The sequence below is a fragment of the Paraburkholderia sp. J8-2 genome (assembly GCF_905220195.1).
GTDB lineage: Bacteria > Pseudomonadota > Gammaproteobacteria > Burkholderiales > Burkholderiaceae > Paraburkholderia.
Window position 1 is genome coordinate 230,113 of sequence record NZ_CAJMZA010000002.1, and the last position, 55,501, is coordinate 285,613.

55 protein-coding genes and 1 other RNA gene (2 of these 56 running past the window's edge) are annotated in these 55,501 nt (G+C 64.3%); 15 read left to right on the plus strand and 41 right to left on the minus strand.

The window, feature by feature from the left end:
* The 5 genes from U5A52_RS06275 to U5A52_RS06295 all read right to left on the minus strand — a co-directional run.
* Nucleotides 1-39: the start of a histidine phosphatase family protein gene (locus tag U5A52_RS06275; RefSeq protein WP_321913175.1), read on the minus strand. Its footprint begins 645 nt before the window's first position; only the first 39 of its 684 coding nucleotides appear in the window; it begins with the start codon at nt 37-39; its stop codon lies beyond the left edge, outside the window.
* Nucleotides 40-42: 3 nt separating this feature from the next.
* Nucleotides 43-513, minus strand: a complete 471-nt coding sequence (gene dtd / locus U5A52_RS06280; protein ID WP_321913176.1) for a D-aminoacyl-tRNA deacylase — start codon at nt 511-513, stop codon at nt 43-45.
* Nucleotides 510-1,775 carry a tyrosine--tRNA ligase gene (gene tyrS / locus U5A52_RS06285; RefSeq protein ID WP_321913177.1) on the minus strand — a complete coding sequence of 422 codons (1,266 nt, stop codon included), beginning with the start codon at nt 1,773-1,775 and terminating at the stop codon, nt 510-512. Before tyrS ends, dtd begins: the two co-directional genes overlap by 4 nt.
* Nucleotides 1,776-1,929: 154 nt before the next feature.
* Nucleotides 1,930-2,247, minus strand: a complete 318-nt coding sequence (locus U5A52_RS06290; protein ID WP_321934279.1) for a HigA family addiction module antitoxin — start codon at nt 2,245-2,247, stop codon at nt 1,930-1,932.
* A 3-nt stretch (nt 2,248-2,250) separates the two neighbouring features.
* Nucleotides 2,251-2,529 carry a type II toxin-antitoxin system RelE/ParE family toxin gene (locus U5A52_RS06295; protein ID WP_321934280.1) on the minus strand — a complete coding sequence of 93 codons (279 nt, stop codon included), beginning with the start codon at nt 2,527-2,529 and terminating at the stop codon, nt 2,251-2,253.
* 309 nt (nt 2,530-2,838) lie between these two features.
* Here U5A52_RS06295 and U5A52_RS06300 point away from each other — a divergent pair, with 309 nt between their 5' ends.
* On the plus strand, nt 2,839-3,993 hold the full coding sequence (locus tag U5A52_RS06300; protein ID WP_321934281.1) for an anhydro-N-acetylmuramic acid kinase: 1,155 nt from the start codon (nt 2,839-2,841) through the stop codon (nt 3,991-3,993).
* Between the two features lie 87 nt (nt 3,994-4,080).
* Here the strand turns inward: U5A52_RS06300 and erpA are convergent, their stop codons facing one another.
* The 3 genes from erpA to rplM form a co-directional block, all read right to left on the minus strand.
* Nucleotides 4,081-4,446, minus strand: coding sequence for an iron-sulfur cluster insertion protein ErpA (gene erpA / locus U5A52_RS06305; protein ID WP_042262553.1), 366 nt, complete (start codon nt 4,444-4,446; stop codon nt 4,081-4,083).
* A gap of 222 nt (nt 4,447-4,668) precedes the next feature.
* Nucleotides 4,669-5,061 (minus strand): 30S ribosomal protein S9, encoded by a 393-nt coding sequence (gene rpsI, locus U5A52_RS06310; RefSeq protein ID WP_133196235.1) that lies wholly within the window; start codon nt 5,059-5,061, stop codon nt 4,669-4,671.
* A gap of 11 nt (nt 5,062-5,072) precedes the next feature.
* Nucleotides 5,073-5,501: a 50S ribosomal protein L13 gene (rplM, locus tag U5A52_RS06315; RefSeq protein ID WP_027795838.1), complete on the minus strand. Its 429-nt coding sequence runs from the start codon at nt 5,499-5,501 to the stop codon at nt 5,073-5,075.
* 635 nt (nt 5,502-6,136) lie between these two features.
* Here rplM and U5A52_RS06320 point away from each other — a divergent pair.
* Nucleotides 6,137-6,559 (plus strand): OsmC family protein, encoded by a 423-nt coding sequence (locus U5A52_RS06320; protein ID WP_321913181.1) that lies wholly within the window; start codon nt 6,137-6,139, stop codon nt 6,557-6,559.
* Between the two features lie 94 nt (nt 6,560-6,653).
* On the opposite strand, the gene rnpB is transcribed toward U5A52_RS06320, so the two are convergent.
* The 3 genes from rnpB to pyrC form a co-directional block, all read right to left on the minus strand.
* Nucleotides 6,654-7,064: RNase P RNA component class A (rnpB, locus tag U5A52_RS06325), an RNA gene on the minus strand.
* Between the two features lie 62 nt (nt 7,065-7,126).
* Complete coding sequence (locus U5A52_RS06330) at nt 7,127-8,068, minus strand: DUF3025 domain-containing protein (RefSeq protein ID WP_415773582.1); 942 nt, start codon at nt 8,066-8,068, stop codon at nt 7,127-7,129.
* Nucleotides 8,065-9,120 (minus strand): dihydroorotase, encoded by a 1,056-nt coding sequence (pyrC, locus tag U5A52_RS06335; protein WP_321934282.1) that lies wholly within the window; start codon nt 9,118-9,120, stop codon nt 8,065-8,067. Before pyrC ends, U5A52_RS06330 begins: the two co-directional genes overlap by 4 nt.
* 363 nt (nt 9,121-9,483) lie before the next feature.
* On the opposite strand from pyrC, the gene U5A52_RS06340 reads away from it, so the two are divergent.
* Nucleotides 9,484-10,392, plus strand: coding sequence for a class II glutamine amidotransferase (locus U5A52_RS06340; protein ID WP_321913183.1), 909 nt, complete (start codon nt 9,484-9,486; stop codon nt 10,390-10,392).
* Nucleotides 10,393-10,483: 91 nt separating this feature from the next.
* Here U5A52_RS06340 and U5A52_RS06345 read toward each other — a convergent pair whose 3' ends face one another.
* The 7 genes from U5A52_RS06345 to U5A52_RS06375 all read right to left on the minus strand — a co-directional run bounded on the left by U5A52_RS06345 (nt 10,484) and on the right by U5A52_RS06375 (nt 18,165).
* A complete protein-coding gene (locus U5A52_RS06345; RefSeq protein ID WP_254314498.1) occupies nt 10,484-11,209 on the minus strand; it encodes an amino acid ABC transporter ATP-binding protein in 726 nt (241 codons plus the stop codon).
* Nucleotides 11,206-11,883, minus strand: coding sequence for a glutamate/aspartate ABC transporter permease GltK (gene gltK, locus U5A52_RS06350; protein WP_201694307.1), 678 nt, complete (start codon nt 11,881-11,883; stop codon nt 11,206-11,208). The genes U5A52_RS06345 and gltK overlap by 4 nt, the downstream gene beginning before the upstream one ends.
* A complete protein-coding gene (locus U5A52_RS06355; RefSeq protein ID WP_321913184.1) occupies nt 11,883-12,623 on the minus strand; it encodes an amino acid ABC transporter permease in 741 nt (246 codons plus the stop codon). Before U5A52_RS06355 ends, gltK begins: the two co-directional genes overlap by 1 nt.
* An 89-nt stretch (nt 12,624-12,712) precedes the next feature.
* Entirely contained in the window at nt 12,713-13,606 is an 894-nt protein-coding gene (locus U5A52_RS06360) for a glutamate/aspartate ABC transporter substrate-binding protein (protein WP_158756957.1), read from the minus strand.
* Nucleotides 13,607-13,830: 224 nt separating this feature from the next.
* Complete coding sequence (locus U5A52_RS06365; protein WP_321913185.1) at nt 13,831-15,117, minus strand: Glu/Leu/Phe/Val dehydrogenase; 1,287 nt, start codon at nt 15,115-15,117, stop codon at nt 13,831-13,833.
* A 189-nt stretch (nt 15,118-15,306) separates the two neighbouring features.
* Nucleotides 15,307-16,263 carry a LysR family transcriptional regulator gene (locus U5A52_RS06370; RefSeq protein WP_321913186.1) on the minus strand — a complete coding sequence of 319 codons (957 nt, stop codon included), beginning with the start codon at nt 16,261-16,263 and terminating at the stop codon, nt 15,307-15,309.
* A 99-nt stretch (nt 16,264-16,362) separates the two neighbouring features.
* Nucleotides 16,363-18,165: a tetratricopeptide repeat protein gene (locus U5A52_RS06375; RefSeq protein ID WP_321934283.1), complete on the minus strand. Its 1,803-nt coding sequence runs from the start codon at nt 18,163-18,165 to the stop codon at nt 16,363-16,365.
* 255 nt (nt 18,166-18,420) lie between these two features.
* Here U5A52_RS06375 and purB point away from each other — a divergent pair, with 255 nt between their 5' ends.
* Nucleotides 18,421-19,809 carry an adenylosuccinate lyase gene (gene purB / locus U5A52_RS06380; protein ID WP_321913188.1) on the plus strand — a complete coding sequence of 463 codons (1,389 nt, stop codon included), beginning with the start codon at nt 18,421-18,423 and terminating at the stop codon, nt 19,807-19,809.
* Between the two features lie 70 nt (nt 19,810-19,879).
* On the opposite strand, the gene U5A52_RS06385 is transcribed toward purB, so the two are convergent.
* From U5A52_RS06385 to edd, 4 genes are all read right to left on the minus strand, one after another.
* Entirely contained in the window at nt 19,880-20,389 is a 510-nt protein-coding gene (locus U5A52_RS06385; protein ID WP_321934284.1) for a gluconokinase, read from the minus strand.
* 14 nt (nt 20,390-20,403) lie between these two features.
* Complete coding sequence (locus U5A52_RS06390) at nt 20,404-21,765, minus strand: GntP family permease (RefSeq protein ID WP_321913190.1); 1,362 nt, start codon at nt 21,763-21,765, stop codon at nt 20,404-20,406.
* A gap of 314 nt (nt 21,766-22,079) precedes the next feature.
* On the minus strand, nt 22,080-22,721 hold the full coding sequence (gene eda / locus U5A52_RS06395; protein ID WP_321934285.1) for a bifunctional 4-hydroxy-2-oxoglutarate aldolase/2-dehydro-3-deoxy-phosphogluconate aldolase: 642 nt from the start codon (nt 22,719-22,721) through the stop codon (nt 22,080-22,082).
* 23 nt (nt 22,722-22,744) lie between these two features.
* Entirely contained in the window at nt 22,745-24,637 is a 1,893-nt protein-coding gene (edd, locus tag U5A52_RS06400; protein WP_321934286.1) for a phosphogluconate dehydratase, read from the minus strand.
* A gap of 290 nt (nt 24,638-24,927) precedes the next feature.
* On the opposite strand from edd, the gene U5A52_RS06405 reads away from it, so the two are divergent.
* The gene (locus tag U5A52_RS06405) at nt 24,928-25,785 is read left to right on the plus strand and encodes a MurR/RpiR family transcriptional regulator (RefSeq protein WP_321913193.1); all 858 of its coding nucleotides are present in this window, start codon (nt 24,928-24,930) and stop codon (nt 25,783-25,785) included.
* 92 nt (nt 25,786-25,877) lie between these two features.
* Here the strand turns inward: U5A52_RS06405 and U5A52_RS06410 are convergent, their stop codons facing one another.
* Complete coding sequence (locus U5A52_RS06410) at nt 25,878-26,975, minus strand: ESPR domain-containing protein (protein WP_321934287.1); 1,098 nt, start codon at nt 26,973-26,975, stop codon at nt 25,878-25,880.
* A gap of 1,210 nt (nt 26,976-28,185) precedes the next feature.
* Between U5A52_RS06410 and U5A52_RS06415 the strand changes: the two genes are divergently transcribed.
* On the plus strand, nt 28,186-28,623 hold the full coding sequence (locus tag U5A52_RS06415; protein ID WP_321934288.1) for a nuclear transport factor 2 family protein: 438 nt from the start codon (nt 28,186-28,188) through the stop codon (nt 28,621-28,623).
* A 46-nt stretch (nt 28,624-28,669) separates the two neighbouring features.
* Here the strand turns inward: U5A52_RS06415 and U5A52_RS06420 are convergent, their stop codons facing one another.
* The 9 genes from U5A52_RS06420 to U5A52_RS06460 form a co-directional block, all read right to left on the minus strand.
* Nucleotides 28,670-29,092 (minus strand): CopD family protein, encoded by a 423-nt coding sequence (locus tag U5A52_RS06420; RefSeq protein WP_321917791.1) that lies wholly within the window; start codon nt 29,090-29,092, stop codon nt 28,670-28,672.
* Between the two features lie 63 nt (nt 29,093-29,155).
* On the minus strand, nt 29,156-30,427 hold the full coding sequence (locus U5A52_RS06425; RefSeq protein ID WP_321934510.1) for a glutamate-5-semialdehyde dehydrogenase: 1,272 nt from the start codon (nt 30,425-30,427) through the stop codon (nt 29,156-29,158).
* 197 nt (nt 30,428-30,624) lie between these two features.
* Nucleotides 30,625-31,821 (minus strand): DNA polymerase III subunit delta, encoded by a 1,197-nt coding sequence (gene holA / locus U5A52_RS06430; protein ID WP_321934289.1) that lies wholly within the window; start codon nt 31,819-31,821, stop codon nt 30,625-30,627.
* 43 nt (nt 31,822-31,864) lie between these two features.
* A complete protein-coding gene (gene lptE / locus U5A52_RS06435; RefSeq protein WP_321917787.1) occupies nt 31,865-32,428 on the minus strand; it encodes an LPS assembly lipoprotein LptE in 564 nt (187 codons plus the stop codon).
* A gap of 75 nt (nt 32,429-32,503) precedes the next feature.
* Entirely contained in the window at nt 32,504-35,098 is a 2,595-nt protein-coding gene (leuS, locus tag U5A52_RS06440) for a leucine--tRNA ligase (protein ID WP_321934290.1), read from the minus strand.
* A gap of 153 nt (nt 35,099-35,251) precedes the next feature.
* Nucleotides 35,252-35,683 carry a biopolymer transporter ExbD gene (locus U5A52_RS06445; RefSeq protein WP_321917784.1) on the minus strand — a complete coding sequence of 144 codons (432 nt, stop codon included), beginning with the start codon at nt 35,681-35,683 and terminating at the stop codon, nt 35,252-35,254.
* A 12-nt stretch (nt 35,684-35,695) separates the two neighbouring features.
* On the minus strand, nt 35,696-36,424 hold the full coding sequence (locus tag U5A52_RS06450) for a MotA/TolQ/ExbB proton channel family protein (protein WP_321917782.1): 729 nt from the start codon (nt 36,422-36,424) through the stop codon (nt 35,696-35,698).
* Between the two features lie 53 nt (nt 36,425-36,477).
* Nucleotides 36,478-37,275, minus strand: a complete 798-nt coding sequence (dapB, locus tag U5A52_RS06455; RefSeq protein WP_321917780.1) for a 4-hydroxy-tetrahydrodipicolinate reductase — start codon at nt 37,273-37,275, stop codon at nt 36,478-36,480.
* Nucleotides 37,276-37,454: 179 nt separating this feature from the next.
* On the minus strand, nt 37,455-38,390 hold the full coding sequence (locus U5A52_RS06460; RefSeq protein WP_321917779.1) for an outer membrane protein assembly factor BamE: 936 nt from the start codon (nt 38,388-38,390) through the stop codon (nt 37,455-37,457).
* A 136-nt stretch (nt 38,391-38,526) separates the two neighbouring features.
* On the opposite strand from U5A52_RS06460, the gene fur reads away from it, so the two are divergent.
* Nucleotides 38,527-38,955, plus strand: coding sequence for a ferric iron uptake transcriptional regulator (fur, locus tag U5A52_RS06465; protein WP_065065157.1), 429 nt, complete (start codon nt 38,527-38,529; stop codon nt 38,953-38,955).
* 99 nt (nt 38,956-39,054) lie between these two features.
* Here fur and U5A52_RS06470 read toward each other — a convergent pair whose 3' ends face one another.
* From U5A52_RS06470 to U5A52_RS06480, 3 genes are all read right to left on the minus strand, one after another.
* Complete coding sequence (locus U5A52_RS06470) at nt 39,055-39,567, minus strand: ureidoglycolate lyase (RefSeq protein WP_321934291.1); 513 nt, start codon at nt 39,565-39,567, stop codon at nt 39,055-39,057.
* Between the two features lie 13 nt (nt 39,568-39,580).
* Nucleotides 39,581-40,600, minus strand: a complete 1,020-nt coding sequence (gene alc / locus U5A52_RS06475; protein ID WP_321934292.1) for an allantoicase — start codon at nt 40,598-40,600, stop codon at nt 39,581-39,583.
* Between the two features lie 67 nt (nt 40,601-40,667).
* The gene (locus U5A52_RS06480; RefSeq protein ID WP_321934293.1) at nt 40,668-42,011 is read right to left on the minus strand and encodes a C4-dicarboxylate transporter DctA; all 1,344 of its coding nucleotides are present in this window, start codon (nt 42,009-42,011) and stop codon (nt 40,668-40,670) included.
* Between the two features lie 312 nt (nt 42,012-42,323).
* On the opposite strand from U5A52_RS06480, the gene U5A52_RS06485 reads away from it, so the two are divergent.
* Nucleotides 42,324-43,049, plus strand: a complete 726-nt coding sequence (locus tag U5A52_RS06485) for a FadR/GntR family transcriptional regulator (protein ID WP_321917773.1) — start codon at nt 42,324-42,326, stop codon at nt 43,047-43,049.
* Nucleotides 43,050-43,110: 61 nt separating this feature from the next.
* Here the strand turns inward: U5A52_RS06485 and gap are convergent, their stop codons facing one another.
* A complete protein-coding gene (gene gap / locus U5A52_RS06490) occupies nt 43,111-44,121 on the minus strand; it encodes a type I glyceraldehyde-3-phosphate dehydrogenase (RefSeq protein ID WP_027820982.1) in 1,011 nt (336 codons plus the stop codon).
* A gap of 137 nt (nt 44,122-44,258) precedes the next feature.
* Entirely contained in the window at nt 44,259-46,301 is a 2,043-nt protein-coding gene (tkt, locus tag U5A52_RS06495; RefSeq protein WP_321917771.1) for a transketolase, read from the minus strand.
* 285 nt (nt 46,302-46,586) lie between these two features.
* Between tkt and speE the strand changes: the two genes are divergently transcribed.
* The 3 genes from speE (at nt 46,587) to U5A52_RS06510 (ending at nt 48,786) form a co-directional block, all read left to right on the plus strand.
* A complete protein-coding gene (gene speE, locus U5A52_RS06500; RefSeq protein ID WP_321934294.1) occupies nt 46,587-47,507 on the plus strand; it encodes a polyamine aminopropyltransferase in 921 nt (306 codons plus the stop codon).
* Between the two features lie 105 nt (nt 47,508-47,612).
* Nucleotides 47,613-48,026 carry a VOC family protein gene (locus U5A52_RS06505; RefSeq protein ID WP_321917767.1) on the plus strand — a complete coding sequence of 138 codons (414 nt, stop codon included), beginning with the start codon at nt 47,613-47,615 and terminating at the stop codon, nt 48,024-48,026.
* Nucleotides 48,027-48,045: 19 nt separating this feature from the next.
* On the plus strand, nt 48,046-48,786 hold the full coding sequence (locus tag U5A52_RS06510; protein ID WP_321917765.1) for a 16S rRNA (uracil(1498)-N(3))-methyltransferase: 741 nt from the start codon (nt 48,046-48,048) through the stop codon (nt 48,784-48,786).
* A gap of 102 nt (nt 48,787-48,888) precedes the next feature.
* On the opposite strand, the gene U5A52_RS06515 is transcribed toward U5A52_RS06510, so the two are convergent.
* From U5A52_RS06515 to U5A52_RS06525, 3 genes are all read right to left on the minus strand, one after another.
* Entirely contained in the window at nt 48,889-49,446 is a 558-nt protein-coding gene (locus U5A52_RS06515) for a barstar family protein (protein ID WP_158759016.1), read from the minus strand.
* Between the two features lie 7 nt (nt 49,447-49,453).
* Nucleotides 49,454-49,849 carry a ribonuclease gene (locus U5A52_RS06520; protein ID WP_415773589.1) on the minus strand — a complete coding sequence of 132 codons (396 nt, stop codon included), beginning with the start codon at nt 49,847-49,849 and terminating at the stop codon, nt 49,454-49,456.
* A 308-nt stretch (nt 49,850-50,157) separates the two neighbouring features.
* Nucleotides 50,158-52,452 (minus strand): NADP-dependent malic enzyme, encoded by a 2,295-nt coding sequence (locus U5A52_RS06525; RefSeq protein WP_321917762.1) that lies wholly within the window; start codon nt 52,450-52,452, stop codon nt 50,158-50,160.
* A gap of 185 nt (nt 52,453-52,637) precedes the next feature.
* Between U5A52_RS06525 and thiL the strand changes: the two genes are divergently transcribed.
* The 4 genes from thiL to U5A52_RS06545 are packed head-to-tail and all read left to right on the plus strand — an operon-like array spanning nt 52,638 to nt 55,301.
* Nucleotides 52,638-53,627 (plus strand): thiamine-phosphate kinase, encoded by a 990-nt coding sequence (gene thiL / locus U5A52_RS06530; RefSeq protein WP_321934295.1) that lies wholly within the window; start codon nt 52,638-52,640, stop codon nt 53,625-53,627.
* Entirely contained in the window at nt 53,617-54,174 is a 558-nt protein-coding gene (locus U5A52_RS06535) for a phosphatidylglycerophosphatase A (protein ID WP_321917759.1), read from the plus strand. Before thiL ends, U5A52_RS06535 begins: the two co-directional genes overlap by 11 nt.
* Nucleotides 54,175-54,208: 34 nt before the next feature.
* Nucleotides 54,209-54,709: a CinA family protein gene (locus U5A52_RS06540; protein ID WP_321917757.1), complete on the plus strand. Its 501-nt coding sequence runs from the start codon at nt 54,209-54,211 to the stop codon at nt 54,707-54,709.
* Nucleotides 54,710-54,764: 55 nt separating this feature from the next.
* A complete protein-coding gene (locus U5A52_RS06545; protein ID WP_321917756.1) occupies nt 54,765-55,301 on the plus strand; it encodes a cupin domain-containing protein in 537 nt (178 codons plus the stop codon).
* Nucleotides 55,302-55,441: 140 nt separating this feature from the next.
* Here the strand turns inward: U5A52_RS06545 and U5A52_RS06550 are convergent, their stop codons facing one another.
* On the minus strand, nt 55,442-55,501 hold the end of the coding sequence (locus U5A52_RS06550) for an OmpA family protein (RefSeq protein ID WP_321934296.1). Its footprint extends 870 nt past the window's final position; the window shows 60 of its 930 coding nt (coding positions 871-930); its start codon lies beyond the right edge, outside the window — the gene reads right to left on this strand; its stop codon occupies nt 55,442-55,444.

Genomic DNA, 55,501 nt, shown 5'->3' on the forward strand with positions numbered 1-55,501 from the left:
CGTTTCGCCGTGGCGGATAAAGAGGATCTGCGTGTTCATGGTTCAGTTGCGCACTTGCAGCCAGAACGTGACGGGGCCGTCGTTGACGAGCGACACCTGCATGTCGGCGCCGAACTCGCCGGTCTCGACGGTCGGATGCTTCTCGCGCGCGGCGGCAACGAAATAATCGAACAGACGCCGCCCCTCTTCGGGCGGTGCGGCCGGCGTGAAGCTCGGGCGCAGGCCACTGTTCGTATCGGCGGCAAGCGTGAACTGCGAGACGAGCAGCAAGCCGCCGGGAGCGCCATTGCCGTCGATGTTCTGCACGCTCAGGTTCATCTTGCCCGCCGCGTCGCTGAACACGCGATAGCCGAGCAGCTTCGCGAGCAGCTTGTCGGCGTTGGCTTCGGTGTCGCCACGCTCGGCACACACCAGCGCGAGCAGCCCCTGGCCGATCGCACCGGTCACGCGTTCGCTGCCACCTTGCGCCACGCGTACTTCCGCTCGGCGCACGCGCTGGATCAGGGCAATCATGCGGTGAGCGTCACGCGCGCAAAGCGCCGCTTGCCCACTTGCACGACGAACTCGCCCGCCTCGACCTTGAGGCCCTTGTCGGACACAGTCGCGCCGTCGATCTTCACGCCGCCCTGCTCGATGTTGCGCAGTGCTTCGCTCGTGGAGGGCACGAGCCCCGCCTGCTTGAGCAACTGGCCGATGGCAAGCGGCGCGCCTGCGAGCGTGATCGACGGAATGTCGTCGGGCACGCCGCCCTTGGCGCGGTGGTTGAAGTCTTCGAGCGCGCGCTCGGCGTCGGCCTGCGAATGAAAGCGTGCGACGATTTCCTGCGCGAGCAGCACCTTGAAGTCGCGCGGGTTGCGGCCCGCTTCGATCTCGCGCTTGAAGCCCTCGATTTCGTCCATGGGACGGAACGAGAGCAGCGTGAAGTAACGCCACATCATCGTGTCCGAAATGGACATGAGCTTGCCGAACATGTCGTTGGGCTTTTCGCTGATGCCAACGTAGTTGTTCTTCGACTTCGACATCTTCTCGACGCCGTCGAGGCCTTCGAGCAGCGGCATCGTGAGAATGCACTGCTGTTCCTGGCCGTACTGCTTTTGCAGTTCACGGCCAACGAGCAGGTTGAACTTCTGGTCCGTGCCGCCGAGCTCGAGGTCCGCATTGAGCGCGACCGAGTCGTAGCCCTGCATGAGTGGATACAGGAACTCGTGGATCGAGATGGGCACGCCGCCCTGGAAGCGCTTGGTGAAGTCCTCGCGCTCGAGAATGCGCGCGACCGTGTAGCGCGACGCGAGCTTGATCATGCCGTCGGCGCCGAGCGGCATCGACCATTCGCTGTTGTAGCGAATTTCGGTCTTTTCGCGGTTGAGAACGAGCGCGGCCTGCTCGAAGTACGTTTTCGCGTTCGATTCGATCTGCTCGCGCGTAAGCGGCGGGCGCGTGGCATTGCGGCCCGACGGGTCGCCGATCAGCGAAGTGAAGTCGCCGATCAGGAAGATCACGGTGTGGCCGAGATCCTGAAGCTGGCGCATCTTGTTGAGCACGACCGTGTGGCCGATGTGGATGTCGGGCGCGGTCGGGTCGAGGCCGAGCTTGATGCGCAGCGGCTTGCCCGTGGCCGCGCTGCGGGCGAGCTTCTGCTCGAACTCTTCTTCGATCAGCAGTTCGTCGACGCCGCGCTTCGTGACGGCAAGCGCGTGACGGACTTCGTCGGTGACCGGAAAGGCGTCTTTTGCGGCGGCGCTGGCGCCGTTGCTGGAGTTGGACTCGTTGCTCATGCTTCGATCGGTTCTGTCGTTAAGTCTGGGTCTAGACCGCAATTTTACGTGATTCGACTGGCCAGGCTGAGGTTTGCGGCGCTTTGCAGGTCTTTGCGGCTCTTTGCGGGTCGCGCACGCTGCGGCGACTCGCATCGCGCCCCGAGCCTCATGCTCAGGAACGGGCAGCGCGCTCCACACGCAGGATGCCCTTCGCGCGCGCCTGCCAAAGGTCGTAGGCGGCCTGCATGGCGAGCCACAGGTCGGCGCGGCCCCCGTTTTCCTCGCCAAGCCACGCCTCGAGGCGCAGTGCCATTTCCGGCGAAATACCGGCGCGGCCGTTCAGCACGCGCGAGAGCGCGGCGCGCGTGACGCCGAGTTGCGCAGCCGCTTCGGTCACGGTGAGCCCCAGTTCGGGAAGAATGTCCTCGCGCAGCGTTTCGCCGGGGTGCGGCGGGTTATGCATGCGTATCGTGTCGTTCATCTTGCTCATGCCTCAGTGGTAGTCGTGATAGTCGACAAGGACCGCGTGGCGGCCTTCGAACGCGAAGGTCAGGCGCCAGTTGCCATTGACGAGAATCGCATGGTGCCCGTCGAGACGGCCTTCCAGCGCATGGCAGCGCCAGCCTGGCACGTTCATGTCCCGCGGCGACTCGGCCTCGTCCAGCCGCGCCAGCTGACGCCGCAGGCGCGGGATGTGATCGGGCCGGATGCCCGCTTTGCTGCCAGTGAAGAAGAACGCCTTCAGCCCTTTGTGATTCCACGACTTGAGCATGATTCTCCAGACTAAGCAGAACGAACATGGATAGGTCTGGAGCCAGGATCGGGTCAGTACGCGCCTTCCCGTATAGCGTATAGTTTCACTATACGGATCACACATTGCGCAGTCAACCCTCAGACTTCTGGAAGTTGATTTCGCGCAGGGCTCCAGTGCCGCCCGGGTTCGAGCGGCGAAGATGAGCGTCGCATGTCGCGAAGGCAGCCAACAGTCAGCCAACAGTCAGCCGTTCGGCTTACGCTCGAACGGCATTGCGCCGATAATTCCTTCGCAGGACACTGAATTGTCTTAATCAAGGAGCACAACGTGGCGCCACGCGACGCACGAAACGAGAGCGCACACGCCGCCGACGGCGTGTATTTCGGCCTGATGTCGGGCACGAGCATGGATGGCGTGGACGGCATTGCCGTGCGCTTCGAGGCTGGCCAGCGGCCAGTGGTGCTGGCCGAGGCCTTCGTCGGTTTCGCACAGGGGCTGCGCGAAGCGCTCTTTTCGTTGCAGCAGCCAGGCGAGAACGAGATCGAGCGCGAGGCGCTCGCCGGCAACGCACTTGCGGCCCGCTATGCGGTGTGCTGCCACGAGTTGCTGCGCGCGGGCAATGTTTCCGCCGGCGATGTGCGCGCAATCGGCGCTCACGGGCAGACCGTGCGGCATCGTCCGGAGAAGGGCTACACGGTGCAGATACAGAACCCGGCGCTGCTTGCGGAACTCACCCACATCGACGTGATCGCCGACTTCCGCAGCCGCGACGTCGCCTCGGGCGGCCAGGGCGCGCCGCTCGTGCCCGCGTTCCACGCGACGCTGTTCGGCTCGCAGGAAGAAACGCGCGTGGTCTGCAACCTGGGCGGCATCAGCAACATCACCGTGCTTTCGTCGACGGGTGCCGTGCGTGGGTTCGATTGTGGCCCGGCCAACGCCCTGCTCGACCTCTGGGCCGAACGCCATCTGGGCAAGCCCTACGACGAGAACGGCAAGTTCGCCGCGAGCGGCAATCTGCATCAGCCGCTTTTGAACGCCCTGCTGGACGAACCGTTCTTCGAGCAGCAGCCGCCCAAGAGCACAGGCCGCGATCTCTTCAACGCCCAGTGGCTCGACGACAAACTCAAGGACTTCGAGTCGCTCACGCCGGCCGACGTGCAAGCCACGCTAGTCGCGCTGACCGCCGTGAGCGTGGCGCGCGAGATCGAGCGTCACGCGAGCGACTGCCGCGCCGTGTACGTCTGCGGCGGCGGCGCGCGCAACGCGGCGTTGATGGCGGCGCTGCAGAAGGCGCTCGAAACGGGCGGTGTGGCTGGTGTGCCGGTCATGACCACCGAGGCGCTAGGCGTGCCGCCGCACCAGGTGGAGCCGCTTGCCTTCGCGTGGCTCGCCATGCGCTGCGTAGCGCGCGAGCCCGGCAATCTTGCCGCCGTCACCGGCGCGGCCGGCGAGCGCGTGCTCGGCGCGATTTATCCGCGCTGACCAGGCCCGCTGACTGAGCGCGCTGAATGAGCACGCACCAATAAAAAACGGGGCCGAAGCCCCGTTTCTTTTACTGCAGTCGATCGATCAAACCGAGAACGACGAGCCGCAACCGCACGTGGTGGTCGCGTTCGGGTTCTTGATGACGAACTGCGCGCCATTGAGATCGTCCTTGTAGTCGATCTCGGCGCCGACGAGGTACTGATAGCTCATCGAGTCGATCAGAAGCTGGACGCCGTTGCGGTTCATCACGGTGTCGTCTTCGTTGACCGTCTCGTCGAACGTGAATCCGTACTGGAAGCCCGAGCAGCCGCCGCCTTGCACGAATACGCGCAGCTTCAGCTCCGGGTTGCCTTCCTCGTCGATCAGTTGCTTGACCTTGTCAGCCGCTGCTTCGGTGAAAACGAAGGGACCGGGCATTTCGGTCGCGGTAGTTTCGGTGACAGCGCTCATTCGAACTCTCCAAAAAAGCTTCTAGCCGCTATTGTAGGGCTCTTCCCGAGATCGTGCTTAAGCCCACAAAATCAAGGGTTTCTCCAAACTTTCGCAGCCTGCGCGCCAAGCGTGCGACGCGCCGACAAAAAACGAAAAAGCCGCCCGGCGCAGTGAGCGCGGACGGCTTTTGCAGCAGCGCTGTGCTCCGCAAGGAGCACAGGCCAAAGCGCCAATGCGAAATTAACGCTTCGAGAACTGCTTGCGGCGACGTGCCTTGTGGAAACCGACCTTCTTACGTTCCACTTCACGTGCGTCACGGGTGACGAAGCCAGCTTGCGACAGTGCCGGCTTGAGCGTTGCGTCGTAGTCCATCAGCGCGCGCGTGATGCCGTGGCGAACTGCGCCGGCCTGGCCGGTTTCGCCGCCGCCCGTCACGTTCACCTTGATGTCGAACGTCGTGCCGTGGTTCGTGAGTTCCAGCGGTTGACGCACGATCATCAGCGACGTTTCGCGCGAGAAGTAGTCAGCGATGGGCTTACCGTTGACGATGATGTCGCCCTTGCCCGACTTGATGAAGACACGAGCGACTGCGCTCTTGCGGCGGCCCGTACCGTAATTCCAGTTACCGATCATGTGGGCTCCCCTTAGATCTCGAGCGCCTTCGGCTGTTGTGCCGAGTGCGGGTGCGTTGCGTCAGCGTAGACCTTCAGCTTCTTGATCATCGCGTAGCCGAGCGGGCCCTTCGGCAGCATGCCCTTCACGGCCTTCTCGAGCGCGCGGCCCGGGAAGCGTTCTTGCATCTTGCCGAACGTCGTTTCGTAGATACCGCCCGGGTAACCCGAGTGACGGTAGTACTTCTTGTCGGTGGTCTTGTTGCCCGTGACCTTCAGCTTGCCGGCGTTGATGATGATGATGAAATCACCAGTGTCGACGTGCGGGGTGAACTCAGGCTTGTGTTTGCCGCGAAGACGGCGTGCCACTTCGCTGGCGACACGGCCGAGAACCTTATCCGTCGCGTCAATCACGTACCATTCGCGCTGCACTTCATGTGCCTTGGCGGAAAAAGTCTTCATGATCGATCCAAAAAATAACTTGTGCCCTGTTTTGGTCCTGCTTGTATGGTGACGCTCGTTGGCGCCGGCGCAGGCTCTCCCTGTCTGGGTTTCCCCATTTTCCCCGCGGGCATGGATGCGGGAAACCCACGATTATAAAAGGAAATTTGGCTGCAAGTCAAAAAATTGCTTGCACTGAGGCAGAGACGGGGCGAAACGAGGGCGACGGACGAAAAAAAGCCCGAACGCGTTGTTCGGGCTTAATCCACTCTTTGGAGGAGGGTGGAGGAGACATGCTGAGGTGTCGTGAAGCACGACAACCAATGAGACGAATTATACGGATGGGCCTTGTGCGACGCAAGAGGATTTGCATTGCGAAATACGACACCACAATATGAAATATCGTGGCACTAGCGCACCGAGAGAAAAATCCTTAAAAATCAGTCCATTGAGAATTAGTCACGCGAAAAGCATGGGGGATCACTAGAGCGAAACCCCTAATTGCTTAGTGGAAATCCGCCTTGTTGCCAGGATATCGCGCCGCAACATTCAAGCACAAGGCATAAGGCGCGCGCGGCCGTGTCCCCCCGGACATACCAGTAAGGCGCGGGCTACAATGCCGTCTGAATCAAGAAACCGCGCAGAGGCATACGCACATGGAATGCAAAGTTAGCTGGATGGGACAAGACGGCATGGCGTTCGCAGCCGAAACGGGCAGCGGCCATCTCGTCAACATGGACGGCGCGCCGGAAGGCGGCGGCCACAACCTCGCGCCGCGGCCGATGGAAATGGTGCTGCTCGGCACGGGCGGCTGCACGGCCTACGACGTGGTGCTGATCCTCAAGAAGAGCCGCCAGGAAGTGAGCGGCTGCAGCGTGACGCTCAAGGCCGAGCGTGCGAGCGAGGACCCGAAGGTCTTCACGAAGATCCACTTCCACTTCACCGTGACCGGCAAGAGTCTGAACCCGGCCACCGTCGAGCGCGCAATCAACCTCTCGCACGACAAGTACTGCTCGGCGTCGATCATGATCGGCAAGACCGCCGAGATCACGCATTCGTTCGAGATCGTCGCGGCTTAAGATCTGCGGCAGAAGATTGGCGGCAAAAGAAAAAGCCGGCGCGGTTCATCGAAGAACCGCGCCGGCTTTTTGCATGCGCATTGGCAAATTTGGGCTGCAAAGCAGGCCGATAAGCCGGATTCTGTGCACGCGCCGCGTCCGAAGACGCGCCGCGCGTGGCAGCCATTCCTCTAGGCGCGCCATTGCTGACGCGCTCAAGCTTCCTACCCGCAGACGGAATGGGGGCCCCATCCTGCATCCCGAAGATGCGCGCCTGCCTACTTGGAATTGCTCCGGGTGGAGGTTACCGTGCCGTCTACGTCACCGCAGACGCGGTGCGCTCTTACCGCACCGTTTCACCCTTACCTGATCCCGACCGAAATCGGGCCATCGGCGGTCTGTTCTCTGTTGCCCTGTTCCGCGTGTCGCCACGGATGGCCGTTAGCCATCACCCTGCCCTGTGGAGTCCGGACTTTCCTCGCCCCCTCGACCGAAATCTCGGGGCCGCGACTGCCTGGCCTGCTTTGCGAGGCGCGATATTAGCACGGCCAGAGGCGCCGCGCCGGGGGCCGGATCGATTGCTGCCCTTTAGCGAGCGCGGCGGCCGCCGCGAAAGACGGTGGCGTCGTCGTAGAACGACGGGCTTTCGTTATGCGCCCACCAGCCCGGGATGCCGAGTACAGGCAGCGGTGCGAAGCTGCGCCCGTTGAGTGCGGCGTCGGAGGCGAGCGTGACGCTCACTGTCTCGTCCAGATACGCGTCGCGTTGCGCGCGCGGCCACGCGAAATAGGCTTGCGGCACCTCGACCACCCATGCGTGCGCCGTGCACGCCGCATAGGGCGAAATCAGCTTTTCGAGCAGCGCATGGCCGAAGACGCGCACTTCGCAGCGCGCCTGGCCAATCGTCTCTTCGAACGCGGCTTCCCAGCTCGAGCGCTGCGCCACGAACAGCGTGCGCCAGTCGAAGCCGCGCAGCGCCGCGATGAGCGCCGCGTCCGATGAGGCATAGAGCACCGCGTTCTCGTCGAAGAGCGTGAGCGCGTCACGCACGCCGCCGCGCGTGGGGCCCACGCCCAGTAAGTCGATCGCCGCGGCCTGGCGTGCGTTGAGCGTCGCCTTGATGCGCGGGAACGCGAACCAGGCCAGCGCGTTGAAGAAGTCGTGGAGATTGTGCCGCGTCGGCACGCAGCCCGTCGCCGCGATATGCGCCTCGTAGGCCGAGCCATCGGGCAGGTCGTCCTGGGCAATGAAGCGCAGCGGCTTGCCGCGGCCCGTGCTTTGGGCGGCGGCGAGCGCGTCGGCGTTCAGTTCATCGAGGTACGCTGCGTATCCCGCCAGCGCGGCCTGCTGCCAGCGCCGTCCCCGCGCTTCGTGCTGCGCAAACCAGGGGCGGGACCAGTCGATGTCGGTGAAACTGCCCAACGGCATGGTCCGGCGCGGTTCGCGCGCGGGCATCGGTGCGTGCGCATCGGCTGCCCCACTCAGCCCAATCGTTGCGCCCGCAGCCACACCGTGCCCCGCCTCGCTCAAGCGAGCTTCCAGCCGATTGTCTCGCCGCCGCGCAGCGGCACGACGGGCGTGTCGCCGGCCTCGACTTCAGCGGGCAGCGTCCAGGTCTCGCGGCGCAGCGTGACCGTTTCGGTCGCGCGCGGCAGGCCGTAGAAGTCCGCGCCGTAAAAGCTCGCGAAGCCCTCGAGCTTGTCGAGCGCGCCTGCGTTGTCGAACGCTTCGGCGTAGAGCTCGAGTGCGTGCAGCGCCGTGTAGCAGCCCGCGCAGCCGCACGCGTGCTCCTTCAGACCCTTCGGGTGCGGCGCGCTGTCGGTGCCGAGGAAGAAGCGATGGTCGCCCGAGGTCGCCGCCTCCACGAGCGCCACGCGATGCGTCTCGCGCTTGAGCACCGGCAGGCAGTAGTAATGCGGACGGATGCCGCCCTGGAAGATCGCGTTGCGGTTGTACAGCAGGTGATGCGCGGTGATCGTCGCGCCGAGGAGACCCGGCGCGGCATGATCGGCGCGGATGTAGTCGACGGCATCCTTCGTCGTGATGTGCTCGAACACCACCTTGAGCGCCGGGAAATCGCGGCGCAGCGGCGTCATCACGCGGTCGATGAAGACCTTCTCGCGGTCGAACAGATCGATGTCGGCGCTCGTCACTTCACCGTGCACGAGCAGCGGCATGCCCACTTCCTGCATGGCTTCGAGCGTCTTCGCGCATTTGAGGATATCCGTCACGCCGGCGTCCGAGTTCGTCGTCGCGCCCGCCGGATACAGCTTCACGCCGTGCACGAAGCCGCTCGCCTTCGCGCGGCGGATTTCCTCGGGCGGCGTGTTGTCGGTGAGATAGAGCGTCATCAGCGGCTCGAAGGTCGAGCCCGCCGGCAGCGCCGCAAGAATGCGCTCGCGGTAGGCGGCGGCCTGCTCCGTCGTCGTGACCGGCGGCTTGAGGTTCGGCATGATGATCGCGCGGCCGAATTGGCGCGCCGTGTGCGGCAGCACGGCCGCGAGCATCGCGCCATCGCGCACGTGCAGGTGCCAGTCGTCGGGGCGGGCGAGCGTGAGAGTCGTGAGGGAAGAGGCGTTCATGGCTAGAGTCAGGCGCAGTAATAGGTCAAGCGGAATCGCCGGCGCGTTCACTCGAACGCGCTCAGGCCGCCGGAAATTCCGGGCATATCAGGGGAAAAAGCGAGGCGTCGACCGATGCGAGTCCAACACACGCATGGCCCGCACCGTCGCGTACACACGACAAATTGCGCTGCATCGACGCCGGCACGCGCCCTTCTACGCAAGCCTGCAATGCATCCGACAAAATTCGTATTGGCGACTCGCAGGCCGGTGATATGCTTGGAAAATCATATTGTAACGGGTCGACGGCGGGTCCCGCCTGGCACTGCAGCCACCGCCTCAGTCGTCTCGGCCGTCTCAGCCGCATTACGCACCATCAGCACCATGTGCCAACTTCTCGGAATGAATTGCGCCGCGCCGACGGACGTCACGTTCTCCTTCACAGGATTCGCGGCGCGCGGCGGCGCCACCGATCACCACGCCGACGGCTGGGGTATCGCGTTCTTCGAGGACAAGGCCTGCCGCCTCTTCATCGACAACGAGGCTTCGGCGCGTTCGCCGATCGCCGAGATGGTCAAGCACTACCCCATCAAGTCGCGCAACACCATCGCCCATATCCGCAAGGCCACACAAGGCAGCTGCGCGCTCGAGAACAGTCATCCGTTCCAGCGCGAGCTGTGGGGCCGGCACTGGATCTTCGCGCACAACGGCGACCTGCAGGACTTCAATCCGGTGATGTCGGGCGTGTACCAGCCGGTGGGCACGACCGATAGCGAGCGCGCGTTCTGCGTGCTGCTACAAGGCCTGCGCAAGGCGTTCCCGGGCGCGCAGCCGCCGCTCGACGAACTGTTCGCCGCGCTGGAGTCGCTCACGCGCGAGGTTACGCAGTTCGGCGTCTTCAACTTTCTGATGTCGAACGGCCAGGCGCTGTTCGCGCATTGCTCGACGCATCTCTACTATCTCGTGCGGCGCTGGCCGTTTTCGACCGCGCATCTCGTCGATGCCGATGTCTCCATCGACTTCGCCAAGTACACGACGCCAGAAGACCGCGTGGCCGTGATCGCCACCGCGCCGCTCACCGACAACGAGGTCTGGACGCGCTTCGCCCCCGGCGACTTGCTGATGTTCCAGCACGGCGACGTAATCGCCCAAACGAGCGTGCCGGTGCCGCAGAGGGTGCTCGACAAGCTCGCCAACCCTTCGCTCGACGCCTCGGCCAGTTCGCCGTGCGTCGCGCAGCCGGGCGAGATCGACGCGGAAGCCGTGGCCGCACTGCAAACCTGGGGCGAGTAAGCCGGGCGACGCCCGAAACGAAAAAAGCCGCGCATCGAGCGCGGCTTTTTGCTTTCTGCAAAGCGGGAGCAGAGCGGGCGAACCCGCAGCCTCAGTGCAGGATCTTGGCCAGAAAATCCTTCGCGCGGTCCGACTTCGGGCTCGCGAAGAAGGCTTCCTTCTGATCGTCCTCGACGATGGCGCCCTGGTCCATGAAGATCACGCGGTGCGCGACCTTCTTGGCGAAGCCCATTTCGTGCGTCACGCACATCATTGTCATGCCTTCCTGGGCAAGCTCCACCATCACGTCGAGCACTTCGTTGATCATCTCGGGGTCGAGCGCCGAGGTCGGCTCGTCGAACAGCATGGCGATGGGGTCCATCGACAACGCACGCGCAATCGCCACACGCTGCTGCTGACCGCCCGAGAGCTGGCCCGGGAATTTGTCGGCATGCGCGCGCAGGCCCACACGGTCGAGCAGTTTGAGGCCCTTTTGCGTGGCCTCGTCCTTGCCGCGGCCGAGCACCTTGATCTGCGCGAGCGTGAGATTCTCGGTAATCGACAGATGCGGGAACAGCTCGAAGTGCTGAAACACCATGCCCACCTTCGAGCGCAGCTTCGAGAGATTGGTGCGCTTGTCGCCAACCGACTCGCCGTTCACGAGGATCTCGCCCTGCTGGAACGGTTCGAGCCCGTTGACGGTCTTGATGAGCGTGGACTTGCCCGAGCCCGAGGGCCCGCACACCACCACCACCTCACCCTTCTTCACTTCCGTCGTGCAGTCGGTCAGCACCTGGAACTGGCCGTACCACTTCGAAACGTTCTTAATTGAAATCATCTTGCGACCTTTTTCTGAAGACCTTTCACAAGGCTCGACGCGATCACGCAAATCACGAAATAACACGCGCCCGCGAACAGTACCATCTCGACCATCGTCCCGTCACGGTCGCCGACATTGGTGGCCGTGCGGAAGAAGTCGGCGAGGCTGATCACGTACACGAGCGAGGTGTCCTGAAACAGCACGATGGCCTGCGTGAGCAAGAGCGGCACCATCGCGCGGAACGCCTGCGGCAGCACCACGTACTGCATGGCCTGGCCGTAGCGCATGCCGAGCGCGAAGGACGCGTTCACCTGCCCGCGCGGCACCGCCTGAATGCCCGCGCGAATGATCTCCGAATAATACGCGGCTTCGAAGAGCGAAAACGCGATCATCGCGGAAGCAAGGCGAATGTCGATGTCGGGCGAGAGACCCAGCACATTTTGCAGCACCTGCGGCACGATCAGGAAGAACCACAGCAGGACCATCACGAGCGGGATCGAGCGGAAGACCGTGACGTAGCCCTTGGCGAACCATTCGAGCGGCTTCACGCTGGAAAGCCGCATGAGCGCGAGCAGCGTGCCCCACAGAATGCCGACCACGATTGCGCACAGCGTGATCTTGAACGTGATGATCGCGCCCGTCCACAGCGTGGGCAGCGCGCCCGGAATGCCGCTCCAGTCGAAGTGATGCATTACTTGCCTCCGATGTAGCCGGGCAGACGCGCCTTCGCCTCGACCCAGCGCATGAGCGCCATGACGACGAGGTTAATGAGCACGTAAGCGAGCGTGACTGCGATGAACGACTCATAGGTCTGCGCCGTGTAATCGACGAGCTGACGCGCCTGGGCCGACAGATCGAGCAGGCCGATCGTCGAGGCGACCGCAGAGTTCTTGAAGATGTTGAGGAACTCGGAAGTGAGCGGCGGCACGATGATGCGGTACGCAACCGGCAGCAGCACATAGCGGTACGTCTGCCACTGCGTGAAGCCCATTGCGAGGCCGGCCGCGCGCTGGCCGCGCGGCAGCGCGTTGATGCCCGAGCGCACCTGCTCGCACACGCGCGCCGCGGTAAAGAGCCCGAGACACACGACCGAAGCCGTGAAGAACTGCACGCCCGGTGGTGACTGCTTGAACGCATTGCCGAGCGATTGCGGCACGATTTCCGGCAGTACGAAGTACCAGATGAAGAACTGCGCGATGAGCGGAATATTGCGGAAGATCGCCACGTACACCGTGCCGACGCCTGCGAGAAACTTGTTCGGCACCGTGCGCAACACGCCGAAGAACGATCCGACGATGAGCGCGATCACCCACGCGCACAGCGACACCGAGATCGTCACCCAGAAGCCGGAGAGGATCCAGCCAAGATACGTGGTGGGTTCGCCCGTCGAGACCGGGCTGAGCAGAATGCCCCAGTTCCAGTGATAGGACATCAAGAGACTCCAAGAAAAAGAACGGAAGAAGCGGCGCTTCTTCCGTTCCGTGCTAAACGCTAAATGCGGGTCGAACGGCCAAGGCCGTATTAATCGATCGCCTTGTCGTTCGGATTCTTGAACAGCGCTTTCATGTCGTCGCTCATCGGGAAGTTCAGGTTAAGACCCTTCGGCGGAATCGGCGATTCAAACCACTTCTTGTAGATCGTGTCGCCTTCGCCCGAGGTCTGGACCTTGGCGATGGCGTCGTCGGCGACCTTCTTGAACTCAGGATCGTTCTTGCGCATCATGCAGCCGTACGCTTCACGCGATTGCGGCTGACCGACGATCACGAAGTCGCCCGGATTGTTCGACTTGGCGCGCTCGCCCGCGAGCAGCGCATCGTCCATCATGAACGCCACGGCACGGCCCGTGGAGAGCGTCATGAACGACTCGCCGTGGTCCTTCGCGCTGATGATGTTCATGCCCATGCTCTTGTCCTGGTTCATCTTGCGCAGGAGACGCTCGGACGTCGTGCCAGCCGTCGTCACGACGGTCTTGCCCTTGAGGTCGGCGAAGTCCTTGATGCCCGAATCCTTCTTCGTCATGAGGCGCGTGCCGATCACGAAGATCGTGTTCGTGAAGGCGGCCTGCTGCTGACGTTCGGCGTTGTTCGTGGTCGAGCCGCATTCGATGTCCACCGTGCCGTTCTGCACGAGCGGAATACGGTTCTGCGACGTGATGGGCACCATCTTGACCTTCAGGTTCGGCATGTTCAGCTTCTGCTTGACCGCCTCGACGATTTTCATCGCGTAGTCTTGCGAGTAGCCGATCACATTCTGCTTGTCATCGTAGTACGAAAAAGGAATGGACGATTCGCGGTGCCCCAGCGAGATGACGCCCGTGTCCTTGATCTTCTTGAGCGTGCCCGCGTCCTGCGCGAAAGCGCTGGTGGCGACGAAACCAAGGAGTGCGAGCAGAGAGGCGGTCTTTTTGATTTGCATTGTTTTCTCCGGTACAAGAACCGCCGTCAGTTTAGCAAAGTAATTATTCTGAAAGAATAAAGGGTGACCCTGGCGCAACGCTGGATGTGCGAAGGCGGACGCTCCCTTGTGGAGAACATCCGCCTTCTATGCGCCTTGATGTGCAGCGCAAAAACGTGTCACTGCCCGGTCACTGCGCCGTCATGGTTCCGTCACCTTGCGGCGCGAGCGCGCCGGGCGTGCGATCAGGGGTACAGGCCGCGCATTTCGCGCGCCATCAGGATGCGTTTACATGCAACGATGAACGCCGCAGTACGCATCGAGACCTTCTGCTCGCTCGAGACCTGCCAGACCGCCGTGAATGCTTCGCGCATCACGCGTTCGAGACGTTCATTAATCTCGTTCTCGGTCCAGAAGAAGCTCGAGAAGTCCTGCACCCACTCGAAGTACGAAACCGTCACGCCGCCCGCGTTCGCCACGACGTCGGGGATCACGAGCACGCCCTTGTCGTGCAGGATGTCGTCGGCTGCCGTCGTGGTCGGGCCGTTCGCGCCTTCCACGATGATCTTCGTGCGGATCTTGCCGGCGTTCTTCTCGGTGATCTGGTTTTCCAGCGCGGCCGGAATGAGGATGTCGGTTTCGACGGTCCAGAATTCGTCGTTCGGCATGACTTCGGCGCCGGCGAAACCCGCCACGCCGCCCGTCTTCGCGACGTGCTCGAGCAGGGCTTCCGCGTTCATGCCGCTCGACTTGTAGAGCGAACCGGTGTGGTCCTGCACGGCGACGATCTTCGCGCCGGCTTCCTGGTACAGGCGGGCAGCAATGCCGCCCACGTTGCCGAAGCCCTGCACGGCAATGCGTGCGCCCTCGATCGACAGACCCGTGCGGCGCGCCGCCTCGCAACCGACGACGAACACGCCGCGGCCCGTGGCTTCGCGGCGGCCGAGCGAGCCGCCGAGCGAGATGGGCTTGCCCGTCACGACGCCCGTGGCCGTCTGGCCCTGGTTCATCGAGTAGGTGTCCATCATCCACGCCATGATCTGCTCGTTCGTGTTGACGTCCGGCGCGGGAATGTCGGTGTTCGGCCCGATGATGATGCCGATTTCGCTGGTGTAGCGGCGCGTGACGCGCTCGAGCTCACCACGCGAAAGCGTGCGCGGGTCGACGCGGATACCGCCCTTCGCACCGCCGTACGGCACGTTCACTGCAGCGTTCTTCACCGACATCCACGCGGAAAGCGCCATCACTTCGGAGAGCGTAACGTCCTGGTGATAACGCACGCCGCCCTTGCCAGGACCACGCGAAACGTTGTGCTGGACACGATAGCCTTCGAAGTGCGCAACGGTGCCGTTGTCGAGTTCGATCGGGCAATCGACGATCAGGATACGCTTCGGACGCTTGAGCGTTTCGAGCCAGCGCGAAAGCGAGCCGAGATACGGCGCCACGCGGTCGACCTGACGAAGATAGTTGCCCCAGGGGCCGAGATCATCGGCGTGGAGATAGGAAGGAACCGACTGCAGTTGGGATGACATGAACGCTCCGATCGAACAAGTGGTGCCATTGTCAGAAAACGCCCACGTGAAATCCAATGCCGTTTGATCATCCCGTTATGCTTTTCGTGCATAACGTCCCCGAAGTCGTAAAAACGTGTCGCGGGCTTCGTATTGCAAGCCTTACAGGTTGAAATAGCCTGACTGTTTGCGCGCCGGGCCGATGCTGTGTCAGCGCTTGCCCTGCGCGAGCTCCTCGCTCACCGCCTCCCACAATTCACGCACGAGCGCCTGGCGTGCGTCGTCGCCTTGCGTCGCGAACTTGTCGCGATAGAGGCGGATCTCCATGTCGAGCGTGAACTGGCCCTCCGGCACGCCGCGCGTGCCCCGGTCGAGGCGGATCAGTTCCCCCTGGGCTACCGCGTCTTCCACTGCGCTGTGCGGCAGAAAGGCGATGCCGTGACCCGCGAGCGTCATCGCCTTGAGCCCTTCTGCCATGTCGGTTTCGTACACGCGGTCCAGATAGAGCCGCGCCGGAGCGTTGGCAACGATCACCTCGGTCATGCGGCCGAGATACGCGTTCGGCGTGTAGGAGAGATACGGCGCGGGCGCATCGGGCGTGCCGGGCAGCGTATAACGCGCGCGCCCCGCGCGTTGCGCCGCCGAGTACGGGCTGATCGACTCGATGCCGAGCGTTAGCGTGTCGTAGCGCGCGGGGTCGAGCGTCACGGGGTGGCTCGGGTGGTGATAGCCCATCACGAGGTCGCAGCCGCCCTCCACGAGCGACAGCACGGCGTCGTGCACGTTCAGCGCGCGCAGCCGCGTGTGGATGCGGCCGAGCTTCGCTTCGATGCGCTGCAGCCAGCGCGGAAAGTACGTGAGCGAAAGCGTGTGCGGCACCGCGAACTCGATCGTCGCGGCGGGCGTGGCCGTGTGGCCGCGCAACAGGGTACGCGCCTCGTGAAACTGGGAAAGCATCGCGAGCGCCTGCTCGTAGAACACCTGGCCCGCCGCCGTGAGGCGCGTCGGATAAACCGAACGATCGATCAGCTCGGTGCCCAGCCACGCTTCGAGCGCCTGGATACGGCGCGAGAAAGCCGGCTGCGTCACGTGGCGCAGCTCGGCCGAGCGGCTGAAACTATGCGTCTCCGCGAGCGAAACGAAGTCTTCGAGCCATTTGAGTTCCATGCGGGGCCAGCGAGCGGATGAGAAGTCCGCATTCTAGGCCTGCGGGCGCTTGCCTGGGCGCCGGCGCGGCGAATATCGCGCCGCGCCGGGCAGATGCCATTAGCGGGGCAGCTCGGTGAGCGCGGTTTCCAGTTCGGCGACCACGCCGCTCCAGTCGCCGAGCGTGGACTGGCGAAACACGCGCGCCGAGGGATACCAGACCGAGTCCGCGCGATCCTTGCCCCAGCGCCAGTCGGGCTGCGCGGCGAGCAGCACCCACACCGGCTTGCCGAGCGCGCCGGCGAGGTGCGCGACCGACGTATCGACCGTGATGACGAGGTCGAGCGCCTCGATGAGCGCCGCCGTGGCCGAGAAGTCGTGCAACTCGTCGCCGAGCGCGTCCATCGGCCAGCGGCCCGCGACCGGTGCGAGCTGCGCGGCCCCCGGGCCCTTCTGGATCGCAAACCAGGCGTTGCCAGGGAGTGCGGAGAGCGGCAGAAGCGACTTGAGCGGCACAGAACGGAAAGCGTCGAAATGGTGACGCGGATTGCCCGCCCAGACGAGCCCGATGCGGCGACGCGCGGCGCCGGCCAGCGCGTTCACGCGTGCGTGCCAGGCGGCGGCCTGCACGATATCGGCGTGCATATAGGGGGTGTCGGCGTAAATCGGCCGGCCGCGAAACTTCAGCGGCAGGCTCATCACGTCGCACCAGAAGTCGTATTCCGAGGCGATGACTTCGTCGCTCGGCGCGGCGTCGAGCACGCGCGCGACACCCGGCACCGTCGCCGCGAGCGACGCCAGTTCCGGCGCGACCCACGCGTGAACCTGCGCGCCCATCTGCGCCAGCAGGCCCGCATAGCGCACGAACTGGATCTGATCGCCCACACCCTGCTCACGGCAGATCAGCAAGCGCTTGCCAGCGAGCGGCTCACCCTGCCACTCGGGGCATGGCAATTTACGGTAGTTGGCCTTGGCGGTCGAGGTGAGCTTGCGGTTCTCGAAGAGCGGCCAGCCGCCGGTGTAGTCTTCGCGCCGCAGCATCAGCATGCCGAGCTGAAAAACCGATTCAGGCAGGTCCGGGTTCAGTTCGAGTGCGCGCCGATAGTCGATCTCCGCTTCGTCGTAGCGCGCGAGCGCAGTCAGCGCGAATGCCAGATTGTTGATGATGCCCGCGCCATCGGGCTTGAGCTGCGCGGCACGCCGGTAAAGCGGAATCGCCTCTTCATAGCGATGCATCGCGTCGTAGGCATAGCCGAGTTCGAAAAGCGCGAGTACGTTGTCAGGCTCGCGCGCGATCACGGCTTCGAAGCAGGTGGCCGCTTCGGCGTGCTTCTCTTTAGCGCGCAGCAGCCGGCCCATGTGGATCAGCGCTTTCAGATCACGGGGATCGAGCGCCGCGGCGGCGCGGAACTCCGCAAGTGCTGCGTCTTTTGCGCCTTCGGTTTCCAGTGCGCGGCCGAGATTGAACGCGAAGTGTGCGGATTGCGGCGCCAGCGCACGCGCACGCCGATAGTGCTGCGAGGCGCCCGCGATATCGCCGAGCTCCATCAACGCATTGCCGAGATTGTTGTGTGCGTTCGCAAATTCGGGTGCGAGCGCGAGCGCCTTGCGCTGCCAGGCGGCGGCGCCCGCGTGGTCGCCCAGGCGGGTCGCGACCACGCCGCGGTTGGCAAGATATTCGGCATTGTCGGGCGCCGTCGCGAGCGCGCGGTCGATCAGTGCCGCGGCTTCCTTCAGCTGGTCGCGGCCGAGCGCAATCACGCCCAGGTAGTGCAGTGCACCGGAGTGTTCGGGATGCGCCGCGAGCGCGGACTGATAGTGGGCATGGGCGTCGTCGATCCGGCCCGCGCGGTGGCAAGCAAGACCGGCTTCGATCAGCACAGCGGCCTCGTCGGAAGAGAGAGTGGGGGCATCGGTGGTCATGGCGGCAAATATTTGATTAAGCGCAAACTTTTGATGTGAACGCACTCTATAACCGTCTCAAAACTCCAAATCCCGTTAACTGGCGGGCGCGACATCAGGCCTCAGGGGAACATCGCATCCCACCGCTCGGCTGCCGCTGACAGCGCCGGCGTCGGCCCCTGTCGGCAAGGTGATAAAATCTTGGGTTCACGCCGTCTCGAATCTGACTGCAACCGACTGCCAACTGAGCGTAACGCGCCACGTTACGTCCCCATCATGTCCGACACTCGTCCCGATACCCTCTTCGCGCTCAACGCGCTCTCCCCGCTCGACGGCCGCTACGCCTCGAAAACCGAAGCGCTGCGCGACTGGCTCTCGGAAGCCGCCTTCATGCGCAACCGCGTGACGGTGGAAATTCACTGGCTGATCGCGCTGTCGCAAGCCGGCTTCGCTGAAGTGCCGCGCTTCTCGCAAGCGTCGGAGCAGTTCCTGCTCAAGCTCGCCGAGAACTTCACGGCGCACGACGCCGCGCGCATCAAGGACATCGAGCGCGTGACGAACCACGACGTGAAGGCCGTGGAGTACTGGCTCAAGGAGTCGGTGAAGGGCCAGCCGGAACTGGAGCGCGCAAGCGAGTTCATCCACTTCGCCTGCACCTCGGAAGACATCAACAACACGTCGCACGGTCTGATGCTCGCGGGCGCCCGCGAGCACGTGATCCTGCCGGCGCTGCGCTCGGTGCATCAACGCCTCGTCACGCTCGCGCACACGCATGCCGCGCAGCCGATGCTCTCGCGCACGCACGGCCAGCCGGCCAGCCCCACGACGCTCGGCAAGGAAATCGCCAACGTCGCCGCGCGTCTGGCTCGCGCGATCCAGCGCATCGAGAAGGTCGAACTGCTCGGCAAGATGAACGGCGCGGTCGGCAACTTCAACGCGCACCTCTCGGCGTATCCGGAATTCGACTGGGAAGCGTTCTCGAAGGAAGTCGTCGAACAGCGCCTGAAGCTCACGTTCAACCCGTACACGATCCAGATCGAGCCGCACGACTACATGGCGGAACTGTTCGACGCCGTCGCGCGCGCGAACACGATCCTGCTCGACCTCGACCGCGACGTGTGGGGCTACATCTCGCTCGGCTACTTCAAGCAGAAGACGAAAGCCGGCGAAATCGGCTCGTCGACCATGCCGCACAAGGTCAACCCGATCGACTTTGAAAACTCGGAAGGCAACCTCGGCCTCGCGAACGCGACGCTGCGCCACCTCGCCGACAAGCTGCCCGTTTCGCGCTGGCAGCGCGACCTCACCGACTCGACGGTGCTGCGCAATATCGGCGTGGCGTTCGGCTACTCGCTGCTGTCGTACGACGCGCTGATCCGCGGTCTCGACAAGCTCGAAGTGAACCCGCAGCGCCTGAACGACGACCTCGACGCCACGTGGGAAGTGCTGGCCGAGCCGGTGCAAACCGTGATGCGCCGCTACGGCATCGAGAATCCGTACGAGCAGCTGAAGGAACTCACGCGTGGCAAGGGCATCACGCGCGAAGCGCTGCAGACGTTCGTCAGCGGTCTCGCGATTCCTGAAGACGCGAAGCAGCGTCTGCTCGAGATGACGCCCGCGTCGTACGTCGGCAAGGCAGTGGAACTGGCGAAGCGGATTTCGTAATCGCAACCCCGCAAGGCCATAAAAAAAGCGCTCGATTGAATCGAGCGCTTTTTCGTTTACCGCCGCGATTTCAGGAGGCCTGACTGCGGCGCGTTTCCATCTGCTTCATCACTTCGTCGACGATCTGCTCCGGCGTGAGTTCGATGCTCACCTCGATCGCCTCGTCGGCGCTGGGCGCTTCGAGCGTATCGAGCTGGCTTTGCAGCAGCGACGGGTCGAAAAAGTGGCCGGTGCGCGAGGCGAGGCGCTCGTGCAGCACTTCGAACGAGCCCTTCAGGTAGACGAAGCACACGTCGCGATCGTTGCCGCGCAGGATGTCGCGATACGAACGCTTGAGCGACGAGCAGGTGAACACGGCCGTTTCGTGGGCGCGCTGCTTCTCCTCGATCGCCGCGCGAATCGTGCGCAGCCACGGCCAGCGGTCTTCGTCGGTGAGGGGAATGCCGTCGTGCATTTTCTTCTTGTTGGCTTCGCTGTGGAAGGCGTCGCCATCCGTGAAGGTGCACTTGAGGCGCTCGGCGAGCAATTCGCCGATGCGTGTCTTGCCCGCGCCCGACACGCCCATCGCTATCAGAATCATTTACTGCTCCAGTTTCACAACACCGCCGCCAGGACGAACGTGAGGCCCAGCCCCAGCAGCGAAATAATGGTTTCGAGCAACGACCAGGTCTTGAACGTCTGACCCACGGTCATGCCGAAATATTCCTTGATCAGCCAGAATCCGCCGTCGTTGACGTGCGAGAAGATCAGCGAACCCGAGCCGGTGGCAAGCACGAGCAGTTCCGGCTTCACCGTCATGGCGCTGGCCGATGCGATCGGCGCGACGATGCCGCAGGCCGTGGTCATGGCGACCGTGGCCGAGCCCGTTGCGAGACGGATCAGCGCGGCGACGAGCCAGCCGAGCAAAAGCGGCGACAGATGTTCGTTCTGCGCCAGCTCGACGATCTGCTTCGACACGCCGCTGTCCATCAGCACGCGGCCAAAGCCGCCGCCCGCGCCCACGATCAGCGTGATGCCCGCGATAGGCGCGAGGCAGTCGCCGCAGAACTTCTGGATCTGCTCGCGCGTGAAGCCGCGTTGCGCGCCGAAGGTCCAGAAGCTTACCAGCACGGCGATCAGCAGCGCGACGTCGGAGGTGCCGATAAAGTGCAACAGATTGTTTGGCAACGTCTTGGGCGTGAACACGAGATCGGCCCAGCTGCCAACCAGCATGAGGATCACCGGCAGCAGGATCGTGAAGAGCGTGATGCCAAAGCCCGGCAGCTCGCTATCGGGCTTGGGGTCGGCTTTGCTCACGAACTGCTCGGAGAGCGGGTTGCTTTCCGGCAGCTTGATAAAGCGGTGAATGAAGAGCGCGAAAAGCGGCCCGGCAATGATCGCCGTGGGCACGCCCACGATCAGACCGTAAGCGATGGTCCGGCCGATGTCGGCGTGATACGCCTGCACGGCCAGCAGCGCGGCCGGGTGCGGCGGAATCAGGCCGTGCACGACCGAGAGCCCCGCCACCATCGGCAAGCCGATCAGCAGCAGCGACTTGCCCGTGCGCTTGGCGACGTTGAACGCGATCGGAATGAGCAGCACGAAGCCGACTTCGAAGAACACCGGCAGGCCGACGATGATCGCGACGAACATCATCGCCCAGTGGATGTTCTTCTCGCCAAACCAGCGAATGAGCGTCGTGGCGATGCGCTCGGCGCCGCCCGATTCCGCCATCATCTTGCCCAGCATGGTGCCAAGGCCCACCACGATGGCAATGTGGCCAAGCGTGTTGCCGTTGCCGGTCTCGAACGACTTGACGATTTGATCCATTGGCATGCCGACGGCGAGACCGAGCAGCAGCGAAACGATGATCAGGACGAGAAACGGATAAACCTTCAACCGCGTGATCATGAAGATCAGCGCGGCAATCGCGACGAGCGCGTAGATCAGCAGCGAACTGCCGTGGGCCACTCCCATGAGGCTCTTCTCCAGGTAGTTGTTCGAAGTCCTTTCAGCCTGTCCGGCACCACGTGTTTGCGCGTTGCGGCTGCGCACACGTCGAACCAGACGCAGGGCGAAAGGGGGCCGGCCGTCGCCGGGCCGGCGATTGTAGAGCTTATAACGACTTTTGGTGTGGCGTGCTTGAAAGACGAGCGAGCCGCGCAAAGCGTGCGCCTGAAAGGCGCCGTTTGCGCGGCTCGTTGCACACCCCTCGTACACGCGGGGGGGGCGGCATTCCAGTCATCGTTGCGCCGCAACATACGGCGCGTGCGTCAAGCAGAAGCGCGCGTTTATCGCACAGGGCGCGAAAGCTCGCTCGCGGCGTGCGCCAGGCGCGTGACTTCGTCCCAGTTCTGCGCGGCGATCGCCGCCTTCGGCGTGAGCCACGAACCGCCCACGCACACCACGTTGGGCAGCGCGAGGAAGGTCGGAGCCGACTCGGCGCTGATGCCGCCCGTCGGGCAGAACTTGAGCGTCGGGAACGGGCCGTGGAACGCTTGCAGCATGTTCAGGCCGCCGGCAGGAACCGCCGGGAAGAACTTGACGATCTCGTAGCCCAGTTCCATCGCGACGATGATGTCGGTCGGCGTCATCACACCCGGCAGCAGCGGCAGACCCGCGTCGAGCGAGGCCTGATGGATCTCGCGCGTGAGGCCCGGCGAAACGCCGAACTGTGCGCCGGCTTTCTTCGCGAGCGCGCAGTGCTCCGGCTTCGTGATCGTGCCCACGCCCACGACGATGTCCGGCGCGATCTTCGCGGCGCGCTCGATGGCTTCGAGGCCGGCCTTCGTGCGCAGCGTGATTTCCAGCACCTTCACGCCGCCCGCGTGGAGCGCGCGGGAAACGTGCTCGCCCTGCTCCGGCGTGTCGAATGCGAGCACCGGGATGACGGGACCCAGGCGGACGATATCGGCGACTGTGTTACTTGCCATGTTCAGGCTCCTTGATGATGAATTCAGTTCGCGGCGTGTGCCGGCGCATGGGCGGCCGCAGCGGCGGCTGCGGGTGCGGCCTGCTCGCCCACGAGCGGACCGAACACCGTCGCGCCCAGTTCAGCAGGCGCGGCAGTGGCGCGGAACACGCCGAACAGCTCGCGGCCAAAGCCCACTTCGTTGAGTTCCTGATGCGCGGGCTGCGCGACCGGGCGCGCGTCCCACTCGGCATCCTCCACTTCGATGTCGAGCACGCCTTCCACCGCGTCAATCACGATCGTATCGCCGTCGCGCACCTTGCCGATCGGGCCGTGCAGCAGCGTTTCCGGCGAAACGTGGATCACGGCGGGCACCTTGCCCGATGCACCCGACATACGCCCGTCGGTCACGAGCGCCACGTGAAAGCCCTTGTCCTGCAGCACGCCGAGCAGCGGCGTGAGGCGGTGCAGTTCCGGCATGCCGTTGGCGCGCGCGCCCTGGAAGCGCACGACGGCCACGAAATCGCGCTCGAGTTCGCCGCGGTCGAACGCTTCCTGCACGGCCTCCTGCGAATCGAACACGATGGCGGGAGCGCGCACCTTGCGGCGCTCCGGCGCGACAGCGGAAACCTTGATGACGCCGCGGCCCAGACGCCCCTGCATCAGGCGCAAGCCGCCGTCCGGCTGGAACGGCGTCGGAAGCGGACGCAGAACGGACTCGTCGGCGCTCTTCTCGACAGCCGGCACCCACGTGAGCTTGCCGTCGATGAGCTTCGGCTCCTCGGTGTAGTGACGCAGGCCACGGCCCGCGACGGTATTCACGTCCTCGTGCAGCAGGCCGCCGTCGAGCAGTTCGCGCACGAGGAACGCAATGCCGCCCGCCGCGTGGAAGTGGTTCACGTCGGCCTTACCGTTCGGATACACGCGCGCGAGCAGCGGCACGGCGTCCGACAGCACGTCGAAGTCGTTCCAGTCGATGATGATGCCCGCCGCGCGCGCCATCGCCACGAGGTGCAGCGTGTGATTGGTCGAGCCGCCCGTTGCCATCAGCGCGACGATGCCGTTGATCACGGCCTTTTCGTCGACCACATGGCCGATAGGCGTGTAGTTGCCGCGCTCGACGGTGAGTTCGAGCACGCGGCGAGCCGCGGCGGCGGTCAGTTCGTCGCGCAGCGGCGTATGCGGGTGGATGAAGGCCGAGCCCGGCAGATGCAGGCCCATGATCTCCATGAGCATCTGGTTGCTGTTGGCCGTGCCGTAGAACGTGCAGGTGCCGTGGCCGTGATAGGCGGCCGCCTCCGATTCGAGCAGCGCCGCGCGATCGCACTGACCCGTGGCGAACTGCTGGCGCACCTTGGCCTTGTCGTCGTTCGTGATGCCGCTCGTCATCGGACCGGCGGGCACGAAAATCGTGGGCAAATGGCCGAATTGCAGCGCGCCGATCAGAAGGCCCGGCACGATCTTGTCGCAGACGCCCAGGCACAGCGCCGCATCGAACATGTTGTGCGTGAGCGCCACGGCCGTGCTCATCGCGATCACTTCACGCGAAAAGAGCGACAGCTCCATGCCGGCGTTGCCCTGCGTGACGCCGTCGCACATCGCCGGCACGCCGCCCGCGAACTGCGCGACGCCGCCGCCTTCGCGCGCCGCCTTCTTGATGATGTCGGGGAAATCCTTGTACGGCGCGTGCGCCGAGAGCATCTCGTTATACGCCGAGACGATGCCGATGTTCGGTTCGCGAATCGACTTGATCGCGATCTTGTCGCGACCTTCGAGGCCGGCGAAGCCGTGCGCGAGATTCGCGCACGAGAGCGCGCCGCGCGCCGGGAACCGGTCCTGAGCCGCCGCGATGCGCGCCAGATAGGCCTCGCGCGTGGGCTTGCTGCGCTCGATCACGCGTTGCGTGACCTTCATCAACTGAGAATGCGGGGAAACCATCGAATCTCCTTCCTTCTTGTCTCGGCGGGGACGCTCGGGGCCGGATCGGGCGTGTTTTCGACGGTCCGATCAGCGATGGCGCGATGTTAGTAGAAAAACTACAAGCCGACAATCCCGGAAAGACCCTGGGAACGTAGCATTAAACGAACGCCTAGTCTCATTATGGGCGGGCCACACAGCGAACGACACCAGCCAGCCCGGAAAGAAGCAAACGGCGATCCTGTAGTTTTTGTACATAACCTCCGATCCGCTATAGTCCACGGATCTTTCAGCATAGTGCGAGTTTCCTGATGCTGCTGTCCCAGGTGAAAGCCATGCGCGAGCAATTGCGTCCTTCGGAGCGCAAGCTCGCCGACTACGTTGTCCAAGCCCCGCGCGAAGTGCTCGATCTTTCGATGACCGAGGTCGCCGAGCGCGCGGGCGTGAGCCAGCCGACCATCGCGCGGTTTTGCCACGCGCTCGGATTCTCGGGGTTCCGGGAGTTCAAGATCCGGTTGGCACAAGCGGTCGCCGCAGACCTGCCGACGGAGCATCCAGCCGTCTATCGCGACGTGAGCCCGGACGAACCGGTGCCGGGCGTCGCGGCCAAAGTGCTCGATCGGACGATCGGCGCGCTCGTTCAAGTGCGCAACAACCTTTCGACCGACTCGCTCGCCGCCGCCATCAATCTGCTCGCGCGCGCTTCGCGTATCGAGTTCTATGGCGCGGGCGGTTCGGGCATCGCCGCTCAGGACATGCAGCACAAGTTCTTTCGCCTTGGCATGCCGAGCGTCGCGTATTCCGATCCACATACGTTTCTGATGTCGGCGGCGCTGCTCGGTCCCGGCGACGTGGTCGTGACGATCTCGAACACCGGGCGCACGCGCGACATTGTGGACGCCGCGCGCACGGCGCTCGATCGCGGCGCGAAGGTGATCGCGATCACGCACGGCACCTCGCCGCTTGCGCGCCTCGCGAGCGTTGGGCTGCACGCAAACGTCGATGAGGACACCGACATTTTTTCGCCGATGACCTCGCGCACCTCGCATCTCGCGATCGGCGACATACTCGCGGTGGGCGTGGCACTGCAGCGGGGGCCGGAGCTTGCGGAAAAGCTTGCGGACGCGAAGGAGATCATCGCGAGGCGAAGGTTGGACGAGAAAGGCTGAGCGTTCGCGCCTCACATGGCGCGGCCCGCAGCAGACTTCGCTACAAAATAAAAAACGGACCCCGAGGGGTCCGCCTTGCGTTTTGGCCCGAACTACGGGGCCGACCAACAGGAAAAGCGCGGCTTACCGGAAGCGGCCATACCGCGCCGCAACCGGTTGAGCCTCAAACGCTTACCACTGGTACGACATACCGCCGCCGAAGGTGGCGCCGCCACACCACCCAGCGTCACCGTGTTATGCGCCGACGTGTCGTACATCACCGCATCGGCCAGCTTGCTGTTGATGTTGGTGATCTGACCATTGATGGTCGTCACGTTGCCCTGCAAGTTCGTGATCTGACCGTTGATGGTAGTCACATTGCCGGCAAGGTTAGAGATCGAGGTCGTATTGGCCGAGACCTGCGTGTTCGTCGCGAAAAGCTCCGAGCCGTTCACCGCGTCCGTGCTCGAAGCCGACACGCTGCCCGCCGCCACGTTGGTGATTGTGCGCTCGGCTCCTGATGCGCCTACGCTCACCGTACCCGTCGGGCTCACCCCCTGGTACTGGTAGGTAACTCCGCCGATCACACCGCTCGGAGTGCCAGCAACGGTTCCCGTTGTCGCGCCGTTGCCCAACGCCACGGAGTTCGCAGTGCCGGCGACTGCGCTATCGCCAATCGCAATGGCGTTCATACTCGAAGCCTGCGCAGAAAATCCGAGAGCCATTGCATTGGCGGCGCTGGCCAAGGAGCCGTAGCCCGATGCGATGGCGTGTACTGCGCCGTTAGCAACTTTAGCGCCAGGGCCCAGCGCCAACCCGTAGTCGGCAGAAGTGCCGACATATGCATCTGAGCCAAGCGCAAGAGATTTGACCGAAAGCGCGGAAGTGTTGACGCCCAACGCGACGGCATTGCCGCCACTGGCTATCGTGTGATAGTTCGTGCTGCCTGCGCCTATGGCGACGTCACCCGTCGACGTCGCGCTACTTCCGGTGCCGATGGATAATGCTGAAGCATTATTATTCGAGCCGATGTTGCCGCCATCGAGGGCAGACGCGACAGCTCCGAGTGATACGCCAGCAAGACCAAGCGCCGATGCGGCCCTCAGCGTCCGCACCGCAGACGCCTTCTTTTTACGTCCCGTGGCCATTTCCGGAGCGGCGACCCAAGTGCCGGTAGCCTCATTCCATATTGAACGGTAGATCTTATTCATATGTAATCCTAATCGATATGTCAAACACTAGAAACCGTAGCTGCGCTCAATCCCGGCTGAAGGCTTGTTCGAACTGACTCGAACGCGTTCGCGCTGGATGGCTTCCAGTGAAGCGCTGCCGCCGCACCGATGGCGGCGCTGCCTTGTTCGGGCCGTGGTTGCCGGCAGTGGTGATCGTATTCAGCCCATGCGTTCGGTCGCCGACCGCTGCTTGTTTGTGTCTAAAACCGGGAGGGGAGCGACTCACTGGCAGGTCACCTGCCCTCTCAGCCAGTGGGAGTTCCCTGCTGCCCCTGCCCACGAGCGGCAGCAATCATTTGAATTGCGGCCCGCGGTCGTGCTGACTCGTGCCAGACCAATCTATTCGACTTGTTCATTCCTCGCCCCCGATGATTGCCTTCAATTCGAAAAAACCGCTGCCCGTGCGAGATCAACGATTTACCTGGCTCATGCAGTTGCTCGCCGATTTTAGTGAATAATCAGAATTCCCTGACAAAGTCAGCAGAACGACATGCGATGATTGAGGCGACTATATGTGCTTGATTTCATGAGGGCCATAAGAGAACTCTTAAAGAACAATTTCATGCAAAATCAAGAAAAATAGCACTCCCACAAAGGCATTTCCGGCGAGTATCGCGGTGGCAATCGGCATCGCTAATTCAAAAGTCAGCACATCGAAATCACAGAAAAAAAGCTTTAATTTATTGCGATCAATCAAGATTTGATTTCAATAAAATAAATAATATTACTCAATTAGTTAAAGTAACTTACGTAACGCAAGAATAATTCCTACGCCGCATTTTAATTATTGAAGACGGCAGTCATCCACCTACAGAAAATGAGCCCCTCGGTTCGCCCCATATTCATGGCATATCCGAATACCCCTGGAAACATTGATTGGCGAAAACGGGTACAACCCGGCTTCAAACCCAAGCCGTTGCGCAAAAACAACCCCGGATTTCCGCAGTGGTTTTGAGACTAGTCCTATATCCCATCGTCCGTCAGCAAAATAGAATTTGTGTGTCGGGAAACGCTGACTCCGGGCTTCCGCGTCAACGAGCCACACTGGCGTCGCGCATGCGTCACCAAGTTCACGGTAGTCGCACGCTTTCATACCGGCCACGTGCTGGCTGCGCCCCTATCCGTTTCCCCAGCTGAGCGAGCCATCCGGCTTCGCGCTCACATACAAGGAAACGCCATGAAACGCCTCTTGATTCTCGCCGTCGTCGGCGCACTAACGTCGTCCGCTTTCGCCGCCGTGCCGGCTGCAAACAACCCCATTAGCGAACGCCTGCAGGTAGAACTCCTCGAACATCAATGGACGCAGGCCGCCGCAACCGGCGACGGCGCGGTTCTCAACGACCTGCTAGACGATAAGTTCTTCGAAGTATTGCCGGGCAACATCCGCCGCAGCAAACGTGACCTGCTGGCCGCCGCGTCAGTTGCCGCCGGCGGCTCGCAAGTGCTGGAGGATGTGCGCGTACGGGTGCTCGACAATGTCGCCGTGGTGACCGGCATCAACCGTTACACGCCAGCAACGGGTTACAAGGCTGTCGAGTATCGCTTCACGGACGTGTTCGTGAAGCGCGAGGATCAATGGCGCGTGGCGGCGGCACGCATGCGCCGTATGGATACTGGCAGCATTTGAGGCCGCCAGACGTGGAGGATTTGAAGAAGAAGACGGGAACGTTGTGTCAGAACGGCTTGATAACCGCCAGCGCCACCGCGGCAAGCATGCCAAGCACTGGCAGTTCGTTGAACATGCGATACCACTTGTCGGAGCGACGGTTCTCGCCGCGCTCGAAGGTGCGCAGCAGGCGCCCACAGTACGCGTGATAGATGATGAGCAGCACGACCACGCCGACCTTCGCATGGATCCACCCCTGCCCGCGTCCGATGCCCACAACGAGCCACAGCCACAAACCGCATAGCAGGGCCGGTACAGCGATGAGCGTCATGAAGCGGTAGAGCTTGCGCGCCATGATGAGCAGGCGCTTGACGGCCGCGGGCTCCGTTTCCATCGCGAGATTCACGAAAATGCGCGGCAGATAGAACAGGCCCGCGAACCACGAGGCGATCAGTACGATATGAAACGTCTTGACCCAAAGCATCGACATTCTTTTTTCTTCTTGATGGTCAATTAAGGGGGAGACGGCGTGCCGCCTCGCCTGGGCTAACGGCTACTGGCGGCCCTCACCGTGGCCGAGCACAACGTACTTGAGCGACGTCAGGCCCTCGAGGCCCACTGGGCCGCGCGCATGCAGCTTGTCGTTCGAAATGCCGATTTCCGCGCCAAGGCCGAATTCGAAGCCGTCGGCGAAGCGCGTCGACGCGTTCACCATCACGCTCGCCGAGTCCACTTCGCGCAGGAAGCGCATCGCGCGGTCATGATCCTCCGTGACAATGGCGTCGGTGTGGTGCGATCCGTAGTGATTGATGTGCTCGATCGCATCGTCGAGCGTATCGACCACCTTCACCGCCAGCACGGGCGCAAGGTACTCGGTGCGCCAGTCTTCTTCCGTAGCGTCCACGAGCGGACCCACGCCAGCGTCCGCGAGAATCGAGCGCGCCGCGGCATCCACGCGCAGTTCCACGTCCTTTTCGCGATAGAGGCGGCCAAGCGGCGGCAGCACGTCATGCGCAATGCCGCGCGCCACGAGCAGCGTCTCCATTGTGTTGCAGGTGCCGTAGCGGTGCGTCTTGGCGTTGTCGCACACGGTCAGCGCCTTTGCGAGGTCGGCGCGGTCGTCCACGTACACGTGGCAGATGCCGTCAAGGTGCTTGATCATCGGCACGCGCGCTTCGGCCATCAGGCGCTCGATCAGGCTCTTGCCGCCGCGCGGCACGATCACGTCCACGAATTCCGTCATGGTGATGAGCTTGCCCACCGCGGCGCGGTCCGCCGTTTCGACCACCTGGACCGCGTCCTGCGGCAGGCCCGCTGCCGCCAGCCCCTCGCCGATCAGCTTCGCGAGCGCCGTGTTGCACTCCAGCGCCTCGGAGCCGCCGCGCAGAATCGTGGCGTTGCCGGACTTCAGGCACAGCGCCGCGGCGTCGATCGTCACATTCGGACGCGATTCGTAGATGATGCCGATCACACCGAGCGGCACGCGCATCTGCCCCACCTGAATGCCGCTCGGGCGAAACTTGAGGTTGCCGATCTCGCCGATCGGGTCCGGCAGCGCCGCGACCTGGCGCAGACCTTCGATCATCGTCTTGAGCGCCTTGTCAGAGAGCGTGAGACGGTCGATGAAAGCGGCGTCGTGGCCCTTCTCCTTCGCTCGTGCGAGGTCGCGTGCATTCGCATCCTTCAGGTGCTGCGCGTCGCGCTCGATGGCTTGCGCCACCGCATCGAGCGCCGCGTTCTTCGCGGCCGTCGAGGCCCGTGCCATCGCGCGCGAAGCTTTGCGGGCGCGGCGGCCGAGGTCGGTCATGTACTGGTCGATATCCATGGTGTCTTTCGTCATGCGGCGCGTGAGGCACAGTCGGATTGCGCCGAGCGCGGTTCGATTCAAAGCGGTTCAGGCCGATTTTAAGGCCAGCCGCCAAGCTTTGCTGGACATGGCCGGGCGGCTCGGCATGCGCACCGGCCGCGCGGCAGGCATAGAGCAGGTGCCGAAGCGCCGGTTCGGGCAAGCCGTGGAGGGCTTTAGCCCGGCCGGCGCGACGGCCCTGCGGTGCGCGGTCGGGCCGCTGCCGCTGCGGCGGCTGCCGCAGCAGCCGGGCTGCGTGGCTGAGCGTCCGGCTGCGTGCGGCCTGGCGCCGCAGCGCTGCGCGCCGGCGCGCCGCCATCGCGAGGCGCGGCCACCGTCATCGCCAGTTCGAAGAGGCCGTCCCAGGCGTCGGGAGGCAAAGCGTTGCGCCAATCGGCACGCGATTGCCCCGAAAGGCCCTTCACCTGGCGGTCGAGCCGCGCCGCAAGCGCAAGTCCACGCTCCAGCGTCGCTTCGCTCAAGCGCGAAAGCGCCGGCCCGATAAGCCGCTCGCGCGGCCCCCACACGCGGTTCTCACGCAGCAGCATGGCGAGCGGCTTGCCGGCCGCCACGCCGCGCTTGATGCGCAGCAGCGTGCGGATTTCCTCGACCACGGCCCACAGCACCAGCACCGAAGCCTCACCCTCGCCCTGCAGCCCGTCGAGCATGCGCGCGAGGCGCCCGACATCGCCGGTCAGCATGGCTTCGTTGAGCTTGAATACGTCGTAGCGCGCGACGTTGAGCACGGCGTCGTGAATCTGCTCAAAGCTCAGCACGCCTTGCGGATATAGCAGCCCAAGTTTCTGGATTTCCTGATGCGCCGCCAGCAGATTGCCTTCCACGCGCTCCGCCACGAACTGCAGCGCGCGCCGGCCGTCCTCGCCTGGCGCAACGCGCTGACCTTGCAGCGCGAGGCGCTGGCCGATCCAGTTCGGCAGCGCCGTGCGCTCGACCGGATCGATCTTGATCGCCACACCGCTTTCCGAGAGCGCGGTGAACCAGGCGGACTTCTGCGTGGCCGCGTCGAGGCGTGGCAGCGTAACGAGCATCAGCACATCGGGATTCGCGGCCGCAGCGAGCGTCTTCAGTGCGTCCGCGCCTTCCTTGCCGGGCTTGCCCGACGGAATGCGCAACTCAACGAGTTGGCGATCGCCGAAGAGCGACATCGACTGGCTCGCGCCGAGGAGCGAACTCCAGTCGAAGCCGCGCTCGACGGTGAACACGGAGCGGTCGGTAAAGCCCGCCGCGCGCGCAGCCGCACGGATGCGGTCGCACGCCTCCTGGGCGAGCAGGTGTTCGTCGCCGTAGACGACGTACAGGCCGGCCAGTCCTCTCGCGAGGTGCGGTTCGAGTGCGTCGGGTCGCAGTTGCATGGCGCTCGGTCGAAGATCGCTCAGTAGAGGGAAACCGCGCGCATTACAGCGGCGGCGGCGGCAGCGGTGCGCGCGGCGCCACACCCGGCACGACCTGATCGGGCGTCGGGTTGATCGTTTTCAGCACGGCGAGGCGCCGCATGAGCTGATCGACGGCGTCGTTCTGCATGTCGGTGAACAGCAGGTCGGCTTCTTGCGTCTTGGCGGTCGAGAACTGATCGCTATACGTCATCGCGCGATTCAGCGCGATTGCGCTTGGCTGGATCAGCACGGAGCCGTCCGGCCTCGTCAGCGTGAAGTTGAGCGTGTAGTTGACCTGATATTCCACCACTGCGCCGACCGAATTGAGCGTGAGCGTACTGAAGCTGCGCCCTTCGGAAACGTGCAGCACAGCGTCGGCGTTGGCCACCGAATCGACCACGACCGAATCGCTGCCGCCTTCGACCATACGCGAGAGGCGCCCGACGAACGGCGGCGGCGCGCCGACGACGGCGAGGCGCTTGAAGGCGAAGTTCTGCTCGCCGCGCAACTGGAAGCCGCAGGCCGAAAGGGCGAGCGCGCTGCCCGCCACGAGCGGGAACAACCTGAGGAACGATCTGCGAATCACATGGACTCCCTGGGTTCGCGGCAGTGTCTGGGTGGCGGCGCAAGGCTGCGCCGCCAACGTGGCCTTGATTGGCGCTTAGACCACGACGTTCACGAGGCGGCCCGGCACGACGATGATCTTCTTCGGCGCACGGCCTTCCGCGAACTTGACGAACATCTCGTGCGCGAGTGCGGCGGCTTCGATCGCATCCTTCGGCGCGTCCTTGGCCACCGTCACGGCGCCGCGCACCTTGCCGTTCACCTGCAGCACGAGTTCGATCTCGGCCTGTTCCAGCGCCTTTTCGTCGACCTTCGGCCAGGGCGCGTCGAGCAGCGTGCCGTATTCGTCGCTGTAACCGAGCGCCTTCCAGAGTTCGAACGCGATGTGCGGCACGACCGGGTACAGCACGCGCAGCAGCACGCCAAAGGTTTCGCGCTGCACGCCCGCACCGGCGCCCTTGGCGCCGTCGATGGCGTTGAGCATCTTCATCGCCGCCGAAACGACCGTGTTGTACTGCAGGCGCTGATAGTCAAAGTCGGCCTGCTTGAGCACGCTATACACTTCGCGGCGCAGTGCCTTTTCGACGTCCGTGAGCGCCGCCGCGTCGAACGAGGCGCGCGACTGGATCGCGTCGGCGTTCGCGTGACCGAAGGCCCACACGCGGCGCAGGAAGCGGCTCGCGCCCTCCACGCCCGCGCCCGACCATTCGAGCTGCTGCTCGGGAGGCGCCGCGAACATCGTGAAAAGACGCGCCGTGTCTGCGCCGTACAGGTCGATCAGCACCTGGGGGTCGACGCCGTTGTTCTTCGACTTCGACATCTTCTCGACGCCGCCGAGCACCACGCTCTGGCCGTCGCTGTTGAGCGTCGCGCCAATCGGGCGGCCCTTGTCGTCGTGCGTGACCGTCACGTCGGCCGGGTTGTACCAGGTCTTCTTGCCCGCCGCGTCTTCGCGGTAGAACGTTTCGTTGAGCACCATGCCCTGCGTGAGCAGGTTCTTCGCCGGCTCGCCGAACTTCACGAGGCCGAGGTCACGCGAAACCTTCGCCCAGAAGCGCGAGTACAAGAGGTGAAGAATCGCGTGCTCGATGCCGCCGATGTACTGGTCCATCGGCATCCAGTAGTCGGTGCGCTCGTCGACCATGTTCACAGCGTCCGGCGCGGCGTAGCGGTAGAAGTACCACGACGAGTCGACGAACGTGTCCATCGTGTCGGTCTCGCGCTTCGCGTCGGCGCCGCACGTCGGGCACTTGCAGTTCAGGAACGCTTCGGACTTCGCGAGCGGGTTGCCCGTGCCGTCCGGCACGAGGTCTTCCGGCAGCACGACCGGCAGGTCCTTTTCCGGCACCGGCACGTCGCCGCAGCTCGGGCAATGGATGATCGGGATCGGCGTGCCCCAGTAGCGCTGGCGTGAAATGCCCCAGTCGCGCAAACGCCACGTGACCTGCTTGTCGCCGAGGTCGAGCGCCTTGAGGTCGGCAGCGACGGCGTCCACGGCCGCCGTGTAGGCAAGGCCGTCGTACTTGCCGCTGTTCACACACACGGCGCGTTCCTTGTCGCCGTACCATTCCTGCCAGCCGTCGAGCGAGTACGTCTCGCCTTCCACCGCGATGACCTGCTTGATCGGCAGGTTGTACTTTTTCGCGAACGCAAAGTCGCGCTCGTCGTGGCCGGGCACACCCATCACGGCGCCTTCGCCATAAGTCATCAGCACGTAGTTGCCGATCCACACCGGCACTTGCTCGTGCGTGACCGGATGCGTGACGGTGAAGCCCGTGGGCACGCCCTTCTTTTCCATCGTCGCGACGTCGGCTTCCGCCACGCCGCCGCGCTTGCATTCGTCGATGAACGCCTGCAGCTCCGGCTTGCCTTGCGCCAGTCGCGTGGCGAGCGGGTGCTCGGCCGCGATCGCGGCAAAGGTCACGCCCATGATCGTGTCGGCGCGCGTGGTGAACACGCGCAGCAGCTTCTTCTCGCCGTCCAGCTCGTACGGGAAGCCGAAGTTCACGCCGAAGCTCTTGCCGATCCAGTTCTGCTGCATGATCTTGACGCGCTCGGGCCAGCCGAGGCCGTCGAGGTCGTTCAGCAGTTCATCTGCGTACTGCGTGATGCGCAGGTAATACATCGGGATCTCGCGCTTTTCCACGAGCGCGCCCGAGCGCCAGCCGCGCCCGTCGATCACCTGCTCGTTGGCGAGCACGGTCTGATCGACCGGGTCCCAGTTCACCGTGCCGGTCTTCTTGTAGGCGATGCCCTTTTCGAGCATCTTCAGGAAGAACCACTGGTTCCACTTGTAGTAGTCGGGCTTGCAGGTGGCGATTTCACGCGACCAGTCGATGGCGAGGCCCATCGACTGCATCTGGCCCTTCATGTACTCGATATTGTCGTACGTCCACTTGGCCGGCGGCACGCTGTTGGCCATCGCGGCGTTTTCGGCAGGCATGCCGAACGCGTCCCAGCCCATCGGCATCAACGTGTTGTAGCCGTTCATGCGCAGGTAACGGTACATCACGTCGTTGATCGTGTAGTTCCGCACGTGGCCCATGTGCAGCTTGCCCGACGGATACGGCAGCATCGAGACGCAGTAGAACTTGGGCTTGTCGGCCTTCTCGGCCGTCCGGTAAGCGTCGGTGGCGCGCCATTCGCCTTGCGCGGCGGATTCGACGTCGGAGGGAACGTATTTTTCGAGCATGGTGTGGGTGGTGAACGCTGGAAACGGGCGGTTTCGGTGCCGGATGCACCGGGCCGGCCGTTCACGATACCGGCAGATTGCGGCGGTTTCGCTTAGCCCGTTTTAAAGGAAACGTTGATTATACCGTTGACTGGCGCGCGCTCAGTTCGCCGTTCAGTGCGCGCCGGCGGGCGGCTCGGTCACGAAGCCGAGGCGCGTGAGCCCGGCCTGCTGCGCGGCGCCCATCACCTGGGCGATCACGTCGTAGCGCGTCTCCCGCGCGGCGCGCAGCTGCAGCTCGGGCTGCTGCGACTCGGGCGCTTTGCCCGCCGCCGTGAAGCGCGCGCGCAGCTCGTCCAGCGTGATGGGCTGGGCGTTCCAGTAGAGCTTGCCGGCAGCGTCGATGGAAAGCGTGACGGTCTGCGCCGTTTGCTGCGCCGGCTCGGCGGCGACCTTCGGCAAATCGAGCCGGATCGCATGCGTGAAGAGCGGCGCGGTGATGATGAAGATGACGAGCAGCACGAGCATGACGTCGATGAGCGGCGTCATGTTGATGTCCGACATCGGTGCCGCATCGCGCTTCTTTTCGAGTCCGCCGAATGCCATTCGCGGTGCCTCCTACGACTCGGCGCGCGCGCCTTCGCGCATCGCGCCCTGCGCACCTTCGCGGCGCAGCGGCGCGCCTTCGGGCGCGCAGGCATAGGCGTGCAGATCGTGCGCGAAGCCGTCTAGATCGTCGCAAAGCTGGCGCACGAGGCGTCCGAGCACGTTGTAGGCGAGCACGGCCGGAATCGCGACCACGAGACCGAACGCCGTCATGATGAGCGCTTCGCCCACCGGGCCGGCCACGTTCTCGATCATCGCCTGGCCGCTCGCGGCAATGCTGCCGAGCGCGTGGTAAATGCCCCAAACCGTGCCGAGCAGCCCCACGAACGGCGCCGTGCTGCCCACCGAAGCCAGCAGCACCTGCCCGAATTCGAGCCGGCGCTGCGAAGCCTGAAGCGCACCGCGCAGCGCACGCAACACGCGCTCGCCGCGGTCTACGCGCGAAAGCATCATGCCGGGCGCGTCGGCTTCCTCGGCGGCGAGCGCCGCCTGAGCGAGCGGCAGGAAGACGCGTTCGCGGTCGACCCCACGCATGGCGGCCACGCCGTCAGCAAGGCTGCGCGCCTGCCAGAAGCGCGCAACGGCGCGCGGCCCCTGGCGCTTCGCGCGCAAGAGGATCCAGCTTTTCACGATGAGAAAGCACCAGCTCGCGACCGACATGGCGAGCAATACCCACGCTACCGCGTGGGTGACGGCATCGCCCGTCTGCAGATAGTGAATGACTCCGGAACTGGCTGCCATCGGACCTCGCTCACTGTCTGTCCGGCGCAGGCGCCGGACCATAAGGGAAACGCTCAGCGCAGGCCGAGCACGTCCTGCATATCGTACAGGCCGTTGGCCTTGTCCTGCAGAAAGCGCGCGGCGCGCACGCTGCCTTGCGCGTACGAAAGGCGGCTCGAGGACTTGTGCGTGATCTCGATGCGCTCGCCAATGCCCGCGAACAGCACCGTATGATCGCCGACGATATCGCCGCCGCGAATCGCCGAAAACCCGATCGTCGAGGGGTCGCGCTCACCGGTCACGCCTTCGCGGCCATACACGGCGCATTCGTCGAGATTGCGGCCGAGCGCCTTTGCCACGGCCTCGCCCATCGCAAGGGCGGTGCCCGAGGGCGCGTCGACCTTGTGGCGATGGTGCGCCTCGATGATCTCGATGTCGTAGCCGGTCTCGAAAAAGCGCGCCGCGTATTCGAGCAGCTTGAGCGTGACGTTCACGCCCACGCTCATGTTCGCCGCGAACACCACGCCGACCTTTTGCGCGGCCGCGCCGAGCTGCGCCTTTTGCTGGGCGTCGAAGCCGGTCGTGCCAATCACCATCTTCACGCCGTGGCGCTGCGCCGCCTCGAGGTGCGCGAGCGTGCCTTCGGGGCGCGTGAAGTCGATCAGGCAGTCGCTTTGCGCGAACACCTGCTCGATGTCGTCGGTGATGCGCACACCGGTGTCCTTGCCGAGGAATGCGCCAGCGTCCTGGCCAATGGCGGCCGAGCCCTTGCGCACGAGCGCGCCCGAGAGCGTGACGTCTGGCGAATTCAGAACGGTTTCGATGAGCATGCGGCCCATGCGGCCCGATGCCCCGGCGATTGCGATTTTCATGAGTCTTCCTGCCAATGTGTCGCTGGCCGCGGCGCGGGGTGCCACCCGGTGTCACCAGGCGCCACGAAGCGCCGCCGCCAAAAAACGCGGCGGCCGGTAGTGACACCCGGCCGCCGAATCGAAGCGTGGCGCGCCTCGCGCACCCCGCCCTGCCTGTTTTACCGGCTGGGTCAGCCGGCTCAGTTGCTCGGGGCCGCAGCCGCCCCGGAAGCCGGCACCGTGGGCGGCGCGGCGAGCGCCGAATCGCGCGCCGGGCCAGACGGCGCCGTATTGGTGTCGCCGGTGCCCTGCGCGCCGGCGGTCGGGCCGACCGGGTTGCTCTGCACGCCCTGAATTTGCGGCTGCGGCTGGCGATGCAGCTGGACCTGCGACGGCATCGTGCCGACGTTCTGCGGCAGCGCCGACGATTGCGGGTTGCCCGCGCGCACCGAAGGCGTTAGGCCGGCAGGCGTTTGCACGGCTTCCGTGGCGCGGTTTGCGGCGGCGGCGGCCTGCGCGTTGGCGTCCTGCGGCAGCGCACTGGTGGCGGTGCCGAGTTCGGACGACGGCGTGCGCGCCGTATCGCCGACCGTCGGGCCGGTCGCGCTCGTACCCACGTCGGGCGCGCCCGCTGCAGCCGCCACCGGCGCCGAAGCGCCCGATGCCGGCGCAGCCGCGACGGCCTTCTTCTTGCCGCTGCGGTCGCCGTCGATTTCGGCGAGCAGTTCGAGGTTCGACGGCAGGTCTTCACCGCCCGACCAGCTCGCTACGCGATCGCCTTCGAACAGCACGACGAAGTCACGCTGCTGAACCACGGCGGTCGAGCCGCGCTTGAAATAGAAGATATAGTCCCAGCGGTTCGCATGGAACATGTCGGTGAGGAGCGGCGTGCCGAGCAGCTGCTTGACCTCGGCCCGGGACATGCCCACCTTCATCTGCGCCGCGGCTTCCGCCGAGACGAAGTTGCCTTGCACGATGGTAATGCGGTAAGGCGTAATGCTTTGGGCGATGCTCTGCGTCACGCTGTTGTAGGTGGAACAGCCGGCGAGCGCCGCGAACGCGGCCGCAGCCAGCAGGGTGCACGCCAGGCGGCCGCCGTGCATGCGCCGGCCGATCGTTGTGAATTCTGGAATCATTTCCCTCACCGAGCGGGCTTTTCGCGAAGCCGCGCGTATTCTGTAGAAGATCGTTCGAAGTTCCGGCGAAAATGCCCGGAACGGTAAAAACGCATTAACATAACAACCTAGCATTGTACTCCAGGGACTTATCGTCATGACCAATCCAACCGATCTCAAGAACATCGGCCTCAAGGCGACGCTGCCTCGCCTCAAGATCCTGGAGATTTTTCAGCATAGCCCGGTTCGTCACCTCACCGCAGAAGACGTCTACCGCAACCTGCTGAACGAGGAGCTCGACATCGGCCTCGCCACGGTCTACCGGGTCCTCACGCAGTTCGAGCAGGCTGGGTTGCTCACGCGCAGCAACTTCGAATCGGGCAAGGCGGTGTTCGAACTCAACGAAGGCAGCCACCACGACCACCTCGTGTGCCTCGACTGCGGAATCGTTGAAGAATTTTTCGACCCCGAAATCGAAAAGCGCCAGCAGATGATCGCCAACGAGCGCGGTTTCAAGCTCCAGGAACACGCACTCGCCCTGTACGGCGCCTGCACGAAGGAAAACTGCCCGCACCGCAAGCACTGACCGCTTGCCGCTTGCAGGCTGCAGAAAAGGAAACGCCACGGCAGACCTGCCGTGGCGTTTTCATTTGGTGAACCGGTCTTGGGGAATGCCGGCCCGACTTCAGGCGGGCACGAGCGACGTGTCGGCCTGCACGAGCCGCCAGGGCTCTGCGAGCGCAATCTCATCGCAGTTCGGCTGCGCGCCGCCGCGGTCGACCACCACGAAGTCGCTCACCCGCTCAAAGGCGAGCAACGGGTGATGCCAGACGCCTTTGGCGTAATTGACGCCCTGCCCGCGCCCGGCCCAGAACGCGCGAAGCCCCGCCGGATCGAACTCGCCCGCCGGCGCGACCACCACCGCGTAGCCCGCGTCGCCAAGCGGCACGAATGCCTGGCTGCCGAGCGGATGCCGCTCCATCATCGCGATCTCGACGGGCCACGCGCGCGGCTGGGCGCGAAACACGCTGACGATGGGCCGGCCGCCCGCCTCGTTCACGTCGATGGCGGCGAGGTCGTGAAAGCGCTCGGTCGTGCCGCCGTTGATCGGAAAGTGGCGCGCGCCGGCGACTTCGATGACGTCGCCAAACGGCGCGAACGCCTCGCGCGTCAAGGGTTCCATGTGCAGGATCTGCATCGCGGCTCCTCGTTCAGACCGGTTCGCCCCACAGGCGCAGGCGCGACACGCCGCCGTCCGGGAAGATGTTGAAGCGCACGTGCGTGACCGGGCCGAGCGCGGCAATCGCGCTCTCGAACACGTGTTGCTTGTCCATTTCGAGCTTCTGCTCGCCGAGCAGCGCCGGCCAGAACATCGCCTGGGTGACGAGCGAGTCGTCGGTGCCGCCCGTCACGCTCGCCGCCTGAAGCGAGCAGCGGTCCGGGTAGTTGCCTTTGAAGTGCGCCGTGTCGACTTCGATCTTGCGGATGATGCCGGGCCGCGCGAGCGCCACGATCGCCCAGTCGTTGCCCGGTTCGCGGCGGCGGCGTGTTTCCCAGCCGTCGCCCATGTTCACGCCGCGCCCGGGCATCAGGATCGTGGCAGCGAGCCCGAAGTGCTGGTTGTTGGCCGCGACGAGATACGCGCCGTTTTCGATCGCCGCGAGATCGGCGAGGCTGCCGCGCTCGACCGTGCTCCAGTCGCGCTTGGGCTGCCCGTACACGCGCAGGCGCGCGAGACCGCCATCGGGAAAGAGATTCACGCGCAGATGCGTGAACGCGCGCGTATCGCGCACCTCGACGTAGTGATGCTGATTGCCCTGCAGCGTCGTCGCCGGGACGATGGTCTGCCAGTCGGCGTTGTCGCCTGGCGTTTCGTCGTCGCGAACCTGCGCGTAGCACGCCTCGATCGAAGCCGCCGGCGGAAAATTGCCCGTGAAATGGCTCGTGTCGAGATCCAGACCGTAGATCACGCCGGGGCGCGCGAGGCGCACGATGCAAAAGTCGTGGCCGGTCGTGCGCTTGCGGCGCGTTTCCCAGCCGTCCATCCACTTGCCGTGGTCGTCGTATTTGCCGGGGATGAAGACCGCGGGCTGCGGTTCGAGCATGCGCTCCTTCGGCGCGAAGAACTCGTCGCTCGCGTGGAGCGCGCGGGCGCCCAGACGCGGATCGGCAAGGTTCATGTAGCGGCGCGTGAAAGCGGGGGCGTTGGGGTCGAGAGTCGGAATGGCCATGATGGTGTCGTTCGCTTGAGTGGATCCGTTGATCGAAGAAAAGCGGCGCTCGGTGCGCCGCCGAAGTTCAGGCATGCGCGTGCTTGCCGCCAAGCGCGCTGTCTTCGCCGTGCACGGTGTCCGTGTCGCTGTCGCCTGCCGGCACGAAGCGGAAACCTTCGTCGAGATTCAGCACGCGCCTGGCGCGCACCTTGTCGATGTCGTGCTCCCACACGGCGACCACCACCGTCGCCACGCAGTTGCCAATCAGGTTCGTGAGTGCGCGAGCGATGCCGACGAACCAGTCCACCGGCAGAATCAGCACGAGGCCGAGCACGGGAATCGCGGGAATGGCGGAAAGCGTCGCGGCGAGAATGACGATCGCCGAGCCGGGAATGCCGTGCGCCCCCTTCGAGGTGATGAGCGAGACCAGCACCACGACGATGAGGTCGTGCATCGACAGCGGCGTGTTGGTCGCTTGCGCGATGAAGATCACGGCGAGCGTGAGGTAGATCGAAAAGCCGTCGAGGTTGAACGAGTAGCCCGTCGGGATCACGAGACCCACGGTGGAGTCCTTCACGCCCATGAATTCGAGCTTGCGCATGATCTGCGGCAGCACGGCGTCCGACGAAGCCGTGCCGAGCACGATCGAGAGTTCTTCGCGCAGGTAGCGGATCAGCTTGAACACGCTGAAGCCCGCGAGGCGCATGACAATGCCGAGCACGACCGCGACGAACACGATGCAGCTCGCGTAGAACACGATCACGAGCAGCCCGAGTTGCTTGAGCGACGCCACGCCGTAGGTGCCGGTCGTGAACGCGATCGCGCCGAGCACGCCAAGCGGCGCGAGCTTGATGATGAAGCCCATCACGCGGAAGAACACCTGCGAGAGTTCGTCGATCAGGCTGTTCACGCGCTGCGCCTTCGGGCCGAGCAGCGAGAGCGCGCTGCCGAACAGCACCGAGAACACGAGAATCTGCAGGATGTCGCCCTTTGCGAAGGCGTCGAAGGCGGTCTCGGGAATGATCTTCAGCAGGAAACCGGCAGTGTCCTTCAGGCTCTTGGCGTGCTCGGTGTAGGTCGCGAGCGAGGCGGCGTCGAGCGAGCGCAGATCCACGTTCATGCCCGCGCCCGGACGCGTGACGTACGCGAGCACGGCGCCGATCACGAGCGCGACGGTCGTCATCGCCTCGAAATACACCACCGATTTCAGGCCGACACGGCCCACCTTCTTGAGGTCGCCCGCGTGCGCCATGCCGCTCACGACCACGCAGAACACAATGGGCCCGATCACCATCTTGATGAGCTTGAGAAAGCCGTCGCCGAGCGGCCGCAACGATTGGGCGAAATGGGGAAACACCGCGCCTACCACGATGCCCAGTACGAGGGCGATCACTACGCGACCAAACAGCGAATTGAAGAACTTCGTCACGACTGTCTCCTATGTCGATGGGACTTGGAGCAACGCTCCTTAGTCCCATCCCATGCAAAGCCAACGAGGGGGAGCAAGCAACTGTTCTGACTGGTCTGACCAGCACTGTTATGGCGGATAGTAGGAAGCCGATATACCGGAGTCAAGGTCGGGAGACGGGGTGTTTACCCTTGTGCGGTCTGACCAGTTTGCGGGCCGGATCTGGGCGGCTTGAGCGGCGGCGCAAAGGGCGTTGATGCGGTGCGTCATGCAGCAAAGCCGCGCAGGACTACAATACCGGTCAGACCACGCGAACGCAGCCCGCGCCAACCGATGAAGAACGTTCCGCACACCGTTACCGACGCCGCCATCGCCACGATTCGCGAACGGATCGAAGGCGGCTTGTATCCGGTCGGCAGCCTGCTGCCCGCGCAGCGGCAGCTTTCCGAGGAACTGGCGATCAGCCGCGCGTCGCTGCGCGAGGCGCTCTCGACGCTCGAGGCACTCGGCATGCTGTCGATCCGCGCGGGCAAGGGCGTGTACGTGACGAGCGCGCAGGCCACGAACGCTCACCCGTGGCGCTTCGCCGACCAGTCGTCGCTGCCCGACACCTACCAGATGCGCTACGCGCTCGAAGGCTTCGCCGCGCGCATGGCGGCGCTCGCCATCGGCGACGCCGACGTTGCGTGGCTCGAGGCGAACACCGAAGCGCTGCACAGCGCCCTTGCCTGCGACGAACTCGACGAAGCCGCGCAACTCGACTTCGAGTTCCACATGCGCATCGTGAATCTCGCGGGCAATGCGGCGATCGAATCGATCCTGCGCAGCAGCGCCGACATCATGAAAGAAAGCCAGCGCATGCCGTTCTACCGGCGCGAGCGCGTGCTTTCCACGCATCGCGAGCACGGCCTGATCGTGGTGGCGCTCAAGGCGCGCGACTCAGTCGCAGCCGGCGAGGCAATCGAGGCGCACATCGCCAATGCGGCACAGCGTGCGGGCGTGTACTTCCCCACGCCGCCCGCGTTCGCCGCCGCATCACAAAGCACCATCGAAAAATAAGGACGAAAAAAAACCGCCCGGAAACACTTCCGGGCGGTTTTTCATGCAGCTACGAGCGTGCTTACTTCGCGTTCGCGAGCGCCACAGCCGTGTCCAGCATGCGGTTCGAGAAGCCCCACTCGTTGTCGTACCAGCTCGACACCTTCACGAGACGGCCCGAGACCTTCGTGAGCGTGGCGTCGAACGTCGACGATGCCGGGTTGTGGTTGAAGTCGATCGAAACCAGCGGTGCGGTGTTGTAGCCCAGGATGCCCTTGAGCGCGCCTTCCGAGGCTTCCTTCATGATCGCGTTGACTTCTTCGACCGTCGTGTCGCGCTTGGCGATGAACGACAGGTCGACGATCGACACGTTGATGGTCGGGACGCGGATCGCGTAACCGTCCAGCTTGCCATTCAGTTCCGGCAGCACGAGGCCGACAGCCGATGCCGCGCCCGTCTTCGCCGGGATCTGGCTGTGCGTGGCCGAGCGCGCGCGGCGCAGGTCTTCGTGATACACGTCCGTCAGAACCTGGTCGTTCGTGTAAGCGTGGATCGTGGTCATCAGACCCGTTTCCAGACCGATCTTGTCGTTCAGCGGCTTGACGAGCGGTGCCAGGCAGTTGGTCGTGCACGATGCATTCGAGATGACCGTGTCCGTCGCCTTCAGCACGTTGTGGTTCACGCCGTAGACGATCGTCGCGTCGACGTCCTTGCCGCCCGGCGCCGAGATGATGACCTTCTTCGCGCCGCCCTTCAGGTGGGCGCTGGCCTTTTCCTTGGTCGTGAAGAAGCCCGTGCATTCGAACACGATGTCAACGCCCAGCTCGCCCCACGGCAGTTCTGCCGGGTTGCGGTTGGCCAGCACGCGGATACGGTCGCCGTTGACGACGAGGTAGTCGCCGTCGACGCTGACTTCGCCCGGGAACTTGCCGTGAGCCGTGTCGTATTGCGTCAGATGCGCGTTGGTCTTCGCGTCACCCAGGTCGTTGATCGCAACGATCTGGATGTCGTGCTTCTTGCCGTTCTCGTAGAACGCGCGAAGCGTGTTACGGCCGATGCGGCCGTAGCCGTTGATAGCGACGCGAATGGTCATGGTTTATCTCCTAAGGGCTGAAAAATTCTGAAACCAGTGCTGCGCTGGCGACAACGCCGGGCTGGGGCGGCCAGACGGGGCGCTCAAGGCAGCGGGCCCGCCAGATCTTGCCGATCAGGCGGGCCCGTAACGCATGCTTAGTTGTCGAGCGCGGCCTTGGCCGTTGCTACGACATGATCGACCGTGAAGCCGAAGTGCTTGAACAGCACGCCAGCCGGGGCCGATTCGCCGAACGTGTCGATGCCGACCACGCCGCCTTCGAGGCCCACGTACTTGCGCCAGAAGTCGGTCACACCGGCTTCGATCGCGACGCGGCGCACGCCCTTGGGCAGTACGCGCTCCTTGTACTCGGCGTCCTGCTTGTCGAACACGTTGGTCGACGGCATGGACACCACGCGGGCGCCGATGCCTTCGCGCTGCAGCGCTTCAACAGCCTTCATCGCCAGTTCGACTTCAGAGCCCGTGGCGATCAGGATGATCTTGCGGCTCGGGATGTCGTCGTTCCAGTCCTTGAGCACGTAGCCGCCCTTGGCGATGTTCGCGATCTGGGCGTCCGTGCGCTCGTTGAACTGCAGGTTCTGGCGGCTGAAAATGAGGCTCGACGGGCCGTGATGCGCGATCGACTCGGTCCAGGCCACCGCGGTTTCCACCGTATCGGCCGGACGCCAGAGCGTCATGTTGGGGATCAGGCGCAGGCTTGCGACCTGTTCGATCGACTGGTGGGTCGGACCATCTTCGCCAAGACCGATCGAGTCGTGCGTGAACACGAAGATCGACGGGCACTTCATCAGCGCGGCCACGCGCAGCGCATTACGGCTGTAGTCGGAGAACGTGAGGAACGTGCCGCCGAATGCCTTGTAGCCGCCGTGCAGGTTAATGCCGTTGAGCGCGGCGCTCATGCCGAACTCGCGCACGCCGTAGTTGATGTGGTTGCCCCACTGGATGCCGGTCTCGCCGGCCTTCGCGGCGCGCACGGGCTTCGAGGCCTTCCAGTTGGTGAGGTTCGAGCCGGTCAGGTCGGCCGAGCCGCCCAGCAATTCCGGCAGTGCGGCGGCGAGGCCTTCGATGGCTTGCTGCGAAGCCTTGCGCGTAGCAACCGTTTCCTTGCGCGAATCGGCGCCAGCGACGATCGCGGCGGCCTTCTGCGCCCAGTCGGCGGGCAGCTTGTGGGCCATGCGGCGCTCGAACTCGGCGGCTTCGGTCGGGTACTTCGACTGGTACGCGGCGAACTGGTCGTTCCACGCGGCTTCGAACTTCGCGCCTGCGGCCTTCGCGTCCCAGTCTGCGTAGACTTCTTGCGGCAGCGTGAACGGCTCCCACTTCCAGCCTGCGGCCTCGCGCCACTTGGCGATTTCTTCGCCGCCGAGCGCTGCGCCGTGCACGTCGTGACCGCCCTGCTTGGTCGGCGCGCCCTTGCCGATGATGGTCTTGCAGCAGATCAGCGTGGGCTTGTCCGAGGCCTTGGCCTTCTGGATAGCCGCGTCGACCGCGTCCACGTCATGGCCGTCCACGTGCGGGATCACGTTCCAGCCGTAGGCTTCGAAACGCTCCGGCGTGTTGTCGTGGAACCAGTTGACCACGTCGCCGTCGATCGAGATGCCGTTGTCGTCGTACAGCGCGATCAGCTTGTTCAGCTTGAGCGTGCCGGCGAGCGAGCAGGCTTCGTGCGAGATGCCTTCCATCAGGCAGCCGTCGCCGAGGAACACGTACGTGTGGTGATCGACGATCTTCGCGTCGGCCTTGTTGAACTCCGCTGCGAGCAGCGCTTCAGCGAGCGCCATGCCAACCGCGTTCGCCAGACCCTGGCCGAGCGGGCCCGTGGTCGTCTCGACGCCCGGCGTAATGCCGAACTCGGGATGGCCCGGCGTCTTCGAGTGCAGCTGACGGAAGTTCTTGAGCTCCGCCATCGGCAGGTCGTAGCCGGTCAGGTGCAGCAGCGAGTACAGCAGCATCGAGCCATGGCCGTTCGACAGCACGAAGCGGTCGCGATCGCTCCACAGCGGGTTCGTCGGGTTATGGCGCAGATGGCGCGACCACAGCGCAACGGCAATCTCGGCCATGCCCATGGGCATGCCGGGGTGACCGGAGTTCGCTTGCTGAACGGCGTCCATGGACAGCGCACGAATGGCGTTGGCCATCAACTGGGTGGTAGCGGGGGAGGCGGAGGACGAGGTCGTCATGTCGAGTCCGGAAGTGTGCAAAAAGCGGCGTGGGCGGCGCTGGTCGCGAACAGCGCAAACAGCGGGCGCACACAGCAGCGCGAGGGTCCGGAAGCTCGGCAAATCGCCCGCTCGGGCGCACATGCGGCGCCTGGAGACGCGAAACGGCCGGAGCAAACGGAGAGGGCTGCAAAGCGGAATATTCTAGCAGATCGTGGGGATTATCCCTGGCCGTAGGGCGCGGGGAATGCGGCATGCGGCCGGTGCCGGCCTGCCTCGGGAAGGGGCGAATCCAGGAACCCTATAATGCCGCTGTTGGCCCCATTTTTTCGCGCGCTCGTTTGCACGACGCCCAAGACCTTCGTGAGCGAAACACTCCTCTTCCATCCCGCCGCCGACGCGCTCTATGGGTTTCCGGGCGCACGCCGCCTCGCGGCCGCCGATACGCCGTGGCAGCGCATCGAAGTCTGGCATACGCCGCAACTGGGCTGTCTCTTCACGCTGGACGGGCGCCCGATGACCTCGGCCGGCGACGAATTCATCTATCACGAGTGCATGACACACCCGGCCGCGCTCACCCACCCCGCGCCGCGTGCCGCGCTCGTGCTGGGCGGCGGCGACGGCGGCGCGGCGCGGCAACTGCTGCGCCATCCGGGCATCGCGCGCATCGTCGTGGCGGAACTCGACCCGGACGTGGTGCGCCTGACAGGCGACTATCTGCCCGAGGTACGCGGCGACGCCTTTGAAGATCCGCGCGTGGAACTTGTGATTGGTGATGCGGCGGCCTTCGTCGCCTCGACGCAGGAACGCTTCGATCTTGTCGTGTTCGATTTGACCCCGCCGGATTCGCCCGCGGCCGGGCTGTACACGCCAGAGTTCTACGCCGCGCTCAAGCGCGTGATGAGCGCCGACGCACTCGTCTCGCTGCATCTCGGCTCGCCGTTCCATCACCCGGAACGCGTGGCGGCGCTGCTTGCCGGACTGCGCCGGGCCTTCGCCGTCGTGCGGCCGCTTGCCGCCTATGTGCCTTTATACGGCTCGCTTTGGCTCATGGCCATCGCGAGCGACACGCTCGACCCCGGCAGCGCCGGTCTGGCCAGGCTGGAAGCGCGCATGGCCGAGCGTCAACTCGAAGGTTTGCGATATTACGACGTCAAGTTGCACGCTACGCTCTTAGAAGTTCCACTCACAGCGAGAGATAAACTAGGCGAATTCCTACAGCTTTAGCGACCCTGCCCGTGGAAAATGGCAGGTTCCCAACGCTTTCATCGCGCGCCCACGCTCAAAGCGACGGCCGGCGCCTCATCCTAACCGCGAATCTGGAGAGACTCGATGACCCCACCCCGCCCTGCCGGCGTGCCGTGGCTGACCCCGTATCTGACGGTGCGCGACGCGCGCGCGTCGATGGACTTCTATCGGGCGGCGCTTGGCTTTGCGGTACGCGATAGCGTGGAGGACGACGGCGCGATCATGCACGTGGAGATGACGTACCACGATCAGTTGATCGTCATGTTCGCGCCGGAGGGTGCATTCGGTTCGACGGCGCGCACGCCCAAAAGCGCACAGACCGTCGCGCCGCAATCTTTTTATCTGTATGTCGACGATGTCGACGCGGTTTATGCGCGGGCGCTCGAAGCCGGCGCAAAATCGCTGAGCGAGCCACAGGACCAATTCTGGGGGGACCGCTTCGCGCAGGTCGAAGACCTCGACGGTTACCGCTGGGCGCTTGCTCGCCACTTGTCCTGAATCAATGAGAAATAGTCTTATGCCCCGCTTTTTCGTCGGCAGCGCCCTGCAATCCGACGAGGTTGTCACCCTTCCCGACGAAGTCACGCGCCATGTTCAGGTGTTGCGCCTGCAGCCCGGCGACACGATCGTGCTGTTCAACGGCCTTGGCGGCGAGTACAGCGCCGAGATCCTCGGCATGGAGCGCCGCGACACGCAGGTGCGCATTGGCCCTTATCGCGACTTCGAAGCGGAGCCGCCTTACCGGCTCACGCTCGCCCAAGGCATTGCCGGCAGCGACAAAATGGACTGGCTGATCGAAAAGGCCGTCGAACTGGGCGCGACGAACTTCGTGCCGCTCACCACCTCGCGCAGCGTCGTGCGGCTTTCGGGCGAGCGAGCCGTGCGCCGCCAGGCGCACTGGCAACGCATCGTGCAAGCCTCGTGCGAACAGTGCGGGCGCAACCGCATGCCCGACGTCGCGCCCACGCGCGAAATCGCCACTTGGCTTGGCTCGCTGCCGAAGCGCCCCGGCGAAGGTGAACTGCGCGTGCTCCTCTCGCCGCGCGCCAACGTCTCGTTCTCGACCTTGCCGATCGACCCGCCCTCGGGCGAGGTGACGGTGCTGGTCGGGCCTGAAGGCGGATTCTCGTCGCCGGAAGAAGCCGCGGCGCTCGACCACGGTTTTATCGCCGTGGGACTCGGGCCGCGCGTTTTGCGCACCGAAACGGCGGGCATCGCCGTGCTATCGGCGCTCGCCGCCCGCTGGGGTGGCTGGTAAGCCTCAGCACCCGGGAAAACCACTGGTAAAAATGACAAAGCCCGCCGAAAGGCGGGCTTGTGGTTTTCTGTCGCATGCACGCGACGAAACGCGAGCCGAAGGTCAGGCGAACGAATAAAAAACGCGGAACGGCACCTTGCGCTCGGCCCAGTATTCGGAAGCCTCGCGAAATACGTCGAGCAGCGTCTCACGCCCGTCCTTGTCGAACTTCTGGGCAATCGGCAGTCCTTCCAGCACGATCACGAAACCCGGCTGCTCGCCGGCCTTCTGCACGAGATCGGTCAGACAGTCGTACAAGCCGTCGTAGTTCTTGCCGAAATGCTTCGGAAACAGAAACGATGTGGCAATGGTTTCGAGCACTTCCTGCTTGGTTTGCGCGTTCGCGCAGAACGCATAGAGGAAATGCTGCTGCAGCCGCTGGGCTTCGTCCGAGAGATCCTGAATGCGAAACGCCCGGATCGACTGGACAATATTCGGCTGCACGGTCGAAAACAGGCTCATGGCCCCCTCGTTCGATGAAAGCCCCGCCTCATCCTGGCGCGCCTCGCTGTCTTGCTTCAACTGCATGACGCGCTGGAACAGGTTGCCCTCCCCGGACGCGAACAGATCGCTCGCGACCCGGGGGTCGTGCGCGTAAACGTTATCGCTCATGCCGCTCATCCCGGTGTCAATCAATAATTCGCCTGAAACTGGCGTAGTGGTCGTCGGAGTAGTAACAGTTGTCGGCCTGCTTGCGCGGACCGCCGCAAACAATGCGCCTGGCGCCGCGGTTGTGCGCGCTCGGCGTTGGGACCGTGTATTCGTGATAGTAGCCCCGCCGATGCGGTGGCAATATCCGTTCAAAATTCCCGAATACGACGCCGTCCTTCTCGTAAGGGAACGGGCCGCCCGCCGCAATCAGGCTCAACGTGGCCACCGCCTCACGCGGAAGTTCGTTGACCGAAATGCTGCCGACTGAATTACCCGCGTCTTCCGGCTGATTCGTGCGCGCCTGAGCACCACCCGCTGCCAGCGCTACGGTTGCGACTAGCGCCACCGCTGCGGCGCGCCACAAGCTAGACAAACCGCCGCCGAAACAATGAGTTAGACGAGGGGCCATTGCCTGGTTCCCGCTTCCCTGGTTACGCGTTCGACGACCATGAAAGGTGTAAGGGTATCGCTAATGATGCCTGGAAGCAACGTTCGTCAAGCGAGGACGACCAGAGCTTGACCGCGCACAAGGGCCAATCCGGTAAATTTTACAATCTCATTTTGCGCGATTTTGGCCGATCGCGCAGGATCTCGCGAGCAAAAAAAATCGGCGCACTCGCGAGAGCGCGCCGAATTTGGGGACAGCGTTACCGGCGTTGCCGGCAACCTGCGCGAGCGAGCTTAACGCGTCGCGTTCACATCTGCGACGAGCAGCGCCGTCATGTTGACAATGCGCCGCACCGTGGCGGAAGCCGTCAGCACGTGCACCGGCTTGGCGGCGCCGAGCAGGATCGGCCCGATGGCGATGTTGTTGCCCGCCGCCGTCTTGAGCAGGTTGTAGGAAATGTTCGCCGCGTCGATGTTCGGCATGATGAGCAGATTCGCTTCGCCTTCGAGCGTCGACTCCGGCAGGATTTCCTTGCGCAGGTTCGCGTCGATCGCCACGTCGCCGTGCATTTCGCCGTCCACATGCAGGTCCGGCGCGCGCTCCTGGAGGATGGCGAGCAGGTCGCGCATCTTCTGCGCGCTAGGCGCGTTGCTCGAACCGAAGTTCGAGTGCGAGCACAGCGCGATCTTCGGCTCGATGCCGAAGCGGCGCACTTCCTCGGCCGCCATGATGGTGATTTCCGCGAGTTGCTCCGGCGTCGGGTCGACGTTCACATGCGTGTCGACGATAAAAATCTGGCGGTTCGGCAGCACCAGCGCGTTCATCGCCGCATAGACGTTGCAGCCGGCCTTCTTGCCGATCACCTGGTCGATGAAGTGCAGATGGCGGTGCGTCGTGCTGACCGTGCCGCAGATCATGCCGTCGGCCAAGCCCTTTTCCACGAGCATCGAGCCGATCAGCGTCGTGCGGCGGCGCATTTCGAGCTTCGCCATTTGCTGCGTGATGCCCTTGCGCGCCATGAGCTTCGCGTAGCTCTGCCAGAACTCGCGGTAGCGCTCGTCGTGGTCGGTGTTCACGACCGTGTAGTCCTGCCCGGCCACGAGACGCAGGCCGTAGCGCGCGATACGCTGCTCGATCACCGAGGGGCGGCCGATCAGGATGGGCTTGGCCAGCTTTTCGTCGACCACGATCTGCACCGCGCGCAGGATGCGCTCTTCTTCGCCCTCGGCGAACACGATGCGCTTCTTCTCCGGCTCCACGGCGCGCGCGAGCTGGAAGATCGGCTTCATGGTCGTGCCGCTGTGGTAGACGAACTGCTGGAGGTGCTGCTCGTAGGCGTCCATGTCCTCGATCGGACGGGTCGCGACGCCCGAGTCCATGGCCGCCTTGGCCACGGCCGGCGCGATTTTCACGATCAGACGCGGGTCGAAGGGCTTCGGAATGAGGTACTCGGGCCCGAACTGCAGATCCTGAATGCCATAAGCCGTGGCCACCACGTCGCTCTGTTCCTGGCGCGCCAGTTCCGCAATCGCATTCACGGCGGCAATTTCCATCTCGCGCGTGATGGTCGTCGCACCCGCGTCGAGCGCACCGCGGAAGATGAACGGGAAGCACAGAACGTTGTTCACCTGGTTCGGGTAGTCCGTGCGGCCCGTGGCGAGCACGGCGTCCGGGCGCACTTCGAGCGCGAGCTCCGGCAGGATTTCCGGCGTGGGATTGGCGAGCGCGAGAATGAGCGGCTTCGCGGCCATCTGCTTGACCATGTCCTGCTTGAGCACGCCGCCCGCGGAAAGGCCAAGGAAGATATCGGCGCCTTCGATCACTTCGGCGAGCGTGCGTGCGTTGGTCTCGCGCGCGAAACGCTCCTTGTCCGGGTCCATCAGCTCGGTGCGGCCCTTGTAGACCACGCCCGCGAGGTCGGTCACGATGATGTTTTCGAGCGGCAGGCCAAGATCGACGAGCAGGTCCAGACACGCCAGCGCCGCTGCGCCCGCGCCCGAGGCGACGAGCTTGACTTCCTTGATGTCCTTGCCCACGACCTTCAGGCCGTTCGTGAAGGCCGCCGCCACCACGATGGCCGTGCCGTGCTGGTCGTCGTGGAAGACCGGAATCTTCATGCGCTTGCGCGCCTCACGCTCGACAATGAAGCACTCCGGCGCCTTGATGTCTTCGAGGTTGATGCCGCCGAACGTGGGTTCGAGCGCCGCGATCACGTCGACGAGCTTGTGCGGGTCCGTCTCGTTCAGCTCGATGTCGAACACGTCGATGCCCGCGAACTTCTTGAAGAGCACCGCCTTGCCTTCCATCACGGGCTTCGAGGCGAGCGGTCCGATGTTGCCGAGACCGAGCACGGCCGTGCCGTTCGACACGACGCCCACGAGGTTGCTGCGCGCCGTGAAGCGCGCGGCGTTGAGCGGATTCTCGACGATCGCCTCGCATGCGAACGCAACGCCCGGCGAGTACGCGAGCGAGAGGTCGCGCTGATTGATCATCTGCTTGGTCGGCGCAATCGCGATCTTCCCCGGCGTGGGAAACTCGTGATAGTCGAGTGCGGCTTCGCGGAGTTTGTTCGTGGCGGGATTCGACATGGGAGGCAGGACGTTAGTGCAGATTAGAATAACAACTCGAACGCTAATTCGAAGGCATTGTAGCGCCAATCTCCGACAGCATTCCTTACAGTTCGGGCGCAGGTGCCGCGACCGCAATGAGGGGAACACCGCGCCCGCGCGCCCTTCGCAGCGTCGGACACATCACTTGTCATAGACCTTTCGACATGCTTTCCGAGTTCTCCCTGATCGACCGTTATTTCGCGCGACGCGCCCGAACGAACACGCAACGCGCCGCGCTCGGCATCGGCGACGACTGCGCGCTCATATCGCCCGCTCCCGGCGAAATGCTGGCCGTCTCGACGGATATGCTGGTGGAAGGCCGGCATTTTTTCCCCGATATCGATCCGCACGCGTTGGGCCACAAGGCGCTCGCCGTCAATCTGTCAGACCTTGCCGCGATGGGCGCGCAGCCTTTGGGCTTCACGCTGGCGTTCGCGCTCCCCAAGCCGGGCGAAGACTGGCTGGCCGCATTCAGCACGGGCCTTTTCGAGCTGGCTGACCGCTTCGACTGCGAGCTGATTGGCGGCGACACCACGGCGGGCTCGCTCAATCTTTGCCTGACGGTGTTCGGCTCGGTGCGTCAGGATGTCGCACTTCGGCGCGACGCCGCGCAGGCGGGCGACGACATCTGGGTTTCCGGCACGCCCGGCGACGCACGCGCGGGCCTCGGCATGCTGCGTGGCGAATGGCAGGTGGACGAGCCGGACGCCGCCTACTTTCGACGCGCGCTAGAGTATCCCGAGCCGCGTGTCGCGCTCGGCCTGGCGCTGCGCGGCGTCGCGCGCGCCGCGCTCGACGTGTCGGACGGACTTGCCGGCGACCTGCGCCACATTCTGGAACGGTCGAACCTCGCCGCGACGATCGACGTCGACGCCCTGCCGCTCTCGCCCGCCCTCGCGCGCCTGCCGCGCGAGGTCCAACTGCAGTGCGCGCTCGCGGGCGGCGACGACTACGAACTGTGCTTCACGGCGGCGCCGGCGCAACGCGCAGCGGTCGAGGCGGCCGCGCAACAGGCGGGCGTGCGCGTCACGTGCATCGGTACAATGAGTGCCCTCGCGTCGCCTCAGGCCACCCCCGCAATCGCCTGGCGCGACGCCGCGTGCAAACCGCTCAACCTGAAGTTGCAAGGTTTCGACCATTTCCATGCAGACTGACCCCACGCCCTCTCCCGCCGACGAACTCGCGACGGCCGGGCGGCCGGAGCCCCAGCCTGGCGGTCCGCGCCGCGCCGACGCGCCGTTCATGCTCACGCATCCGTTTCACATCATCTCGCTCGGCTTTGGCTCAGGGCTCTCGCGCCTCGCGCCCGGCACGGCGGGCACACTGTTCGCGTGGGCGGCGTTCGAGGTGCTCAACCGCTACCTCACCGTCACGGAGTGGGGACTGCTGATCATCGTGGGCTTCTTCGCGGGCATCGGCATTACCGGGTTCACGGCGAACAAGATGCGCGTGGAAGACCCTTCTGCCATCGTCTGGGACGAGATCGTCGCGTTCTGGCTCGTGCTGCTCATGATCACGCCTGTCGATTTCATGGGCCGGCTCTGGGCCTTCGTGGTCTTCCGTTTCTTCGACATGGTGAAGCCGCCGCCCATCCGCTATTTCGACCGGCGCTTCAAGGGCGGTCTCGGCATCATGCTCGACGACATCGTCGCCGCTTTCTTTACGCTGCTCGTCATCGCGCTCTGGCGCATGTCGGTCTAACCCCACCTGAGCGCCACCTCAACGGATTGCTGCAATGCCTACCGATTCCGTCGTCCACCAACTTGCCATCCGCGTCGGCAACAAGCTGCGCGACGGGCGGCTCATGCTCGCGACCGCCGAGTCCTGCACTGGCGGTATGGTCGCCACCGCCATCACCGATATTTCAGGCAGCAGCGGCTGGTTCGAGCGCGGCTTCGTCACTTACTCGAACCAGGCTAAGACCGAAATGATCGGCGTGCCGCCCGAACTCATCGAAAAGCACGGCGCGGTCAGTGAGCCGGTGGCGCGTGCGATGGCCGAAGGCGCGCTCAGCAACAGCCGGGCACAAGTTTCGCTCGCCATTACCGGAGTCGCCGGTCCGGGCGGCGGCACGCCGGAAAAGCCAGTCGGCATGGTGTCGTTCGGCTGGAGCAACCGGCTGCATACGAGCGTCGAAACGCTGGTCTTCAAGGGCGACCGCGAGCAAATCCGCGTGCAGGCCGCCACACACGCGCTGCGCGGGCTGCTCGCGCTCATCGACGAACAGGAACGCTAATACCGGCCGGCGCCGCGCAGGATCGCTGGACGGCACCACTACGGAGGCGCACGCCATGGCTACCGCGAATGCCGCAGTCGAAGAACTGATCCGCCGCTTCGGGCTCGAGCCGCACCCCGAAGGCGGCTACTACAGCGAAACCTACCGCGCCGACAAGTTCGTGCGCCGCGACGGCGCGCCTGCAGAAGAGGGAACGCGCGCGGCTTCCACGGCCATCTACTTCCTGCTCGCGGACGGCGCCTATTCGGCCTGGCACCGCATCCGCTCCGACGAGCTCTGGCACTTCTACGCGGGCTCGCCCCTCGAGATTCATTCGATCGACGAGCGTGGCGTGCTCTCCACGCGCAAGCTCGGCCATGCGTTAGACCATCCGGGCACGGTATTCCAGGCCGTGGTGCCGGCCGGGCACTGGTTCGCGGCGCGCTGCTGCGATCCGTCCACTTATGCGCTGGTGGGCTGCACCGTTGCGCCGGGGTTCGAGTTCAGCGAGTTCGAAATCGCCGATGTCGACGCGCTCGTGGAGAAGTATCCGCTGCACCGTTCGATCATCGAGCTGTTCGGCAAACCCGCGTCGGTCGCGAAAAAGGATTGAGCGGCGCTGCCCATCTCGAAAATCGAGGATAAAAAAACGGCGTGCCCGAAAGCACGCCGCAATCGCCCTACCACTCCAGGCGGTCTCGATGAGATCGCCCTCGGGCTCGCGTTCCCTACGCGCGAGCCCTTGTTCCCCACTTACTGCATGGAGATCTGTACACGCCGGTTAGGCGCAAGACATGCCACCACGGCCGCTGT

Coding starts and splice junctions, on each gene's coding strand:
- speE (WP_321934294.1), top strand. CDS start 46,587: ATGCCGCTGTTGGCCCCATTTTTTCGCGCGCTCGTTTGCACGACGCCC.
- rpsI (WP_133196235.1), bottom strand. CDS start 5,061: ATGATCGGTAACTGGAATTACGGTACGGGCCGCCGCAAGAGCGCAGTC.
- U5A52_RS06450 (WP_321917782.1), bottom strand. CDS start 36,424: ATGGCAGCCAGTTCCGGAGTCATTCACTATCTGCAGACGGGCGATGCC.
- U5A52_RS06505 (WP_321917767.1), top strand. CDS start 47,613: ATGACCCCACCCCGCCCTGCCGGCGTGCCGTGGCTGACCCCGTATCTG.
- thiL (WP_321934295.1), top strand. CDS start 52,638: ATGCTTTCCGAGTTCTCCCTGATCGACCGTTATTTCGCGCGACGCGCC.
- gap (WP_027820982.1), bottom strand. CDS start 44,121: ATGACCATTCGCGTCGCTATCAACGGCTACGGCCGCATCGGCCGTAAC.
- tkt (WP_321917771.1), bottom strand. CDS start 46,301: ATGACGACCTCGTCCTCCGCCTCCCCCGCTACCACCCAGTTGATGGCC.
- U5A52_RS06420 (WP_321917791.1), bottom strand. CDS start 29,092: ATGTCGATGCTTTGGGTCAAGACGTTTCATATCGTACTGATCGCCTCG.
- U5A52_RS06470 (WP_321934291.1), bottom strand. CDS start 39,567: ATGCAGATCCTGCACATGGAACCCTTGACGCGCGAGGCGTTCGCGCCG.
- U5A52_RS06370 (WP_321913186.1), bottom strand. CDS start 16,263: ATGGAACTCAAATGGCTCGAAGACTTCGTTTCGCTCGCGGAGACGCAT.
- U5A52_RS06485 (WP_321917773.1), top strand. CDS start 42,324: ATGAAGAACGTTCCGCACACCGTTACCGACGCCGCCATCGCCACGATT.
- U5A52_RS06515 (WP_158759016.1), bottom strand. CDS start 49,446: ATGAGCGGCATGAGCGATAACGTTTACGCGCACGACCCCCGGGTCGCG.
- tyrS (WP_321913177.1), bottom strand. CDS start 1,775: ATGAGCAACGAGTCCAACTCCAGCAACGGCGCCAGCGCCGCCGCAAAA.
- eda (WP_321934285.1), bottom strand. CDS start 22,721: ATGGCAAGTAACACAGTCGCCGATATCGTCCGCCTGGGTCCCGTCATC.
- U5A52_RS06360 (WP_158756957.1), bottom strand. CDS start 13,606: ATGCAAATCAAAAAGACCGCCTCTCTGCTCGCACTCCTTGGTTTCGTC.
- U5A52_RS06410 (WP_321934287.1), bottom strand. CDS start 26,975: ATGAATAAGATCTACCGTTCAATATGGAATGAGGCTACCGGCACTTGG.
- U5A52_RS06535 (WP_321917759.1), top strand. CDS start 53,617: ATGCAGACTGACCCCACGCCCTCTCCCGCCGACGAACTCGCGACGGCC.
- U5A52_RS06425 (WP_321934510.1), bottom strand. CDS start 30,427: ATGGATATCGACCAGTACATGACCGACCTCGGCCGCCGCGCCCGCAAA.
- U5A52_RS06340 (WP_321913183.1), top strand. CDS start 9,484: ATGTGCCAACTTCTCGGAATGAATTGCGCCGCGCCGACGGACGTCACG.
- U5A52_RS06375 (WP_321934283.1), bottom strand. CDS start 18,165: ATGACCACCGATGCCCCCACTCTCTCTTCCGACGAGGCCGCTGTGCTG.
- dtd (WP_321913176.1), bottom strand. CDS start 513: ATGATTGCCCTGATCCAGCGCGTGCGCCGAGCGGAAGTACGCGTGGCG.
- alc (WP_321934292.1), bottom strand. CDS start 40,600: ATGGCCATTCCGACTCTCGACCCCAACGCCCCCGCTTTCACGCGCCGC.
- leuS (WP_321934290.1), bottom strand. CDS start 35,098: ATGCTCGAAAAATACGTTCCCTCCGACGTCGAATCCGCCGCGCAAGGC.
- U5A52_RS06385 (WP_321934284.1), bottom strand. CDS start 20,389: ATGATTCTGATAGCGATGGGCGTGTCGGGCGCGGGCAAGACACGCATC.
- U5A52_RS06540 (WP_321917757.1), top strand. CDS start 54,209: ATGCCTACCGATTCCGTCGTCCACCAACTTGCCATCCGCGTCGGCAAC.
- rplM (WP_027795838.1), bottom strand. CDS start 5,501: ATGAAGACTTTTTCCGCCAAGGCACATGAAGTGCAGCGCGAATGGTAC.
- gltK (WP_201694307.1), bottom strand. CDS start 11,883: ATGCATCACTTCGACTGGAGCGGCATTCCGGGCGCGCTGCCCACGCTG.
- U5A52_RS06445 (WP_321917784.1), bottom strand. CDS start 35,683: ATGGCATTCGGCGGACTCGAAAAGAAGCGCGATGCGGCACCGATGTCG.
- U5A52_RS06365 (WP_321913185.1), bottom strand. CDS start 15,117: ATGTCATCCCAACTGCAGTCGGTTCCTTCCTATCTCCACGCCGATGAT.
- pyrC (WP_321934282.1), bottom strand. CDS start 9,120: ATGAACGCCTCTTCCCTCACGACTCTCACGCTCGCCCGCCCCGACGAC.
- U5A52_RS06510 (WP_321917765.1), top strand. CDS start 48,046: ATGCCCCGCTTTTTCGTCGGCAGCGCCCTGCAATCCGACGAGGTTGTC.
- U5A52_RS06545 (WP_321917756.1), top strand. CDS start 54,765: ATGGCTACCGCGAATGCCGCAGTCGAAGAACTGATCCGCCGCTTCGGG.
- U5A52_RS06390 (WP_321913190.1), bottom strand. CDS start 21,765: ATGGGAGTGGCCCACGGCAGTTCGCTGCTGATCTACGCGCTCGTCGCG.
- U5A52_RS06355 (WP_321913184.1), bottom strand. CDS start 12,623: ATGTCCTATCACTGGAACTGGGGCATTCTGCTCAGCCCGGTCTCGACG.
- dapB (WP_321917780.1), bottom strand. CDS start 37,275: ATGAAAATCGCAATCGCCGGGGCATCGGGCCGCATGGGCCGCATGCTC.
- U5A52_RS06345 (WP_254314498.1), bottom strand. CDS start 11,209: ATGATTTCAATTAAGAACGTTTCGAAGTGGTACGGCCAGTTCCAGGTG.
- U5A52_RS06320 (WP_321913181.1), top strand. CDS start 6,137: ATGGAATGCAAAGTTAGCTGGATGGGACAAGACGGCATGGCGTTCGCA.
- U5A52_RS06295 (WP_321934280.1), bottom strand. CDS start 2,529: ATGCTCAAGTCGTGGAATCACAAAGGGCTGAAGGCGTTCTTCTTCACT.
- U5A52_RS06405 (WP_321913193.1), top strand. CDS start 24,928: ATGCTGCTGTCCCAGGTGAAAGCCATGCGCGAGCAATTGCGTCCTTCG.
- U5A52_RS06290 (WP_321934279.1), bottom strand. CDS start 2,247: ATGAGCAAGATGAACGACACGATACGCATGCATAACCCGCCGCACCCC.
- U5A52_RS06525 (WP_321917762.1), bottom strand. CDS start 52,452: ATGTCGAATCCCGCCACGAACAAACTCCGCGAAGCCGCACTCGACTAT.
- holA (WP_321934289.1), bottom strand. CDS start 31,821: ATGCAACTGCGACCCGACGCACTCGAACCGCACCTCGCGAGAGGACTG.
- erpA (WP_042262553.1), bottom strand. CDS start 4,446: ATGAGCGCTGTCACCGAAACTACCGCGACCGAAATGCCCGGTCCCTTC.
- purB (WP_321913188.1), top strand. CDS start 18,421: ATGTCCGACACTCGTCCCGATACCCTCTTCGCGCTCAACGCGCTCTCC.
- fur (WP_065065157.1), top strand. CDS start 38,527: ATGACCAATCCAACCGATCTCAAGAACATCGGCCTCAAGGCGACGCTG.
- edd (WP_321934286.1), bottom strand. CDS start 24,637: ATGGTTTCCCCGCATTCTCAGTTGATGAAGGTCACGCAACGCGTGATC.
- U5A52_RS06460 (WP_321917779.1), bottom strand. CDS start 38,390: ATGATTCCAGAATTCACAACGATCGGCCGGCGCATGCACGGCGGCCGC.